This window comes from Leucobacter holotrichiae (assembly GCF_055791005.1).
Window position 1 is genome coordinate 680536 of sequence record NZ_JBVUAC010000001.1, and the last position, 57048, is coordinate 737583.

Here is a 57048-nt window from a genome sequence, read left to right on the forward strand (position 1 = left end):
CGCCCTCGCGCAGCAGCCCGACGACGGCTTCGCCCGCGACGACCTGGACGCCGAGGCGCGCCGCGTTCTCGAGGTACGCCGCGACGACCGAGTCGTGGTGGGCGAAGCCCGCCTGCTCCTGCAGCACCGCTCCGCGCACGAGATCGGGATTCGCGGCCGGCAGCACCCGCCTGGCCTCTGCCTCGTCGAGCAGTTCGGTCCGGATCCCGAGCCCCGCCTGGAAGCCGTGGTCCGCGCGGCACTGCTGCCACTGCTCCTCGGTCGACGCGACGACGGCGTAACCCGTGCGGTTGAACAGTACGTTCATGCCGAGTTCCTGGGACAGCCCCAGCCACTTCTGGCGCGACAGCTCGAACAGGTCGCACCACTCGCGCGAGGCGAAGGCCGAGCGGATCAGCTCGCCGTTGCGTCCGCTCGCGCCGCCGCCCGGCCAGGAGCGATCGATCACCAGCACGTCCGTGTGGCCGCGCTTCGCGAGTTCGTAGGCGATCGCAACGCCCTGCACCCCGGCACCGATGATGATCGTGTCGTAGCCGGCGCGCAGCGGCTCAGATGAGACACCTGGCAGCGCCATCACTCGGCCCCCTTCTGCCGGGCGCTCCCCGCTGAGCCATCCGCGTCAGCGTCATGAGCGCCGCATGCGAGCGTCCCGAGCGGCACCGGAACGACGGGGATCCTGGCGGCCGGGCGCCGCTGCTCCCCCGTTCGCTCGACACCCCGCTCGGCGAGCAGCCGCTGCACGAGCGGCGAGCAGAACTTTCCCTGGCACGCACCCATGTAGACAGCGGTGGCCCGCTTGATCGTCTCGGGGTCGGTGTGGCCGTGATCGACCGCATCCTCGATGTCCCCGACGGTGACGTCGTGACAGGGGCAGATCACCGCCCTGCGTGCCTCATTGCGTGCCATGCTTCCCACTTCGTCATCGATGCGGTCATTCGAACATCACCATAATACAAACTTATTGTCTTGTTGCAAACGGGTTCGTCGATGTCGCTCCTCGCTCCCTTCGACAGGTTCAGGGAGCGAGGAGCGGGCTTCCGAACGCAGAGCAGACTGGGGAAGCGAGGTTCGCGCTCTGGGGGCGCGCGGAGGGTGCCGCCCAGGGGTGCCGTTCCCGGGGCAGGGAGCGAAAGCCTACGGCAGCTCGATCTCCCCGGTGTAGACCAGCTCCGCGGGTCCGTTCAACGAGACGTGCTCGCCCTCCTCGGTCGGGAACATGCGCACCGCGAGTCGCCCGCCGGGCACGTCCACTCGCCAGTGGTTCGGCATCCCCTCGCCTCCCCAGTGCCGGAACGCCAGCGCTGCGGCCGCGGTGCCCGTGCCGCACGAGAGGGTCTCCCCCACACCGCGCTCGTGCACGCGCATGCGGATGCGCGCGATGCCGTCCTTGATGAGCGGATCCTCGGGAACCACGAACTCCACGTTGGCGCCCTCCGCGGGTGCCGGGTCGAGCGACGGGACACGGTGCAGGTCGAGGCCCTCGAGTTCTCCCACATGCGCAAGAGCCGTCACCACGTGCGGGTTGCCGAGGTCGATCCCGAGACCCGGGCGGGCCACATCCAGGCCGTAGGCGGAGACGAGCCGATCCTCCGCGAGGCGCCAGCGACCCAGGTCGACCGTGTAGCCCGAGACGCCGGCGAGCACGTCCTTCACACCGGCGCGCGTGCCGATCGGCAGGGTGTCGCGGCGCTCGGGGGCGACCAGCCCCTCGGTGATGAGGTAGTGGGCGTAGACCCGGATCCCGTTGCCGCACATCTCGGCGGGCGTGCCGTCGGCATTCCAGTAGTCCATGAACCACTCGGCCTCGGGTTCCTCGGCGAGCACCGCCGCCCCCTCGGGGATCGCGCGCGAACGCACCGCGCGGATCACCCCGTCGGCTCCGACACCGAAGCGGCGATCGCAGAGGAAGCGGATCTGCTCGGGGCTCAGGGGCCGCTCACCCTCGGGGTCGGTGAACAGCACGAAATCGTTGCCCGTACCATGGCCCTTGGTGAACGCGAGGGTGCTCATCACTCCAGTCTAGAGCGCTCTCCGATCAATACATGATGCTCAGGAAGGGTGCGCCGTCGATCCGCAGCGCCGCGTCGAGCGAGGCGACGGCTGCGGCGTCGCCTCGCACCCGCCCGGCCTGTGCGAGCGAGCGCGCCGACACCCCGCCCAGGTACAGGGATGAGAGCTCCCCGACGCCCAGTTCGATCTCCGCCTCAGTATCGGGCGCCGACACGGCCCGGCACGATCCGTCGCTCCCGCTCTCCAGCCGCCACGATCCGCCCGCGATCCCGAGCGGGTCCTCGACCCGCAGCACGACGTCGAGCCGCGCCGCCATGCTGCGCCCGGCGAACGCGGCCGGCACGTCGAGCACACGCAGCCAGCCGTGATCCTCGACGGTGCGGACGGCCGCCCGGGAATCCGCGACCAGCCACGGCAGCGGCTCGTCGAGCGACAGCATCTCCGCCGTGACCGTGCCGATGAGGTCGTGCTGCAGCGCGAACCGCCACAGCGCCGCGTGCGCGTCGGAGGTCTCGCCGATGAGGTGGCGGATCTCGAGACGGGAACGCGCCCAGTCGGTGTCGGACTCGACGATGCGGAAGGCCATCGCGCCGCGGAGCACGCCCTCGGGGTCGAGGTACCGCACCGCACGAACGCTCGACCCGTGGGGATCCCCCGGCACCGCCCCCGAGAGCTGCCGCCAGCGCAGCGGCCAGCCGGCGATCTCTCCGACACGGGACGCCCGGGTGCGCTCGTGCAACTCCCCGAAGGCCTCCGCGGCGTCCTCGCGGTCGAGGTACTGCAGCGAACCGCGCGGATCCGTACCGCCCCACCCTGCACGGCGGGTATCGACACGCCATCGCGTCTGCCAGGTGGCGGGGCCGAAGCCGTAGCGCCCGTAGATGGTCGCCTCGGATGCGGTGAGCCCCGCGAGAGGCACACCGGCTGCGGCCGCGGCTCGAAGCTCGCCCTCCAGCATCGCCCTCGCGATCCCGCGCCGCCTGTGCGTCGGGGCGACCGTGACCTCGCTGACGGCCCACATGGGCAGCTCGCCGCCCGGCACCGTCAGAGGCGCGATCCACGACCCCACGGTCGCGACCGGCAGCTCGCGCTGGGGACTCGTCGCATCGAACACGCCGATGAGGCGCCGGCCGAGCTGCCCGACTCGCGCTGCCTCGATCTTCTCTGCAGTGGGTTCGCTCTCGATGAAGCCGCGCGCGATCGCGCGGATGAATGCGTCGAGGGCGGGCCCGTCGGCCGCGTCCACCCTGCGGTAGTCGAGGCCGCTCACTCGGAGTCGCTCGCGGGAGTCGCTGTCCAGTTTTACGGTTCGCGCGTCAGGCAGAATCATGGTTCCAGCCTATGGGCACGGGCGTCTGCGCCGCAGTCGCTTGCGCTCAGCGCGGTTTCATGCCACTTCGATCGCCTGCGCCGCTTCCACCGTCAGTCGACGATGAGGCGTTTACCGAGGGTGCTGACCTTCGAGGGCTCGTACCCGAGTCGCTCGTAGAAGTCCAGCACCGCGGGATTATCGCTTCGCACCATGAGCTGAGCCTTGGGACATCCCAGATCCCGCAGGCCCTCTTCGGCCTCGCGGACAAGCTGCGTCGCAATCCCGCGCCCGCGATGCTCGGGGTCGGTCGCCAAGTAGTACAACCAGCCGCGGTGCCCGTCGTAGCCAGCCATGATCGAACCGACGACGCTCTCGCAGAGGACGGCGACTCTGAACAGTTCCGGCTGCACGCTCAGCTTTCGAGCGATATCGGCGCGCGGATCGTTCCATGGCCGCGTGAGGCCGCAGGCCTCCCACAGCGCCACGACCGCCTCAGTGTCGTCCTCTACGAAGCGTCTTGTGTGAACATTCATGTCAACTCGATCCTCTCGGCATCCGGGGCGTCCAGCCACTGCACGCGGGGGTAGCGTTTGAACCAGCTGACCTGGCGGCGGGCGTACCGACGCGTGAGCGCCTGCGTCTCCGCGATCGCCTCGGCCTCGCTCAGCTCGCCGCGCAGCTGCGCGAGCGCCTGGGCGTAGCCGATGGCCCGGCTCGCGGTCTTCCCCTGCTCGAGGCGGTTCGGGATCAGCGCACGCACCTCCTCGAGCAGCCCGTCGGCCCACATCTGCTCCACGCGCCGGTCGAGACGTTCGACCAGGGTCGCCCGCTCGCAGCGCGCACCGACGATGCGGGTCAGCGGCCCGGCCGCGGTGTCTGCCCTCCAGAGTCGCGGCTCCGCGGGCAGCGTCACCTGCGCGTCGCCGCCGAGCAGCGCGACTTCGAGAGCTCGGATCACGCGCCGCGGGTTGCGGGCGTCGACCGCCGCCGCGGTCTCAGGGGCGAGATCCACGAGCTTCGCGAGCAACGGCGCGACGCCGCTCTCCGCGAACTCGGTCTCGAGCCGGGAGCGCAGCGCATCATTGCGCGGAGGAAACGCGAAGTCGAAGATGACGCTCGAGACGTAGAGGCCGGATCCGCCGACCAGGATCGCGTCGGCGCCGCGGGCGTGGATCGCTTCAACGGCCTCACGGGCCGCGGGCTGATACCAGGCGACGGCGGCCTCGTCGCTCGGATCGAGCGCATCGAAGAGGTGGTGCGGGATACCCCGTCGCTCCGCGACGGGCAGCTTAGCCGTGCCGATATCCATGCCGCGGTACAGCTGCATGGCATCGGCGTTCACGATCTCGGCGGGACGGCCGGCCGATGCGAGGCGCTCGGCGAGATCGAGCGAGAGCGCGGACTTACCGGTGCCGGTCGCGCCGACGATCGCCCAGAGCTGCGGCGAGCGTGCGGCGTCAGCCACGGGTTCGGATCGTGGGCAGCCCGAGGTTCACGGCTTTCGGGGCACCGCCCGCAGCGGGGGCCGGCACCCCGCAGCTGTCCGCCTGACGGCGGTCCCACGCGTCGCCCGCTCGGGTGCGACGCACGGTGTAGACGTCGGTGAGGTCCGCGATGAGGAAGTGGGGTGCGGCCGACGTGATCTGCACGGAGACCGTGTCTCCCGGCCGGGGTTCCTTCGCTCCTTCCGGCACGGCGAAGTGCACGAGACGGTTGTCTTCGGCCCGGCCGGAGAGCCTGCGGGTCGTCGCGTCCTTCTTGCCCTCACCCGATGAGACCAGCACCTCGACGGTGCGACCGATCTGCGCCTGGTTCTCCTCGAGCGAGATGCGTTCCTGCAGCGCCATGAGCCGCTCGTAGCGCTCCTGCACGACCTCTTTCGGCAGCTGCCCGTCCATGGTCGCTGCCGGGGTGCCGGGGCGGATCGAGTACTGGAAGGTGAAAGCGCTCGAGAAGCGCGACTGCTCGACGACACGCAGCGTGTCCTCGAAATCCTCATCGGTCTCGCCGGGGAAGCCGACGATGATGTCGGTGGTGATCGCGGCGTGCGGGATGCGCTCCCGCACCGCATCGAGGATGCCGAGGAACTTCTTGGAGCGGTACGAGCGCCGCATGGCTTTGAGTACGGTGTCGGAACCCGACTGCAGCGGCATGTGCAGCGACGGCATGACATTGGGGGTCTCGGCCATGGCGGCGATCACGTCGTCGGTGAACGCGGCCGGGTGGGGACTCGTGAATCGCACGCGCTCGAGGCCATCGATGTCGCCCATCGCGCGCAGCAGCTTGCCGAAGGCCTGACGATCGCCGAACTCGACGCCGTAGGTGTTGACGTTCTGCCCCAGTAGCGTGACCTCGACCGCGCCGTCGTCGACGAGTGCCTGCACCTCGGCGAGGATGTCGCCGGGGCGGCGATCCTTCTCCTTACCGCGCAGGGAGGGCACGATGCAGAAGGTGCAGGTGTTGTTGCAGCCGACCGAGATGGACACCCAACCGCTGGAGGCCGAGTCGCGCTTGGTCGGGAGCGTGGACGGGAAGACCTCGAGGGATTCGAGGATCTCGACCTGCGCCTCGGCGTTATGGCGCGCCCGTTCGAGCAGGGCCGGCAGCGACCCCATGTTGTGGGTGCCGAAGACGACGTCGACCCAGGGCGCCTTCTCCACGATGGTGCCCTGATCCTTCTGGGCGAGGCAGCCACCCACTGCGATCTGCATGCCCTCGCGTTCGCGCTTCACGCCTGCGAGGTGCCCGAGGTTGCCGTAGAGCTTGTTGGCGGCGTTCTCGCGTACGGCGCAGGTGTTGATGACCACCACGTCGGCGTCCTCGGCGGTTTCTGCCGCGATATAACCCGCGGCCTCGAGCGACCCCGAGAGGCGCTCGGAGTCGTGCACGTTCATCTGGCAGCCGAGCGTGCGCACCGTGTAGCTGCGGGGACTGCCGTCGGGGCGGAGCGCGGCGGGCGAAGGAGCGATCTCGGTCGGGTCGGCGGTGGCGAGAGTCATGGAGACGATTCTACCTTCGGACACCGAAGGCGCTGCTGCCCACAGGACTGTTTCGAAGTCGCTGTTTCGTCGTCGCTGTTTCCTGTTCTTGTGCCTCGCGTCGCTCCTATTCGACGCATCGTCCTTGAGCACTTCGTCGCAGGTTGCTCCCGCCGGGGCTTCGACACGGGCCTCTGTGGGCGAGATCATCTTCTGCCCCTGCCCGAGTGCTGCCGAAAGAAGGATTCGCAGGTGGCACCGCGATCCCGCGTGCGGAATCCGTATCTCGACAGGGGTGCCGGCCCAGCCCCCGGACCCGCGCCCGCGCCTGGCCCCGCACCCACCGGCCTCGATCTCCCTCAAAGAGACTCCTACCGCGCTGGGCATGGGGGCGGGGCTTGCCCTGGTCGCTCTTGCGGTCGAGCTTCAGCATGGTTCGCCGCTCTCCACGTATCACAGCGGCGAGGCGACGTCCCCCTTTACGGTTTGCCGGACCAGCCACGACACGGCTGCGTTGAGCTACGCAAGGACCGCGCCCAGCAGATCAGCGGAAGCGCACTCCCGATCCTCCCCCATTGCCGTCGAGGGCCTCCTTCGCGGCGCGCATCGCCGGCTCGCCCGACCATCCCCGCCGCGCGAGGAACCCGAGCAGACGGCGCTCGGCCGTCTGACGGTCGAGGCCGCCGAGCTTGCGCGCCCGGTCCTGGGCCGCCTCTCGCAGCAGCCCGAACTCCTCGTCGGTGTCGAGCTCGCCGACGGCCTCTTCGATGATCGCGTCGGGGAGCCGTCGTTCGCGCAGCTTCATGCGGATCTGCGTGCGGCTCGCTCGCTTCGTCTCGCGGAGCTTCTCGGTAACGGCGCGCGCTAGACCGAGATCGTCGAGATAGTGGCTCTCCTCGAACTCGGCGATCACAGCGTCGATCTTGTGCGCAGGGTGCTCGAGTCGGCTCAGTTCATCGCGCAGCTCCCCGCTGGAACGAGCTCTACGCGCCAGCAGTCGCACACCGTCCTCGTAGGCGGACGCTCGATCCGGATCGTCTGCACCCCCGGTGTGCTCAGCGAAGAACTCGGGAGGGCTCGACTCAGACACCTTCGAAACCGCGGAGACCCCGAGTTCCGCAGCCCCGCTCAGCGCAGCAGTGGTCGGTTCGCCGGCGCCGGCCCAAGGGCCGACCGCTACCCCCGCTTCCGCAGCATCGCTCTCGGAGGCCGCCGAGGCCTCGCCCGCCTCTGTCGCCGGCTCCTTAGATGCAGGGTCCGGCTCCTCGGATCCGGGGTTCGATGAAGACGACCGACCCCATCCACGGTCTCCGAGCAGTGAACGCAACTCGATCACCTCGGCGAGGTCGGGTCGGCTCTCCTCCCCGCCCGCGGGGCGCTCCTCGGGCGGGGGCAGGAATCGAACAGCCACCGGCTCAGGCGCTCGCGCGCTGCTCGATCTCGGGGGCCGGCGTTACTGCAGCCTCCTCGGGCGCTGCCGCCTCCTCGCTGCGCCCGTTGACGCCGAGCTTGGTGAGGATCTTCTCTTCGATCTCGCTCGCGATGTCGGGATTGTTGATCAGGAAGCGACGGGCGTTCTCCATGCCCTGTCCGAGCTGGTCGCCATCGTAGGTGAACCAGGCGCCGCTCTTCTTGATGAATCCCTGCTCTACGCCGTAGTCAATGAGGGAGCCCTCGCGCGAGATGCCGACACCGTACAGAATGTCGAACTCGGCCTGCTTGAAGGGCGGGGCCATCTTGTTCTTCACGACCTTGACGCGCGTGCGGTTGCCCACTGCATCTGCGCCGTCCTTGAGCGTCTGGATTCGACGGATATCGAGTCGCACGGAGGCGTAGAACTTGAGCGCCTTACCGCCCGAGGTCGTCTCGGGGCTGCCGAAGAACACGCCCACCTTCTCGCGCAGCTGATTGATGAAGATCGCGGTGGTCTTGGTCGCGTTCAGGCTGCCCGTGATCTTACGCAGAGCCTGGGACATGAGACGAGCCTGAAGCCCGACGTGACTGTCGCCCATCTCACCGTCGATCTCCGCCTTCGGCACGAGCGCCGCTACGGAGTCGATGACCACCAGGTCGACCGAGCCCGAGCGGATCAGCATATCTGCGATCTCGAGCGCTTGCTCCCCGGTGTCGGGCTGAGCGACGAGCAGTGCGTCGATGTCGACGCCCAGCTTCTTCGCGTACTCGGGGTCGAGCGCGTGCTCTGCATCGATGAAGGCTGCGATGCCGCCCGCGCGCTGAGCGTTGGCGATCGCGTGCAGCGTGAGCGTGGTCTTGCCCGAGGACTCGGGCCCGTAGATCTCGATGATGCGGCCGCGGGGCAGGCCGCCGATACCGAGCGCGACGTCGAGCGCGACCGAGCCCGTGGGGATGACTTCGACGGGCGCGCGCTCGACGCTGCCCATGCGCATGATCGCGCCCTTGCCGAAGTTCTTGTCGATCTGGGCGAGCGCTGCCTCGAGCGCCTTCTCGCGATCCTTGGATGCCCCGATCGGGGACTTGGGTGCTGCCATGAGCTTGCTCCTTCAATACGGGCGGCGACGCCGCTGACCTGCTGCCTACCGACTGTCTCGACCCCGGTGACGGGGCAGACAAGGCATTGATATCCGGTTGCTTCACACCCTAGGACGGACCACTGACATTCATGGATCGAGCGGAGAATCTGAGGATAAGTCGGCGAATCGGCTACCTGTGCACGAAGTTACCACGACTCGAACACATCTTCGAACAACACACCGGAGAACACGCTCTTCGAGCGTGCCGCACGAATGACGACGGAACCCTTCCATAGGCAGAACCAGCGCGCAGGTGAGACACTTCTGAGTACCATCGCCGGAGATGATCGGGGCAGGGAGGTTTCCGACGGAAGCAGCCAGGGCATCGCGCGACAGAATCTTCGCCGCTGTGTCACTAGCAAGCCTCGTGCTCGCACCCCTCGCCACGGGTTGCAGCACCGAAGCCAAGCGAGAGGGCCCGCGCGACACCAACGCGAGAAGCGTAATCCTCGGCAAATAGACTTCCGACTCAACCCCGGGAGTGAGACTCAGTATTGAGCCGAACTTCTTCGGCATGGGCGGTAGATGCGCGTCGGCGGGGAGTTGGACCCCGAAAGAAGGGGCCTTTGCCGCGCAGGTCAAAGCGGTTCCGGAGATCGGAGGATGCCCCGAAACCATGACGCTCGACATGTACGAGATCAACGGCTTCCGCCTGACCGACAATCAGAAGCTGATCGTCACCGACAGCAAAGGCCACGAGGAATCATTCTCGAAGCAGGAATGACGCACTGCCGAGACTCACTCACGAAAATGAACCGCGACACCAGGCGATAGAGTGCAGGCGCACCGTCATTATTCCCGAGGGTCGATGAGCCCCCGCCCGTGCCGCCGCTCGACGGGTACGTCGAGATCTGCGCAGAGCGCCTGCCAGACCTCGCGCGCGGGAACCCCGCGATCGAGGGCGTCGCTCGGTGTACCACCGAGCGACGCCAGCCAGTGATCACGGATCAGCACTCCGGAGTAGTCGGCGCCGAACTCGTCGGCGCAAGCTCGCCGAAACTCACTCAGCTTCACGAAGAGTTACGACACCAACTCAGGCGCGTATCCCGACACGAGCTCGGCGGGAACCGTATCCGGCACCCGACCGGAGAGAGGCATCGAGATACCCTCGACCACGGCGAGCCGCTCGCTCACCTCACCCATGATCACGGACAGCGGCGTATCCAGCGCATCGGCGACCGCCGCGAGGATCTCGCTCGAGGCCTCTTTCTGGCCACGCTCCACCTCGCTCAGGTAGCCGAGCGCAACGCTCGCATCGCCGGCGACCTGTCGTAGCGTGCGCCCCTTCTGCAGCCGGAAGTCACGCAGCACGTCGCCGATCTCCTGACGCATCAGCACCATGTGAACCCTCCTTCACTGCATGACTCGGGGTCATGCCTCCACAATACCCGCCCATCGACATGTCGCCACAGCGGGGATGCCCTTCCATTGTGAAGGGAATCACTGGAAACAACCCCGAGACTACCGCGCCTATTCCTGAAACTTTGCTGAACTTGAGTCAATCCGACTCAAGTTCAGCTGATTGGGCCAGTTCATTGAGGATCAATTCCAGTGCGGCAGCTACGGATCCGTTGCGAATATCGCCTCGCTCCCCCGAGATCGAGTACTCGACGGAACGCGCCCGGTCCCCCAGGCACACCCCCACCCACACGGTACCGACGGCCTGCCCCGTCTGCGGATCCGGCTCCGGACCCGCGACGCCCGTGGTGGCGATCCCGATATCCGCGGGCTCCGGATCCGCTCCCTCCTCCCGGGGCGCCGCACACACGCGCCTCACCCCGCTCGCCATCTGCCGGGCGACCTCCCCGTCGACGGGCCCCTTCTCGCGCAGCAGTTCGGCATCCACACCGAGTACGGAGTGCTTCAGCGCCGTGTCATAGGCGACGACGCCGCCAGAGAAGACCCGCGACGAGCCGGGCACCGACACGAACGCGTCGGCGAGAAGACCCCCGGTCAACGACTCGGCGACCGCGATGCGCAAGCTGCGAGCCGCTGCGATCTCGATCACGGCTCGCGCGAGCTCTCCCCCGACTCCAGGCGCTCCCTGACCCACCGGCCTCATGACCGCACCCGGCGAGCGCGCACGAAAGCGACGACGTAGTCGATGCCGCTCACGATCGTGAGCACGACCGCGACGGTCATCGTGATCACATTCACCCAGTACGCGACCGGTGCGGCCGGACCCAGCACGTCGGCGAGCGGCAGCAGCGCGAGCGTGATCGCGACCGACTGCGCCACCGTTTTGAGCTTGCCCATCCATGCCGCCGCGACCACGACATCGTGCGCGATCATCAACCGGTGCACGGTGATGCCGATCTCTCGCACCAGCACGATCAGCGTCACCCACCAGGGCAGCTCGGCGAGGATCGAGAGCCCCACCAGGGCGGCCCCGGTCAGCGCCTTGTCGGCAATCGGATCCAGCAGTTTACCGAGGTCGGTGATCAGGTTGCGGGATCGTGCGAGGTAGCCGTCCCAGGCATCGGTCGCGATGGCCAGCACGAAGAATACCGCCGAGGCCCAGCGCAGCGGGCCTCCCGCTCCTCCGTCCGCGAGCAGCATCCAGAGGAAGAACGGTGTCGCGATGATGCGCGCGATCGTGATGATGTTGGGCGCGTTCCAGTTGCTCGGCTTCACCGCCGGATCCTGTGCGGTCATCTATTCCTCGCGTTCATTCCCCGTCGGACTGCTCGATCATTCCCGGCCTGTCAGCTGCCAGGCGTCTTCATCGTCGTCTCCCTCGACTTCTTCGAGGGTCGCCTGGTACTTGCCGACCGGATCATCGTAGCGATCGTCGCCGAAGCCGCTCGCCTCGGTCAGGGGATCGATGACGTCGGTCGCAGCCTCGGGCTCGGCGGCGCGAGGTTCGGCCGGAGCCGGAGGCGCCGCATCCGCCGGAGCCGGCGCGGCAGAGGGTGCCGCGGCCGCCGGAGCCGCGGGTTGCTGGAAGGGAGCGGAGCTCGACGGGGCGCCCTTGATCCGCGCGATCACTTCGGGCAGCTGCTCGGGCGACACGAGCACGTCGCGCGCCTTGGAGCCCTCGGAGGGCCCGACGATGTCGCGCGACTCCATGAGATCCATGAGGCGACCGGCTTTGGCGAACCCGACGCGCAGCTTGCGCTGCAGCATCGACGTGGAGCCGAACTGCGAGGTGACCACCAGGTCGATGGCCGCGAGCAGCACCTCGAGATCGTCGCCGATATCCTCGTCGATCTCCTTCTTCTCCGCGACCTGGGCCACGTCCGGACGGTACTCGGGCTGAGCCTGAGCCTTGACGTGCGCGACCACCTTCGCGATCTCGGATTCGCCCACCCAGGCGCCCTGCACGCGCATCGGCGTCGATTCGCCGTTGAGCAGCAGCAATCCGTCACCCTGGCCGATCAGACGCTCGGCACCGACCTCGTCGAGAATGACGCGCGAGTCGGTGCCGGAAGCCACCGCGAAGGCGTATCGGCTCGGCACGTTCGACTTGATGACGCCCGTGACCACGTTCACCGAGGGGCGCTGCGTCGCGAGCACCAGGTGGATGCCCGCGGCACGAGCCAGCTGCGTGATGCGCTGGATCGAATCCTCGACGTCGCGGGGGGCGACGAGCATGAGATCGGCGAGCTCGTCGACGACCACGAGCAGGTACGGGTACGGCTTGAGCACGCGCTGGCTACCCGCCGGCAGCACGATCGACCCCGAGCGCACCGCCTCGTTGAAGTCGTCGATGTGGCGGAACCCGAAGCTCGCCAGATCGTCGTACCGCATGTCCATCTCTTTCACGACCCACTGCAGCGCCTCGGCAGCCTTCTTCGGGTTCGTGATGATGGGAGTGATGAGGTGGGGCACTCCCTGGTACACCGTGAGCTCGACGCGCTTCGGGTCGACGAGCACCATGCGCACCTCGGCCGGCGTCGCACGCATGAGCAGGCTCGTGATCATCGAGTTGATGAAGCTCGACTTGCCGGAGCCCGTCGCACCGGCGACGAGCAGGTGGGGCATCTTCGCAAGGTTCGCGACGACGAAGCCGCCCTTCACGTCCTTGCCGACCCCGATGGTCATGGGGTGCGTGCTGCGCTGCGCGCGGCTGGAGCGCAGCACATCGCCGAGCGCCACGTTCTCGCGATCCTTGTTCGGGATCTCGATACCGATCGCGCTCTTGCCCGGGATCGGCGAGAGGATGCGCACCTCGTTCGAAGCGACGGCGTAGGAGAGGTTCTTCGACAGCGCCGTGACCTTCTCGACTTTGACGCCGGGGCCGAGCTCGACCTCGTACTGGGTGACCGTCGGGCCCCGCGAGAAGCCGCTCACCCGTGCGTCGACCTTGAACTCCTCGAACACGCGCGCGATGGCGGCCGTGATCTGGTCGTTCGCCTCGGTGTGGGTCTTCGGAGCGTCGCCCGCGGCGAGCGTGCCCTGATCGGGCAGCAGATACTCGGTGCGCTGCGACGGATCGTGCGGGGGCGCGACCGTGAACTGGGTCGTGGCTGCCTCCGACGCCTCGGGACCCGGTGCCGCGGGTTCGGGATCGCTCGCAAAGTCGTCCCAGGAGTCATCGCCGAGGCCGGATGCAGGCGTCGAGCCGGCAGCCTGAACCGCCGCCTCGGCCTGCTCGAGCTCGCTGAAGAGGCCGGGCGGGAACGGGTCGGTGGACTCGGGGGCGAGGGCGGATTCGAAGGCGCCCTCGCTCTGCGCCTCGGGCGCGCTCGGCTCGAGCGCCGCGTCGAGCGCGGGTTTGTCGTCGGCGTACTCGGGATCCTGCTCTCGTCCCGACGCATTGCGGCGCCACCACGGCAGCGATCCGTCGCCAGTCTCGGTCTCGTCCTCGAGATCGAACAGCGCCTGCTGCGACGCTTTCTCGCGCCGCCGCGGCTTGGCCGGCCGCTCCTCAGCCTCTGTTTCGGTCTCGCCCTCGGCGACGCCGAACAGGAACGCGTAGGCCTCGCGCAGTCGCCGGGCGATTCGGCCGGGCGGAGTCTTCGTGATGATCAGCACCGACATCGCCAGCAGCAGTGACAGCAGGGGGGTCGCCACCCACACGGTGAGGAACAGCAGCGGGGCTCCGATCATCCAGCCGAGCAGCCCCCCGGCCTCGGCGAGTGCCGGCATGCCGTCGCGCGGTACCGGCTGCCCGCCGTAGATGTGGGTGAGACCGGCGATGCTCGCGATGGCGATGAACAGGCCGATCGCGATACGCCGGTTGTCGTTGACGCTGGAGGGGTGGTTGAAGAGCCACAGCGCGAAGCCGGCCATGATGATCGGAAGACCGAAGGCGACCCGGCCGAGCAGACCGCCGAAGGTCCAGGCGTCCAGCTGCACGGCGATCGGCTGGCCGATGAAGAACCACTCGACCACGGCGCCGACCACGGCGAGCAGCACGAGCAGCATCGGGACGCCGTCGCGGCGGTCTTCGGGTGCGAGGGGCTCGGTGCGGAACACGCGCGCGGCGTTGCCGACGCCGTGCGAGAGACCGGTCCAGGCGCGCACGAGCACGCCGTCCTTGGCTTCCGGCTCCGCGAGCACTCGCGTCTTCGCCGTGGCGCGCGACCCGCCGGACGCGTCGGCTCGGGAAGCGGCGGCACGCGAGCCCCGTGCCGTGCCCTTGCCCGATTTTTCGCGCGACGAAGTTTTACTGGCCATATTCACAGGGTACTTTCGACCACCGACATTCGCGAGGTGACGCTCCGCGCAGGCCCGCTTTCACAGCGGGATCCCTCCAGTCGAGGTTCACCGCCGGGGTTCTCAGACGCGCGGGAGAAGGTCTCCCGCGGTACGAATCCTCTTCGGATCAGGGGTCAGCGCCGGGCTTCTCGGTGCCAAGAGTAGGATCTCGCAACTCAGGCCGCAGCTCAACGTGCGAAATCCGTATCTCGAAGAGGGGCGGGCATTCCCCTCGACAAGCTCGGGGAACCGAGGGCGCAAAGTCGGGGAACGGAGGCGCAGGCTCGAGGGCGGGGTCCCGCGATTCACACCGCCGTGTCCATCGCGGCGGTATAGCGGGTGACGAGCTCGACCACTGAGGCGGCGTGCTCCGCCGCCTCCTCGGGGCTCGCGTCGGTCAGATCGCTCAGCCGCACCCGATTGGGGATTCCGGCGACCGCCTGCTGAATCCGACGCTCTTCACGGGCGAGCAGCCGGTAATCGGAGGCGACCGTCACCAGTGTGTCCCGCAGGGCGAAGCGACCGCGCTCGTCGGCCCTGTCGAGCGCCTCGAGCGCCGCGTCGAGCCAGAGAGTCTCCTGCTGATCCGCGGCTTCGACCTCGTCGACCACGCAGTCGAACAGCAGCATCTCGGCCTCCCACAGCAGCGGCAGAACCTCCTCGTGGGGATCGAACGGCAGCTTCGCCGCGACCCGAAGGTACCCGATCGCCTTCTCCCGGTCAGACTCCCAGACCTCCATCGCTTTCTCCAGCAGACGGTTCGCGGCCTCGCTGCTCGCGTTGCTCCGCTGCTGCTTCACCCCGCTCGAAGCCCTGCGCGCGTAGTCCAATGCGCCTCCGGTCGGCAGACTGAATCGTTCGCGAATCGCCTCCAGAGCATCCTCATTCATGATCTCTCCGTCCCGGCCGATTCAACGGCCTCGGCGCCTCTGCGCCTCGCTAGCGGCGGCGCAGCGCCCGCACGACCCTCTTCGCCAGCGGCAGGCCCTCGGTCCAGATCCGGTATCCCGGGCCCGGGCGATCCCAGGTACCCGCGAGCAGGTTCTCGTGCGAGGCCCAGCCCTTCTTGAACGTCGTCACACCGTCGTTGATGAGGCCACCGAAGTCGTAGCGCTCGATCCCGAGCTTCTTCATCTCGCGGATCACGTGCCACTTGAGCGCGTAGTTGGCGCGCAGCCGCTGCCCGGTCTCATCCATCCCCCCGTAGAGCTCGAACGCCGTGCGAGACGACTTGGCCATGAAGAGGAAGGCGACGGGGCGGTCTTCGACGTACGCCGCCCACACCGGCGAATCATCGCCGAGCATCGTGAAGGCGTCGTGGTAGTACGAGTCCTCGTGCAGCCCGAAATCGGCGCGCTCACTCGTCTGCCGGTAGACCTCGAGGCACTCGTCGAGCTGCGCGAGCGTCTCGACCGGTCGGATCGACAGCGACTCCTCGCGCCCGGCCTTCCGCACGTACTGGCGGTGCTTCTTCGACATGTCGGCCATCAGCTCGTCCTCGGAGCGCCGCAGATCGAGGATCAGCGTGCGAGCGGGCAGCACCGGGGTCTTCGCCTCGCGCCAGTCGCCGCTCAACGGGAAGGCTCCCGCATCCTCGTCGGGCTCGATCGACACCGCGACCGCGCGACGGGTGCCGCGCACGTACGCGGCGATCGCGTCCGTGATCTCGGCGGAGGAGGGATCGGCTGCCGGGAGATCCGGATCGCCGGCTGCCGAAGCACCCGGGGCCCACTCGCCGCCCGCGCGCGCGACCACCGGCCCTCGCGGGGCGTACACGAAGCCGCCGAGCGGCCCGGGCAGCGCACGGGTGAGCAGCTGGCAGGCGCCGACCACAGCGGAGTCCGCATCGGATCCGGCATGCACGAGCACGCGCTCCGCGCTCCAGCGGTGCGCCGACTTGAGGTTACCCCAGCCCCACAGCTGCAGCGGATGACCGCCGAGCCGCTTCACCGTGGTGTCCCACAGCTCGCGATCGGTGCATGGGGTGACGGTGAGGGAGGTCACGAGCGGTTCCTTCCGAGTTTGCGTGAGACGAAGTCGGTGAGATCGGCGAGCTCCGGCGATCGTATGAGCTTGAGGGTGACCAGGTAGGCCATCCCTGAGAGCGCCGCGACGACGACCGCGAGCACCACCGCGGCCATCATCCCGTAGTCCGGGAAGAAGTAGACGCTGACCACCATCGCGACGAGACCCACGATGAGCGCGGGAATCGCGGCGATGATGAAGAGCAGCAGGCTGGCGAGGATCCGCGAGGCGTCGATGAAGCCGATGCGCCGGCGCAGCAGCCACACCGCCAGCAGGGCCTGCACCACCGTTGTGAAGCCGAACACCAGCGCGTATGCGGGGCCGAGCATATTCTTCGGCAGCACGAGCAGGCCGAGGGACATCACCACGAGCAGCGCGACCTGCGCCGAGGTGAAGATGAAGGGCGTGCGGGTATCCGAGAGCGCGTAGAAGGCGCGCTGCACGATGAAGAGGAAGCTGTAGGCGGCGAGCCCGAGCATGTAGCACTGCAGCACGATGGTGAAGTCGCCCACGAGATCCTGGGAGGCGCCAGGGTTCATGACCTTGCTGATGAACGGAGCGACGGCGATGATCACCACGGAGGCGAACACCATCACGAGCAGGATCTGCCTCGCGGAGGCCGAGAAATCCGCCCGGAACTCGGCCATCCGCCCGCTCTGCCCCCACTCCGAGAGCCGGGTGAAGTACGCGGTGGCCAGCGACACCGCGATCACCGAGTGCGGCATCATGAACAGCAACCAGGCGTTCTGCATCGCGAGCGCCGAGGGCCCCTGCCCCGATGCCGTGTTGATGACGTTGTTCGTGACGATACCGCCGAGGTTCATCACCAGGATCGTGGCGAGGCTCCAACTCGCGATGCGCGCGGTCTTGCCGAGCCCCATACCGCGCCACTTGAAGTCGGGGCGGTAGCGTATGCCGGCCTTGTGCCACGAGACGAAGAGGATCAGGGCCTGCACGACCACGCCGAGCGTCGCACTACCCGCGAGCACCGCGATCATGGTGGGGGTCCACTCGCCCGGGGTGCGCAGCCCGTTCGAATCGGCGCCGTACATCGCGATGAATACGAGGATGCCGGCGATCGCGATGACGTTGTTGAGCACGGGCGCCCAGGTGAAGGGGCCGAAGACGCTCTTCGCGTTGAGCACCTCGCCGAGCATCGTGTACAGGCCGTAGAAGGCGATCTGCGGCAGGCACCAGTAGGCGAAGGCGATCGCGAGCGCGCGCTGGTCCTGCGGCCACGAGACCGTGAACAACCACACGATCCAGGGGGCGGCCAGCATCGCCAGCGCCGTGAGCGCGGTGAGCGCGGTGACCACGAGCGTGAACACCTTGTTGATGTAACCGGCGCCCCCGTCGGGATCCTTCGCCGCCTTCACGATCTGCGGTACGAGCACCGCGTTGAGCATCCCGCCGAGCAGGATCATGTAGACGATGTTCGGCAGGAGGTTGCCGTTGGCGAACGCATCGCCCGACACCGACTTCACCTGGCCGATCGCGGCCACGAGCAGGATCGCCTTCACGAAGCCCAGCACGCGAGACACCATCGTGCCCGATGCCATGACCGCGCTCGCGCGCATGATTCCAGCCATCAGTAGTACGGATCCTTCTTGAGCATGAGCGAGGCGCGGCGCGCGATGCGATCGCCGAGCTTGACCCAGGCCAGGTAGGCGCGCGGCCTCAGCGGCAGATCGAAGGCGCCAGCGTAGTCGGTGATCTCGGACGAGAACGAGCGCTTGAACTGACCGACGCCGTGCAGAGGGTGGCTGTTGTCGTCGGCGCGATCCGCCGGCGGCGCACCGCAGAGATCGTGAGCGACCGCGCCGCGCTCATGAGCCCAGCGGATCACCTCCCACTGCAGCGCGTGCGAGGCGCCGTAGGCGGTCTTCGCGCGCACCGACGCGCCGTCCTTGTAGGTGGTCTTCTCACCGAGGATCATGGCGTAGGCTCCCGCGATGAGCACCGGTTCCCCATCGTCGCCCGCCCGATGGGCGAGGAACATCTGGCCCGATCCGGCCCGCTCGAACGACTGCCAGAACTCGCGGTAGTAGCGCTCGGAGCGCAGCACGAAGCGGCCCTCGGCCGTCTCCTGCAGCAGGCGGTAGAGCGCCGCGCAGTTCTCGTCGGTCGCAGGCACCCGCGTCGCCTCGATGCCGTCGCGACGGGCGCGGTTGATCGAGTTGCGAGCCTTCTTCCCGAGGCTCGCCAGCAGTTCATCGTCGGTGCGACCGGGGTCGCCGAGGTCGACGATCACCGTCGAGGGGTTCGGGATGATCCGCACGGTGTCGCGATACCCCGCGGCGTGGATCGCATCGCGGGCCGCGGGATCGAGCCGCGGCTCGATCTTCAACAGGAACGCGCCCCGGGATCGGGCGAGCACCGCGACGGCCGCAGCGGTATCGAGCACGTCTTCGGCGGTTTCGCCGGCGGGCCCGGCGGGCAGATGCCACCACTCCCCCAGCAGCGGTACGCGCTTGGCGAGCACCCCCACCGCGACCGGCGCCCGACCGGCGCGCTCCACCACCACTCGGAGGTCGCGATAGCGCCCCTCGCGGCGCTTCAGGTCGAGATAGGCATCGCCCATCCAGACCTCCCCGCCGCCGGGGTTCGCCGCGACCAGCGCGTCCCAGTCGGCGCGCTCGGCGTCACTCGCGAAACGGGCGACCGCCTCCCCGGGGGCGAGCCCCGGAGAGCCTGTCGCTCCCGAGAGGGATCCCGACACTCGCTACACCACCACCACGACGGGAACGATCATCGCCTTGCGGCGCAGCTTCGTGCCGACCCAGCGGCCGATCGTGCGGCGAGTGATCTGCTGCAGCTGCTGGTGATCATGGACGCCGTCCTTCATTGCGGCTTCGAGCGCATCGGCGATCTGCGGCTTGATCTTCTCGAAGACCCGCGCCTCCTCGGCGACGCCCTTCGCGTGGATGTCGGGACCCGACACGATGTGCGCGGTCGTCGGCTCGACGACGGTGATCACCGAGATGAAGCCCTCCTCGGCGAGCGTGCGGCGATCCCGCAGATCGTCGTCGGTGACCCGGCCGACGCTCTTGCCGTCGACGTAGATGAACTCGGTGTCGAGCTGCCCCACGGCGCGAGCCACGCCGTCCGCGAGGTCGACGACGGTGCCGTTCTCGGCGATGACGGTGCGGTTCTGCGGCACACCGGTCTCGATCGCGAGCGCGGCATTGGCCACGAGCATGCGGTACTCGCCGTGGATCGGCATGACATTCTTCGGGCGCACGATGTTGTAGCAGTACAGCAGCTCGCCCGCGGCGGCGTGACCCGATACGTGCACCTTGGCATTGCCCTTGTGCACCACGTTGGCGCCGAGTTTGATGAGGCCGTCGATGACCCGGTACACGGAGGTCTCGTTGCCGGGGATCAGGCTCGAAGCCATGATCACGGTGTCGCCCTCGCCGACCTCGACCTGGTGCTCGCGGTTGACCATGCGGCTGAGCACGGCCATCGGCTCGCCCTGCGAACCCGTCGACATGTAGACGATGCGGTGATCCGGAATATCGCCGCTCTTCTTCAGGTCGACGAGCACGCCCTCGGGCACATCGAGGTAGCCGAGATCGGCCGCGATCTTCATGTTGCGCACCATCGAGCGGCCGAGCAGCACGACACGGCGGCCGTTCGCATGGGCGGCGTCGAGCACCTGCTGCACGCGGTGCACGTGGCTCGAGAAGCTCGCCACGACCACCTTGCCCGGGGTCTTCGCGATGACCTGCTCGATGACGGGGCCGATGTTCTTCTCGAGCGGGGTGAAGCCCGGCACGTCGGCATTCGTCGAGTCCGTCATGAAGAGGTCGACGCCCTCCTCGCCCAGCTTGGCGAACGCCCGGAGATCGGTGAGGCGGCCGTCGAGCGGCAGCTGGTCCATCTTGAAGTCACCGGTGCCGATCACGAGGCCGGCTTCGGTGCGGATCGCCACGGCGAGCGCATCGGGGATCGAGTGGTTGACCGCGACGAACTCGAGATCGAAGGGGCCGTACTGCACCCGGTCTCCCTCGGCGACCACCTGGGTCTTCGGGCGGATCCGGTGCTCCTTGAGCTTCGCCTCGACGAACGCGAGGGTGAGCTTCGAGCCGACGAGCGGGATGTCCTCGCGCATCTTGAGCAGGTACGGCACGCCGCCGATGTGGTCCTCGTGGCCGTGCGTGAGCACCACAGCCACGATGTCGCCGAGGCGATCCTCGATCTTCGTGATGTCAGGCAGGATCAGGTCGACGCCCGGGTGCTGCACCTCGGGGAAGAGCACGCCGCAGTCGACGATCAGCAGCTTGCCGTTGATCTCGTAGACGGTCATGTTGCGGCCGACCTCGCCGAGGCCGCCGAGCGGCGTGATGCGGAGGGTGCCCTGTTCGAGCTTGGGCGGGGCGTATGGGGGATTCGTCATGTATTCCTTGTCTGCTCCCCGAGCCTGTCGAGGGGAATCAGCTGTTTGGTACCCCCTTCGACAGGCTCAGGGGGCCGCTTCGTTAGCGGGTGGTGCCTGCGATCTTGGGCAGAGCACCGCCGGCAGCCGCGTTGCGGTCCGGCCTGAAGTTCGAGGGATCGACGCCGGGCACGTCGGTCACGAGTGCGAGTTCGTCTTCGATGAGGGCGGCCTCCCACTCTTCCGGCCCGACGAGGGGCAGGCGCACGCGGGGGCTGTTGATCCGGCCGAGACCGTGCAGGATGTACTTGGCCGCGACCGTGCCCGGCACGTGGGTCATCACGGCGCGCACCAGGGGCTCGAGCCGCTGGTGCGCGTCTCGGGCGGTGTGCAGGTCGCCGGCGTTGACCGCGTCGATGATGGCGCGGTAGGGGGCGGCTGCGATGTTCGCGGTCACGCCGATGAGGCCGGTGGCGCCGATCGAGAGATGCGGCAGCACGTTCGCGTCATCGCCCGAGAAGTACATGAGGTCGGTCTGGTTGAGCACGCGGCTCACCTCGCTGAAATCGCCCTTGGCGTCCTTCACCGCGAGGATGTTGGGGTGCTTCGCGAGACGCAGGATCGTCTCGTACTTGATGGGCACGCCGGTGCGGCCGGGGATGTCGTAGAGGATCACCGGCAGGTCCGTCGCGTCGGCGACCATGCGGAAGTGCGTGAGCAGACCGGCCTGGGTCGGCTTGTTGTAGTAGGGGGTGACGATCATCACGCCGTCGGCGCCCGCCTGCTCGCTGGCCTTGTAGAGCTCGATCGCGTGCGCGGTCTCGTTGGACCCGCCGCCCGTGATGATCTTCGCCCGGCCGGCACTCACCGACTTGGCGACCTCGACCAGCTTGATCTTCTCGGGGTCGGTCAGCGTCGAGGTCTCGCCGGTCGTGCCGGTGACCACGATGCCGTCGGCACCGCTCTGGATGCAGTCGTCGATGTGTTTCTCGACCGCGGGCCAATCGACCTCGCCGTCAGCCTGGAACGGCGTGACGAGCGCGACGAGCACCTGACCGAAGGGATTTTCCTGGATTGCCACCTCACTAGGCTACCCGACTCCCCTGGCATTGCTCCGCGGACCCACCTCGCCGTTATCACCGGCGAGGCATTGTTCTACACTGAAGCACATGAACCGCATCGGCATCAGAGCACTCAAGCAGAACGCCTCGGCCGTGATCGCGCGCGCGTCGAAAGGCGAGGTCATCGAGGTCACGGATCACGGCAGGCCCGTGGCGCGGATCGTGCCGCTGCGCGAGAACCGGTACGACGAGATGGTCACGTCCGGGCAGATCACGCCGCCGCAGAAGGACTTCTCGGATTTCCTCGCGGAGCGCGACAGGCATCGCGCCGAACTCGAACGCCGCGGCATCTCCACCGGCAACACCAGCGGCCTGACGCTGCAGCAGATCCTCGACGAGCAGCGCGAGGAGCGCCTGCCGTGATCGCCTACGCCGACACCTCGGCGCTGGCGAAGTTCGTGCTGCGCGAGCCCGAGTCTGACGCCCTGGAGCAGTGGGCCGTCGCCTCCGAGATCCGCCTCATCACGGCCGCGCTGACGCTCACCGAGCTCCCCCGCGCGGTCGCCCGATCCAACCGCGACCTGCTCCCCGATGCCCGCGCCAAACTCGCATCCTGCGGCATCATCACCCTCGACGCCTCGGTCTACGAGGAGGCCGGCCGCCTCGTACCGCCCGAGCTGCGCTCCCTCGACGCGATCCACCTCACCGCCGCGCTCAGCCTCGGCAACCAGCTCGGCGCGTTCCTCACCTACGACGCCCGCCTCGCCGAGGCCGCCCGGGGCGTCGGGATCCGCGCCCTCAGCATCGGCGCTTAGCAGTTCCGCCCAACCGCCCGGCGACCGGCTCGGAGCATCTTCAGCGTCGCACCCACCGCTCGAAGCGGTACGCGAGACCGGTCTTCGAGACGCTCCGGGATCCGGGGTCGACGAGTTCCCATTCCGGCCCGATCTCGGGGGCGAAGGTGTCGGCGTCGGGCACGTCGAGCTCTATCTTCGTCACCACCAGTTCGTCGGCAATCGGCATCGCAGCGCGGTAGAGCCGGCCGCCGCCGATGATCCATGCGGCTCTCGCGGGCCAGGCGCCCGGATCCTGGCAGCTCGCGCCCGAGTCCTCCGCGAGCCGCTGCAGGTGCGCCTCGTATTCGCCGCGCACGACGCCGACGGTGCGCGCGACCGCCTCCTCGAGGGAGGCCACCGCGGTGGCGCCCTCAGCCGCATAGCTCGCGTCGCGCGTCACGACGATGTTCTCTCGCCCGGGCAGCGGACGGAAGCGCTCGGGCAGTGACTCCCAGGTGCGGCGCCCCATGATCACGGGAGCCCCCCAAGTGGTCGATTTGAAGTGCGCGAGATCCTCGGGCAGATGCCAGGGCATCCCGCCGTCGCGACCGATCGCTCCCATGTCCTCGGCCCCGCGCGCCTCGGCCCAGATCATGCCGATCCCAATCCCAATCCCGATTCCCTCTCCGTCACCGGTGAACTCGGGGCGAAGCTCCCCAGCGCGGGTCACGGCTCACACCGCCACGGGGGCTTTGATGCCCGGGTGGTGCTCGTAGCCGACGACCTCGAAGTCGTCGAGCGAGTAGTCGAGGATCGAGTCGGCCTTGCGGATCTCGATGCGCGGGTACGGGAACGGGTCGCGCGCGAGCTGCCGCTCGACCTGCTCCACGTGGTTGTCATAGATGTGGCAGTCCCCACCGGTCCACACGAACTCACCCGGCTCGAGCCCCGTCTGCTGTGCGACCATCAGGGTGAGCAGCGCGTACGATGCGATGTTGAACGGCACCCCGAGGAACATGTCTGCCGAGCGCTGGTAGAGCTGGCACGAGAGCTTGCCGTCGGCGACGTAGAACTGGAAGAACGCGTGGCACGGCGCGAGGGCCATCTCATCGAGGTCGGCCACGTTCCACGCCGAGACGATGAGTCGGCGCGAGTCGGGGTTGTCGCGGATCTGCTCGACGACCCGCGAGATCTGATCGATGTGCTCGCCGTTCGGGGCCGGCCAAGAGCGCCACTGCACCCCGTAGACGGGGCCGAGGTCGCCGTTCTCGTCGGCCCACTCGTCCCAGATCGTCACGCCGTGCTGCGTGAGGAAGTCGATGTTGCCCTCGCCGCGCAAGAACCAGAGCAGCTCGACGGCGACGGACTTGAAGTGCACGCGCTTCGTGGTGATCAGCGGAAACGACTCGGTCAGATCGAAGCGCATCTGCCGCCCGAAGAGGCTGCGGGTGCCGGTACCCGTGCGATCCGCCTTCGGCGTGCCGTGTTCGTAGACCTCTCGCAGCAGGTCTTCGTAGGGGGTCGGGATCGCGTTCGCACTCACACCTCGAGTCTACCGCGGTGATCCCGATCCCCCGCCGCTCGAGATGACGCGTGCGTCCCTGAATCGCGAAGAACAGGGGCCGCACGCGTCATCTCGACCGAGAGACGGAGCGCCGCTACGACCCCAGCCCGTCGTCGAAGACCTGAAGCGCGGACGTGTCGTTCGATGCGTCCGCCTTCGCGAGCACGCGGCCCCTGAAGAACTCGGGCGCCACGCGGGCCTGCACCAGCATGAGCACCACGCCGAGTCCGAGCACCACGACGCCGATGATGCCGACGAGACCGACCCCGCCGATGTTGCTGCCCGAGCCGAAGGCGGGATCCATGCTGTCGATCGTCGTCTGCACGAACACGATGAGCAGCAGGATGCCGCCGATCCCGGGCAGCACGATCTTGGAGAGCACCGCCCCCGCACCCTCCTTGGGCGCGGTCTTACGGAAGTACCACGGGCTCGCGAGCGCGGTGATGCCGTAGTAGAAGCAGACCATCATGCCGAGCGCCGTGATGGTGTCCCACAGCACGTCCTCACTGATGAAGCGCATCACGGCGTAGAACGCCGAAGCCACGATCGACGACCACAGCAGGGCCACGTAGGGCGACTTGTACTTCGGGTGGATGCGCTTGATCGACTGCGGCAGAGCGCGGTAGTGAGACATCGCGAGCAGGGTGCGCGCGGGCGAGATCGCGGTGGAGTTGATCGAGGCCATCGCGCTGACGAGGATCGCGAGGGAGAGCAGGATCGCCACCGGCCCCATGACCGGGTGCGCGAGCGCGGCGAACACGTTCTCGGCGATGTCGGGGTTGCCGAGCCCGGTGGGCCCGTCGCCGAGACCGGCGTAGGCGACGGTGGCGGCCGCGGTGCCGACGTAGAGCACGACGAGGATCAGCACGAGGATCATCGCGGCCTTGCTCTCGGTCGAGAGGCGGCCCTTCGAGGGCTTCGTCTCCTCACCCATGGTGAGCACCGTGTCCCAGCCCCAGTAGACGAAGATCGAGACCGCGATACCGGCGGCGAACGCGCTGAAGCTGTCGACCTCGAGCGGGTTGAACCAGGAGAGCTCGGGCATGCGTCCCTCGGTGTTGGCCGGATCGCCTGCGCCGATGAACATCGCGATGATGAACCACACCAGCACCACCATCTGGAAGGCGACGGTCACGTACTGGAACACCTTGGTCGAGGTCATTCCCCGGTAGGAGATGAACGTGGCGAGGGCCATGAAGCCCAGGCAGACGAGGATGTTGATGAAGCGGTTGCCCGCGATGTCGGCGATGGCGGGATCGCCGACCAGGATGCTGATCGACTGGAACAGGAACTCGACCGCAATACCGGCGAGGTTCGAGAGCACGAGCACCGTCGCGGCGATGAGGCCCCAGCCCGCCATCCAGCCGACCCACGGCCCGAAGGCACGCGCGGCCCAGGTGAACGAGGTGCCCGAATCCGGCATCGCGGAGTTGAGGGCGCGGTAGCCGAGCGCCACGAGCAGCATCGGGATGAAGCCCATGAGGAAGATCGCGGGCGTCTGGTAGCCGACCTCGCTCGCGGCCGGCCCGACCGCCGAGGTCAGCGTGTAGGCAGGCGCGCAGGTCGAGAGGCCGATGACCAGGGCGCCGAGCACCCCCACCGTTCCCGCGGGGAGCCCCTTCTTACTGATGCCCGTCACCGAGTCGAGGGTTCGTGTTGCCGGCTCAGGCGCCGTGAGGTCGTACTTGGCCATGTGTTCTCTAACCGTTGCTTTCCCACGCACCGCAGCGTGTTCGCGCATTCGGCAGCAGGATGATCGCGGGGTCATCCGGGCCCCGTCCTGCTGTCGCCCGCCGACGATTGTAGGCCGGAACTTCGATTTTCCCTAACTCTTGGCCGATTCCCCACGAATTTCGTCGCGTTCGCACGCGATTGCCTGTCGAATCGCTGCTCTTGCGCGGCGACGATCGCCGCAGGCGTCGTAGACGATGCCGAGGCGCATCCACGACTGCCACGCCTCGGGGTGAGCTTCGGCCTCGTCGCGGTAGCGGGGGAACGCCGCGTCGGCGTCCTCCCTCACGGGGCGCCCCGAGGGGTGGGTGGCGACGGGTTCCTCGGGCATGCGTCCCTCGGCCTCGAGACGATCGGCGAGCCTCGTGGCCCGACGCCCGAACTGCAGTTCGCGCACCAGCGCCCACACGCCGAGGAGGGGCAGGATCAGCATCGCGGCCCCCATGATCACCGGGATCGGCTCCCGCGAGGCGAGCAGCGCGACGGCGCGAATGCCGGCGAACACGAAGTAGAGCACGAGCAGGACGCTCATGGTCGCGACGCCGAGAATGGACCTCGTGCGCGCGTTCACGCGCGTTCCTCGGCGGATGGTGCTGCGGGCGCTGCACCGGAAGCTCCGGAGCCGCCCGGTGAGGTCGCGCCGATCCCGAGCACCGCGTCGAGCCCCACGGTGAGACCGCGCGCCGCCTCCGCGGCCTCGAGCGCAGCGCGGATGCCGGCGCGATACGCCTCGTTCGAGTGGGTGTCGTGGGTCACGGTCAGCACTTCCCCCGGCCCGCCGAAGCGCACCTCCTGCTTCGCGACCACGCCGGCGAGCCGCAGACTGTGCACCGGGATCCCCGCGACGAGCTGCCCGCGAGCCGGCTGCTCCGCGAACGGCGCCTCGACTGCGCGTCCCTCGCGGGCCTCCCCCATCAGTTCAGCAGTGCGCACCGCCGTGCCGCTCGGCGAGTCGACCTTCGCGGGGTGATGCGCCTCGACCACCTCGATCGCGTCGAAGTACGGGGCTGCGACGCGGGCGAGCACGGTACCGAGCACCGAGCCGAGCGAGAAGTTCGGCACCACGATCGCGCCCGTCTCGGGCAGGCCCGCGAGGCGCTGCTCCAGCGACGCCAGGCGATCCGCCGACCACCCGCTCGTCCCCACGATCACCCGCTGGCCGCGGTCGAGCGCGCGCGCCACGATGCCGGGCGAGGCCTCGGGGTGGCTGACGTCGACGAGGATCCGCGCCTCCGCTCCTTCATCGGGCTTCGATGCGCTCGTCAGACGGGCGACCAGTTCGAAGTCGGGGTGCTCCTCGACCACCTGGCAGACGAGGGAACCCAGTCGACCGGTGGCCCCCGCCACCGCAACGCTCACAGACATGCTCCTAGGCTACTCGCTCGCCGCGAGGGTCGATCGGCTCGTGTCGCCCACCGCGACGATCGTCAGCGGGCGCGCCGCGAGCTCAGCGGCGATGCCGCGGATGTCGTCGGCGGTCACCGCGGCGAAGCGCTCCAGCGAGGCGTCGAGGTCGTAGAGCTCGCCGCTGCCGAGCTCGGCGCGGGCGAGGCGGCCCATGCGGGTGTCGCTGTCCTCGAGCGCGAGCGCCGAGGATCCCGCGATCTGCCCGAGCGCCCGCTCGCGCTCCTCCTCGGTGATGCCCTGCTCGGCGACCCGCTGCAGCTCCAGCCGGCTGAGCTCGACTACCTCGGCGGCCTTCTCGGGGGCGCACCCCGCGTACATGCCGAACAAGCCGGCGTCGCTGTAGCTCGCGCCGAATGAGTAGGCGGTGTAGGCGAGGCCCCGCTTCTCGCGGATCTCCTGGAAGAGGCGGCTCGACATGCCGCCGCCCAGCACCGAGTTCATGACGCCGAAGGCGAAGCGCCGCGAGTCGTTCGAGCGCAAGCCCTCGGTGCCGACCAGCAGGTTCACCTGCTCGCTCGGGCGGGCGGTGATGTGCACGCTCGGTTCATCGTTCCCGGTGCCCGCAGGCGAGGCAGAGAGGCCGAGTCCCGAGCCCGTCGAAGGGGTCTGATCCACGCTCTCGCCGACGTCGGTGGAGTCGACCGCGATCCGTCCCTCCCCCTGCACGCGTCGCACGGGAGTCCCGTCGCGATCCGTGTGCCAGCGTTCCTGCGGCGACAGGTTCAGCGCCTCGACCACCCGCTCGACCAGGCGATCATGATCGACCGCACCGGCGGCCGTGATGACCAGAGTCGTGGGATCGTAGCGGTCGCGGTAGTGCAGGTCGACATCATCGCGCCGCGCGGCGCGGATCGTCTCGGGATGGCCGCCGATCGGCCGGCCGAGCGGATGATCCCCCATCACCGCCTCGAAGAATCGCTCGTTCGCGACATCGGCGAGGTCGTCCGCCGCCATCGCGAGCTCCTCGAGGATCACGCCCCGCTCCATCTCGAACTCATCGCCGTCGAGCACCGAGTTGGTCACCATATCGGCGAGCACCGTCACCGCGCCGTCGAGATCCGCGTCGCGCACCTTCGCGTAGTAGCAGGTGTACTCCTTGGCGGTGAGCGCGTTGTGCTCGGCGCCGATGCGGTCGAAGCTCGTCGCGATCGAGTAGGCATCGCGCGTCGGAGTGCCCTTGAACAGCAGGTGCTCGAGGAAGTGCGTGGATCCGAGACTGCCCGGCGCATCGTCGTGCTCCGCCTGCTCGTCGCGCGACCCCACACCCACCCAGAAACCGATCGACGCGCTGCGCGCGCTCGGCATCCGCTCGGTGAGCACGCGCAAGCCGCTCGGGTGCACGGTGCGCCGCACCACGCCCCCCGCGAGATCGGTTTCGAGCTCGGGCTGGTCGAGTGGCAGGAAGATCGGTTCACGCATCCCACCAGCTTAGTGATCGCGCCGGCGCTCCGCGCTGCACGCCCTTACGTCTTCATCACGCACGCCCCGCGCACGCGAAGGCGCCCGCCGAGCCTGAGCTCGACGGGCGCCTTCGCAATGCGGTCAGCAGGGATTACTCCGCAGCCGCCTCCGCGGGAGCCTCGGCCTCGGCCTGCTCCTCGATCACGGGCTCGAGCGACAGCTTGCCGCGATCGTCGACCTTGGTGATCTTCACGAGAATCTTCTGACCGACCGAGAGCACATCGTCCACGCTCTCGACGCGCTTGCCGCCGGCGAGCTTGCGCACCTCGCTGATGTGCAGCAGGCCATCCTTGCCGGGCAGCAGCGAGACGAACGCGCCGAACGCGGCGTTCTTGACGACCGTGCCCAGGTACTGCTCGCCCACCTCGGGGTTCTGCGGGTTGGCGATCGCGTTGACCTGCGCGCGGGCGGCCTCGGCCGCGGCGCCGTCGGTCGCGCCGATCAGCACGGTGCCGTCGTCCTCGATCGAGATATCGGCGCCGGTCTCGTCCTGGATGCCGTTGATCGTCTTGCCCTTGGGGCCGATCAGCTCGCCGATCTTGTCGACCGGGATCTGCACGCTGATGATGCGCGGCGCGGTGGGCGCCATCTCATCGGGGGCGTCGATCGCCTGCGACAGCACGTCGAGGATCGTGGTGCGCGCCTCCTTCGCCTGCGACAGCGCGCCGGTGAGCACGTCCGAGGGGATCCCGTCGAGCTTGGTGTCGAGCTGCAGCGCGGTCACGAACTCCGAGGTGCCCGCGACCTTGAAGTCCATGTCGCCCAGCGCGTCCTCGGCACCGAGGATGTCGGTGAGGGTCGCGTAGCGGGTCTCACCGTCGACCTCGTCGGAGACGAGGCCCATCGCGATGCCCGCGACCGGGGCGCGCAGCGGGACACCGGCGTTGAGCAGCGACAGCGTCGAGGCGCAGACGGAGCCCATCGAGGTGGAGCCGTTCGAACCGAGCGCCTCGCTGACCTGGCGGATCGCGTAGGGGAACTCCTCGCGGCTGGGCAGCACGGGCACGAGCGCGCGCTCGGCCAGGAAGCCGTGGCCGATCTCGCGGCGCTTCGGGCTGCCCACGCGACCGGTCTCGCCGGTCGAGTAGGGCGGGAAGTTGTAGTGGTGCATGTAGCGCTTGCTGGTGGTGGGCGACAGCGAGTCGATCTGCTGCTCCATCTTCAGCATGTTCAGCGTGGAGACACCCAGGATCTGGGTCTCACCGCGCTGGAAGATCGCCGAGCCGTGCACGCGCGGGATCACCTGGACCTCGGCGTCGAGCGCGCGGATGTCGCGCAGACCGCGGCCGTCGATGCGGGCGCCCTCGGAGAGGATGCGGCCGCGCACGATCTTCTTGGTGACCGACTTGTAGGCGCCCGAGACCTGGCCCTCGGCCTCGGCGGGGAGCTCTCCGGCCTCGACCTTGGCCGCGACGGCCTCCTTGACGCGCGCCTTCAGCGCGTCGTCGGCGTCCTGACGCTCCTGCTTGTCGGCGATCTGGTAGATGCCGGTCAGCTCGGCCTCCGCGAGCTCGGCGACAGCGGCGTAGACCTCATCGGTGTAGGGCAGGAACACGGGGTACTCCTGCACCTCCTTGGCCGACTGGGCCGCGAGCTGCTCCTGCGCCTTCACCAGCTGGGTGAGGAAGGGCTTGGCGGCCTCGAGGCCCTGGGCCACGACGGCCTCGTCGGGCTTCGTGGCGCCGGCCTGGATCAGGTTCCAGGATCCCTCGGTCGCCTCGGCCTCGACCATCATGATCGCGACATCTTCGCTGCCGTCGGCCTTGGTGATGACGCGGCCCGCGACCATCAGGTCGAAGACGGCTTCCTTCAGCTGCTCCTCGTTGGGGAACGCCACCCACTGGTCGCCGATCAGCGCGAGGCGCACACCGGCGATGGGGCCCGAGAACGGCAGACCCGAGATCTGCGTCGAAGCCGAGGCGGCATTGATCGCGAGCGCGTCGTAGAACTCGCCGGGCGCGATCGACAGCACGGTGACGACGATCTGCACCTCGTTGCGCAGGCCGTCGACGAACGACGGGCGCAGCGGGCGATCGATGAGGCGGCAGACGAGGATCGCCTCGGTCGAGGGGCGGCCCTCGCGACGGAAGAACGAGCCGGGGATCTTGCCGGCGGCGTACGAGCGCTCTTCGACGTCGACCGTCAGCGGGAAGAAGTCGAAGTGATCCTTCGGCTGCTTCGACGCGCTGGTCGCCGAGAGGAGCATGGTCTCCTCGTCGAGGTACGCGGCGACCGCGCCCTGCGCCTGCTGCGCGAGACGACCTGCCTCGAAGCGGATGGTGCGCTTGCCGAACCTGCCGTTGTCGAGCACGGCCTCGGCGAACTTGATTTCAGGACCCTCCACGGGTTCTCCTTTACTACAGGCGAGCGCGCGGACGACCCACGGAAGTCGAGGGTGCTGATCAACAGTGGAAGAACACTCTGCTCGAAGGAGAGGGATCCACCACCGAAGACCAGCGACCTTGCGCTCGATTCATCGATGATTCAGACATGTGTCTGCGCTACCAGGCTATCACCCGGCAGTGCGAGCGCGCCGGGCGTCACCGATAGAAGCCCTCGCGCAGATTGATCCCGTATTCGAGCCACGCCTTCATCGCGGCGAGCATGCCGGTCCATCCCATGCAGTTGCCGAATGCCGCACGCGCCCCGCTCGGGGTCGCCCACCAGGCGCGCTCGGCGATCCGCACCTCCGTGCGCGATCCACCGTCAACCGCGCGGAACTCGAACTCCACCTCCGTGCCGCGCGGGTCCTGCGTCGCGCCCTCGTCTCCGCCCCAGCGGAGCACGATGCGCGTCGGCTCCGTCGCCTCGATCACCTCGACCGGGAAGGCCCCGGGAAAGTCGGCGAAGTCCCACTGCACGGTCGCGCCGGTCTCGAGGCGGCCGACCGCTCCCCCGGTGGTGAAATATCGGCTGAGGATCGCGGGATCGGCCACGGCCTCGTACACCTCGGAGGGCGGCTTCGCGATGAATCCGGAAACCGTGAACTCGAGCTCCGAGAGCCCCTCGTCTGCGCTCGTACCTGTACTCATACTCCGACTCTACGCCGATCCCGAGCCGCCGTAACCCGCTTGCGCCCGATCCCGAGCCACCGTAACCCGCTTGCGCCCGATCCCGCCCGATGCCCGTCGAGATACGGGTTTCGCATCCTGGATCGCGATCTGGCGTGCGAAACCCGTATCTCGGCGGCAATAAGCGACGGTCCTACTGCGCGTCCAGGCTGATCGTGCTGAGGGTCTCCGCGCCGATCGCGCCGCGCAGGGCGCCGATGAGCGATTCCTCGACCGGCGCGTCGACCGAGAGCACCGACAGCGCGGTGCCGTTCTTCTCGTCGCGCGCGATCTGCAGGCCCGCGATATTGACCCCGGCCTCGCCGAGGATGCCGCCGTAGGTCGCCACGATGCCCGGGCGATCGACGTAGCTGAACACGATGAGGTGGTCGGAGAGCGGCAGTTCGAGGTCGTACCCGTTGATGCCGACGATCTTCTCGATCTGCTTGGGCCCCGTGAGCGTGCCCGAGACCGACATCTGCGTACCGTCGGTGAGCGAACCGCGGATCGTGATGACGTTGCGGTAGCTCTCGGAGTCGGCGTCGACCGTGAAGCGCACCTCGACGTCGCGCTGCTCGGCGAGCAGGGGCGCGTTGACGTACGACACGGGCTCGCTGACGATCTTCGAGAAGACGCCCTTGAGCGCCGCGAGACGCAGCGCGTCGACGTTGTGCTCGGAGAGCTCGCCGTGCACCTCGATGTCGAGCGCGGAGATCGCTCCGCCGGCGAGGCTCGCGAAGACCTGCCCGAGCTTCTCGGTGAGCGGCAGGCCGGGGCGTACGTACTCGTCGATGCCGCCGCCCGCGACGTTGACCGCATCCGGCACCAGGTCGCCCGCGAGCGCGAGGCGCACGGACTTCGCGACGGAGACGCCGGCCTTCTCCTGCGCCTCCTCGGTCGAGGCGCCGAGATGCGGTGTGACGTTCACATTCGGCAGACCGGTGAGCGAGGTGTCGGCCGGGGGCTCCTGCATGAACACGTCGAGCGCCGCCCCGGCGATCTCGTCCGCGGCGAGCGCTTCCGCGAGCGCCGCTTCGTCGATGAGCCCGCCGCGCGCGACGTTCACCACATAGGCGGTCTTCTTCATCGCGCGAAGCTGCTCGGCGCCGATCATGCCGAGCGTCTCGGGGGTGCGCGGCATATGGATCGTCAGGAAGTCGACGCGCTCGACCAGTTCCTCGAGCGTGACGAGCTGCACGCCGAGCTGCTGGGCACGGGCGGCCGTGACGTAGGGGTCGTAGGCGATGAGCTCGACGCCGAAGCCGCGCAGACGCTCGGCGACGAGGGCGCCGATGCGGCCGAGACCGACGATGCCGATGGTCTTCTCGTAGAGCTCGGTGCCCGTGAAGGAGGAGCGCTTCCACTCGCCGGCCGAGAGCGAGCCGTGCGCGCGGGGCAGGTGACGCGCGAGGCCGAGGATGTGGGCGACCGTCAGCTCGGCCGCGCTGATGATGTTGGAGGTGGGCGCGTTGACGACCATCACGCCGGCCTGGGTGGCCGCCTTGATGTCGACGTTGTCGAGGCCCACTCCGGCGCGGGCGATGACCTTGAGTCGCGGCGCCCAGCTGAGGGCTTCGGCGTCGATCTGTGTGGCCGATCGCACGAGGACGGCGTCGGCGGTGGCGAGAGCGGCGCGGAGCGCCTCGCGGTCGGTGCCGTCTACGTTCACCACCTCGAAGTCGGGGCCGAGCGCGGCGATAGTGGCGGGAGAGAGTTGTTCGGCGATCAGCACGACCGGCGCAGACATCAAGCGAATCCTTCGGGTCAGCGGCAGGAGAAACCCGGCTCGACACGGAACCGGGGCTCCAGTCTAACCTGCCGAGCCCACGTCTCCCGTCTGCCCAGTGCTATCCGAAGAAGCTCGACTGCGGCACGAGGTGCAGCACCTCGAGCTGCACCGCCGCGACCAGGCAGAGTCCCGCCGCGATCACGAGCAGGCGCGCCGCTGCCGAGCGGCCCCGGCCGATCAGCAGTGCGAGCACGTAGACCGCGACGGGCAGGAGCACGCCGAAGACAAGCCAGAACCAGCCCGTCCCCGTGATCCCGAGCCCCATCGAGGAGGCCATCCGCGGCAGGAGGACGATGTTGCCCACCGCCGCGATGACCGTGTAGACGTACAGCGCGGTGAGCAGGGCCCCGAGGGTCCAGGCGACGATCCGGCGCCCCATCATGCACCCCCTCCGCTGAACACCGGCAGCGGCAGCAGCACGACCGCCCCGATCAGAATCCAGAGGGTCAGACGTCGCATACCCGCCCCTCGGCACAGCACGAGCACGCTGAAGAACCACAGGATCGGTGCGAGCGGGGCTGCCCAGAAGACGAGCTGCTGCAGCACGGCGCCGAGCGATCCGCTCGACTCAGCCACCGAGGCGTTCTGGACGGCGTAGAACTGCGCCCAGCTGAGCCAGATCCACGCGTAGAGCAGGTAGAGCCCGCCGAAGACGCCGAGCAGTACGAGGGCGGCGTTCGAGAGCTGCTGCGCGGGTTCGGCCGCATCGGGCTCCTCCGGGACGGAATCCGCCGCATCGGGACCGACCTGCAGTGCGGCCGGCTCCTCGGCGGGTTCGGAATCAGTCGCCCTCACCGGGTCGGCATGCACCGTCCACCCGCTCGCGATGGAGCTCTCGCGCTCCTCGCCGCCCTCTGCTTTCGCCATGGGTTCAACCCTAGCGATCGGAGTCTCGGAGCACGCCGAAAGCGCGAGCGGGCGGATCGGCCTTCAGAGCCGAAAGCCCGCGTCGGCCCGCCCTCAGCGGCGCGGGAACCGCCAGGCGATCGCGATCGCGCCCACCACGACGATACCGGCGCACCACAGGAGCGCGACCCACGGCTGCGATCCGGGATCCCCGCTGAGCAGCAGCGCCCGGATCGAGTCGGTGAGCGGCGTCACGGGCTGGCCGGCGGCGAACGGCCGGATCCAGTCGGGCAGCGTGTCGAGCGGCACGAACGCGCTCGACAGATAGGGCAGGAAGAGGACCCCGAAGCCATAGGCGTTCGCGGACTCGGGACTCGAAGCGAGCAGCCCGATCGCGGCGAAGATCACGGTGACGGCGAGGATCCAGGCGAGCACGAGGCCGACCGCCGCGATCCACTCGAGAGGTCCGGCCACGGGCCTGAAGCCGAGCAGCAGTCCCACCCCCAGCACGATGGCGGTGGCGAGCAGGTTGCGCAGCATGCTCGCGACGACATGCCCCACCAGGCAGCAGGCGGCTGGGATCGGCAGGCTGCGGAAGCGCTGCATGGTGCCGCCGGTCACGTCGCGGTTGACCGAGACCGCCACCGACGACGCGCCGAAGCCGGAGCAGAGCACGATGATGCCCGGGATCACGAAGTCGACGTAACCCCCGCCCGCGTCGATCGCTCCTCCGAAGACGACGGTGAAGAGCAGCATGAGCATGACGGGCAGCACGACCGCGAGCAGCATGCCCTCTCCGTCGCGCAGGCTGTGCAGCATGCTGCGGCCGACGAAGACTCGGCTCGCGGTCAGCGGGCCGACGCCGCGGTGGAGTGCGGTGCGCGTGGGTGCCGGAGCGGGAGCCGGTACGGGGGCGATGGTGGTCATGCGAGTGCCTCCTGCTGCTGGGCGGCGGTGCCGCGGGATTCGGGATCGGATTCGGGATCGGATTCGGGATCGCCGTAGCCCCGGGCGGTCAGCGCGAGGAAGGCGTCGTCGAGGGTGGGCCTGCGCAGTTCGAGCCGCAGTTCGAGCTCGGCGTCGTCGAGCGCGGCGAGTGCGCGCTCGAGCCCGCCGGCGGTGGAGTCGACCTCGAGCGTGCGGTGCACGCGTCCCTCGCGATCCACCAGCACCGCCTGCTCCTCGCCCACGAGCGCCGTCAGGGAGTCGACCGTGCCGTCGGCGACGATGCCGCCGCCCTGCAGGATCGCCACGCGATCCGCGAGCACCTCGGCCTCGTCGAGCGTCTGCGTGGTGAGGAACACGCTGCTGCCCTCGGCGGCGAGCGCGGCGATGTCGTCCCAGAGCCGCCCGCGGCTCACGGGATCGAGGCCGGTCGTGGGCTCGTCCAGGAACAGAACGGCCGGCGTGGACACGAGCGAGGCGGCGAGATCGACGCGCCGCCGCATGCCGCCTGAGAAACCCGAGACGGCGCGATCCGCGGCACTCTCGAGGTCGAAGCGGCCGAGCAGTTCGTCGGCCCGGCTGCGTGCCCGTCGGATTCCGAGGCCCAGCAGGCGACCGATCATGACGAGGTTCTCCCGGGCGGTGAGCGCCTCGTCGATCGAGGCGTACTGGCCGGTCGCGCCGATCAGGCGCCGCACCGCGGCCGGATCCCGCACCGCGTCGTGGCCGAGGATCCGCACCTCTCCCGCGTCGGGGCGCAGCAGAGTGGTGAGGATCGAGACGAGCGTGGTCTTGCCTGCTCCGTTCGGCCCGAGCAGAGCGAAGATGCCCTCGCCGATGTCGAGCGAGAGGCGGTCGAGCACCGCGCGTCCGCCGAAGCGCTTGTCGAGATCCCGGATCTCGATGGTGGAAGTCATGGCTCCTCCTGTGTGGGTGATGCCGGTCGCAATATCGCGTTGGTCATAAACAGTATGCATCATAAACAGTAGATGCGCCACACAGTAAGATAGAGTTGCTGCGGGAGGTACGCATGACCGAGTCCGGAGTATCACGCACGCTCGCCCTCGCCTGGGGGCTCGCCGCGGCGCCCCAGAGGGGCCCCAAGCGGGAGCTGACACTCGAACGGATCGTCGACGCCGCCATCGAGATCGCCGACGCCGAGGGCCTCCCGGCCGTCACCATGCAGCGCGTAGCGAAGACGTTCGAATTCAGCACCATGGCGCTCTATCGCTACGTGGCGACGAAGGACGAGCTGTACCAGCTCATGCTCGACGCCGCGATGGAGGCCAGCGCAGTCGCGACGAACTTCGACGACTGGCGAGAGGGGCTCTCGGCCTTCCTCCGGAGCCTGCTGGACGGCTACCGAGCACACCCCTGGGCCCTCGACATCCCCCTCAGCCCCGACATCCACCTCATGCCTGGACAGCTGCGAGCCGCCGACCTCGGCCTGCGCGCGATGCGCAGGCTCCCAGCCGCCGCCGAGACGAAGCTCGCGGTGCTCATCGTGCTCTCCGCCTACGCACGCGGGCACGCGTCCGTCGAGCGCGAGGTGCTCGCCGGCGGAGAAGCGGGAACCGAGACGCGCACGCTCCTCGAGGAGGCCGTCACCCCTGAACGCTTTCCGGACGTCGCCCCGCTCGTGCGGGAGGGCGCCTACTTCGGCGATACCCCGGCCGAAGCCGGGTTCACGGCGACACGCCCGTCGCCGGAGGACGACGTCGAGTCGATCCTCGACTTCGCCACTGAGGTGCTGCTCGCCGGGTTCGACACGGTGTTTGCGGAGACGGCGGATCGGGATCCGGATCCGGCCGCTGCCGTTCGGGCCGCCGAGCCCGTCTCACCGCAGCGAGCCTACGAGATCGCCGAGGCGAGGCTGCGCGAGCACGTCGAGCTGCGAAAGCTCACCCAGCAGCGGGTGCGGGAACTCGAGCGGGAGGAGTCGGCGCTGCGGAAGGCGCGCGACCGGGCGAAGGAGCTCGCCAAGACCCACGCGAAGCTGGCGCCAGGGGTTGCAGCGGACTGACGCTTCTCGAGCCCTCCCCGGCGCTGCACGGATCGACCCCGGTCCGATGCGGCGCGTTCATCAGGATCGCGCGGGCTCGTCACCCTCCACGAGTTGAATCGCCAGCTCGGAGACCTCGGCGTCGGCGAGCTCGACCCCGGCGCGCTCGAGCCGCGATCGGATCATCTGCTCGACCTCGCCGCGCGAGGCGCCGGCACCTGCCGTATCCCGGACCTCGACCATGATGGTCGCCAGTGTCTCGACGGTCTCCGGCTTCCGGTTCTCGATGTCGCTCACTCCGTCGCTGTGCTCGATGCTCATCGCTGCTCTCCTCCGCGGGTCGATCCTCATCTCGGCACGTGATCCGTGCGTGCGGCCGACGCTATCACCGCAGCGCCGGATCCCGGGTACCCCTTGACAGACGGACCGGTGCCTGCAGCGCCGCCGTCCGCTCGGCTCGCGCAGCCTCGCCTCGCCTCGGCCATCTTGAAACGCGGAGTCCCACCTTGCTGGATTCAGCCTGCCCGCAGCAGCAGATCGAGACTCCGTGTTGCAGCTCCGGGAAAGAGACTCGCCCTACGCTGGGAGACATGCACCTCTTCGACCTCGACCGCATCGGGGCCGGGCTGCCCGTCGCGGCGGCGCGCACCGAGATCGAACAGGCCGTCGGTCACGGCGCCTGCGTCATCACGGCGCCTCCGGGCACGGGCAAGACGACCTTCGTGCCGCCGCTCGTCGCGAACCTGATCGCGCAGCGCGCCGGCCGACGAGATGGAGGCCGGGTACTGCTCACGCAACCCCGGCGGGTCGCAGTGCGTGCGGCGGCGCGGCGCATCGCGGAACTCGACGGCGGGGACGGAGCGGCCGGAGGCGGCAGCGGTCGAGACCGCGGTGCCGACGATGGCGGGATCGGCGGCGCGGTCGGCTTCACCGTGCGCGGCGAGCGCCGCGTCGGCCCGGGCACCCGCCTCGAGGTGCTGACCCCGGGCGTGCTGCTGCGCCGCCTCATCGCGGACCCGGCGCTGGACGGCGTCGACGCCGTGATCCTCGACGAGGTGCACGAGCGGTCGGTCGACGGCGATCTCCTGCTCGCGCTACTCGACGAGGTACGCACGCTGCGCGAAGATCTCGCGCTCGTCGCGATGTCGGCCACCCTCGACTCCGAGCGGTTCGCGGCACTGCTCGGCGAAGGGCCGGGCTCCCCCGTTCCGGTCGTCGACATCCCCTCGCCCCTTCACCCGCTTCGCATCGATTACGCCCCCTCCGACGGCCCCAGACTCGATGAGCGCGGAGCGACGCGCCAGTACCTCGCGCACCTCGCCGCGCTCACCGCCCGCACCCGGACCGAGGAGGGGTGCGACGCACTCGTCTTCGTGCCGGGAGCCAGAGAGGTCGACGAGGTCGTGCGCCTGCTTCGAGGCGGGCACGCGGCTCACGAGCGCGTCGAGGTGCTTCCCCTGCACGGGCGGGTTCCGGCCCGCGAGCAGGATCGCGCCGTGCACGGGCGAGGGAGTGGCGATCCCGCGCGCATCGTCGTGAGCACCTCGCTCGCCGAGAGCTCGCTCACCGTCCCCGGAGTCCGCCTGGTGATCGACTCGGGGCTCTCGCGCGAGGTCCGGCGGGATCGCGCAAGAGACATGACCGGGCTCGTCACCGTCAGCGCCTCGCGCGCGAGCGCCGAGCAGCGGGCTGGCCGCGCAGCGCGCCAGGGCCCGGGCCGCGCCGTACGGGCGTATTCGGAGACCGACTTCGCGCGGATGCCGACGGCCGCTCCCCCCGAGATCGCGTCGGCCGACCTCACCGACGCCGCGCTGTTACTCGCCGCATGGGGCACCCCGGGCGGCGCGGGTCTGGCGTTGCCCACTCCTCCTCCCCCGGCGGCGATAGCCTCGGCCGTCAAGGTGCTGCACACCCTCGGGCTCGTCGACGACGACGGCCGCATCACCGCACTCGGTGAGCGGGTCGTCAGGCTGCCGGTCGGCGCACGCGAGGCACGCGCGCTCCTCGCGGGTGCGCACGACCTCGGCGATCCCGAACTCGTCGGCGAGATCGTGGCGGCCGTTGCCGACGACCACCGCGAGCCGGGAGCCGATCTCTCCCGGCTGCTGCGCGAACTGCGAACCGGGCGCAGTGCGGGATCGCAGCGCTGGCGTCGAGAGGCTCGGAGGCTCTCGGGCATCGCCCGCTCCGACTCGCCTGATGCCCCGGCCCCGACTGCGGCGACCTCGGGAACGGGCTCGGCAGACGCGCCCGGCCCCGTCGTCGCTCTCGCCCGCCCGGAGTGGATCGCACGCCGCACCGAGGCACACTCCCGCAGCTACCTGTTCGCGAGCGGCACGAGAGCTGCACTCCCCGAGGGCAGCGGCCTCATCGGCAGCGAGTGGATCGCCGTACGCGAGGTGCAGCGGGCTTCGGGGCGCGCGGCCGACGGCACCGGAGCCGTGATCCGTCTCGCCGCCCACCTCACCAGCGCAGACGCCCTGCGCATCGGCGGCCCGCTCCTCACGAGCACCCGAGCTGCTCGCGTCGAGGAGGGGCGCGTGCGTGTGCGCGAGGAGCGCAGACTCGGCGCGATCCTGCTCTCCTCCGCACCCGTGCCGCCCACCGAGGACGACACCGTCCCAGCGCTCGCCGACTATCTGCGCGAGCAGGGCCTCTCGGCCCTCGAGTGGTCGGACGCGGCGGTCTCGCTCCGAGCTCGCCTGGCACTGCTGCATCGGCTGATCGGGGAACCCTGGCCGGCGATGGACGACGCCGCACTGACGGAAGACATCGAGCACTGGCTGGGGCCGGACCTCGCGCGCCTGCGGCCCGGCGCGTCCCTGCGCGGGATCGACGTCACCGCCGCCCTGCGCCGGCTGCTGCCGTGGCCCGAGGCTGTCCGTCTCGACGAGTTGGCGCCGGAGCGTCTCACAGTGCCCTCGGGGTCCGCGGTCCGCATCGAGTATCCGGACGCGGGGTCGGATGACGCGACGTCCGACGAGGCCGCGCGTCCCGTCGTCGTCGTGAAGCTGCAGGAGGTGTTCGGCCTCGCGCAGACCCCTCGCATCGTCGACGGACGGGTGCCGATCCTCTTCCATCTGCTCTCCCCCGCCCGGCGCCCCCTCGCCGTCACCGACGATCTCTCATCGTTCTGGAACGGGCCCTACCAGCAGGTCCGACGCGAGATGCGAGGGCGATACCCCAAGCACCCCTGGCCCGAGGATCCGTGGGAGGCTGAGGCGACGGCCCGCACGAAGCGGCGCTGAGCCTCACCGGTCATCCCGGCCTCACCCGCTCCCGCTCCACTCCTCGAGATACGGGTTTCGCACGCTGGATCGCGGCCAGAGCCGCGAAATCCGTATCTCGGCATAGAAAACCGCGCCCGGGCCCGCCTCCGTCCGCCCCAGTCTGTCGACGGGGGAAAAAGCTGATCCTCCGTTCCCTTCGACAAGCTCAGGGAACGGAGGATCAGCAGGGAGCGCCTTCGACAGGCTCAGGCACTTCGACTCAGCGCGCGGCCGTGCCGTCGATCGGCGATGATCGCTCGCGCTCATCGGCAGCAAGCGCAGCCGTTCCGGCTACGCCGACGGTCACCGCGCAGCAGTGCCGTCGGTGTAGTCGTCGTCGCTCGACTGCCATGCGAACAGCTTGCGCAGCTCGACGCCGGTCTTCTCGATGGGGTGCGACTCGGCCTTGGCGCGCAGCTCCTGGAACTCCTTCGCGCCGTTGTCCTGATCCTCGATGAAGCGCTTCGCGAACGCACCCGACTGGATGTCGGCGAGCACGGCCTTCATGTTCTCCTTGACGGAGGGGTCGATGACGCGGGGGCCCGACACGTAGTCGCCGTACTCGGCGGTGTCGCTGACCGACCAGCGCTGCTTGGCGATGCCGCCCTCCCACATGAGGTCGACGATGAGCTTCAGCTCGTGCAGCACCTCGAAGTAGGCGATCTCAGGCTGGTAGCCGGCTTCGGTGAGCACCTCGAAGCCGTACTGCACGAGCTGCGAGGTGCCGCCGCAGAGCACCGCCTGCTCACCGAAGAGGTCGGACTCGGTCTCCTCGGTGAAGGTGGTCTTGATGACACCGGCACGGGTGCCGCCGATGGCCTTGGCGTAGGACTTCGCAGTCTCCCAGGCGGTGCCCGAGGCGTCGACCTCGACCGCGATGATGTCGGGGATGCCGCGACCGGCCTCGAACTCACGGCGCACGGTGTGGCCGGGAGCCTTCGGAGCGACGAGGATCACGTCGACGCCCTCGGGGGCCTCGATGTAGCCGAAGCGGATGTTGAAGCCGTGGGCGAAGGCGAGCGTCTTGCCCTCGGTCAGCTTGTCCTTGATCTGCTCGTTGTAGATGGCACGCTGGTGCTGGTCCGGGGCGAGGATCATGATGAGGTCGGCCCACTCCGCGGCGTCGGCAACGGTCTTGACCTCGAAACCGGCCTCTTCGGCCTTCTGGATCGACTTCGAGCCCTCCTTGAGGGCGATGACGACCTCGACGCCCGAGTCGCGCAGGTTCATCGCGTGGGCGTGGCCCTGCGAGCCGTAACCGACGACGGCTACCTTCTTGCCCTGGATGATCGACAGGTCGGCGTCGGCGTCGTAGTACATCTCTGCCACTGGGTTCTCCTTATGTTGTGTGGTTCTGGGAAACGATGTCAGTTCTTGAAGACGCGCTCCGTGATGGACTTCGATCCGCGCCCCATCGCGATGAGGCCGGACTGCGCGATCTCCTTGATTCCGTAGGGCTCGAGCACCTTCAGGAACGCTTCGATCTTGCCGCTGTCGCCCGTGACCTCGATGGTGAGCGCGTCGGGCACGACATCGACGACACGAGCGCGGAACAGGTTCACTGCCTCGAGCACGTGAGATCGGCTCTGGTTGTCGGCGCGCACCTTGATGAGCACGTGCTCGCGCTGCACCGAGGTGGACTCGTCGAGCTCGACGATCTTGATCACGTTGACGAGCTTGTTGAGCTGCTTCGTGACCTGCTCGAGCAGCGTCTCATCCTCGTCGACCACGACGGTGATGCGCGAGAGACCGCACATCTCGGTCGGTCCGACGGCGAGAGACTCGATGTTGAAACCGCGGCGGGCGAAGAGCCCGGCGACGCGGGTCAGCAGACCCGGTTTGTCCTCGACGAGGAGGCTGAGTACGTGGCGGCTCATGATTACTCCTCCTCCCACTCGGGGCTGTGTTCGAGGGCGTACTGGATATCGCTGTTGGAGGTGCCCTGGCGCACCATGGGCCACACCATCGCGTCGGCGCTCACCACGAAGTCGATCACCACGGGGCGGTCGTTGGTCTCGAGCGCGAGCTTGATGGCGTCGTCGATCTGGTCCTCGCGCTCGACTCGGATGGCGAGGCAGCCGTAGGCCTCCCCCAGCTTCACGAAGTCGGGAACGCGCTGCGATCCGTGACCCGTGTTGAGCTCGGTGTTGGAGTAGCGTCCCTCGTAGATGAGGGTCTGCCACTGCCGCACCATGCCCAGCGACGAGTTGTTGATGACGGCGACCTTGATGGGGATGTCGTTCACCACGCAGGTGGCGAGCTCCTGGTTCGTCATCTGGAAGCAGCCGTCGCCGTCGATCGCCCAGACCACACGATCGGGTTCGGCGACCTTGGCTCCCATTGCCGCGGGCACGGAGTAGCCCATCGTGCCGGCGCCGCCCGAGTTGAGCCATGCGCCCGGCCGCTCGTACTTGATGAACTGCGCGGCCCACATCTGGTGCTGTCCGACGCCCGCAGCGTAGATGCCCTCGGGCCCGGTGAGCTCGCCGATGCGCTGGATCACGTGCTGCGGCGAGAGCAGGCCGTCGCTCGTCTCCGCGTATCCGAGCGGGAAGCGCTCCTGCAGCAGGCGCAGCCGGTCCCACCAGGCGGTGAGCTCGGTGAACTCCCGGCTGAGCTTCGCGGTCGAGACCGCCGCGATGAGATCGGAGATCACCTCGGCTGCGTCACCCACGATCGGCACGTCGGCGGCGCGGATCTTGCCGATCTCCGCGGGGTCGATGTCTGCGTGGATCACCTTCGCGTCGGGGGCGAAGAGCGCGGCCTTGCCCGTCACGCGGTCGTCGAAGCGGGCTCCGAGCGTGATGAGCAGGTCGGACTCCTGCAGCGCGAGCACTGCCGGAACGGTGCCGTGCATGCCGGGCATGCCGAGGTGCTGAGGGTGCGAATCGGGGAAGACTCCGCGAGCCATCAGCGTGGTCACCACGGGAGCGCCCACCAGCTCGGCGAGCTGCAGCAGCTCCTCGGAGGCTCCGGCGCGGCCGACTCCGCCGCCCACGTAGAAGACGGGGCGCTCGGCCGTCGCGATGAGGTCGGCGGCGGCCTGGATCTGCTTGCTGTTGGCCTTCGTGATCGGCCGGTAGCCGGCCAGCTCGACTCGGGGATCCCACACGAAGTCGAGCTCGCCCTCCTGTGCATCCTTGGTGATGTCGACGAGCACGGGGCCGGGGCGCCCGGTCGAGGCGAGATGGTAGGCCGCCGCGATCGCACCCGGGATCTCCTCAGGCCGCTTCACGAGGAAGGAGTGCTTGGTGATGGGCATGGTGACGCCCACGATGTCGGCCTCCTGGAACGCGTCCGAGCCCATGAGGTGCGAGAACACCTGCCCGGTGATCGCGAGCATCGGCACGGAGTCCATGTAGGCGTCGGCGATCGCGGTGACGAGGTTCGTCGCGCCCGGGCCGGAGGTCGCGATGCACACGCCGACCTTGCCCGTCGCCGCCGCGAATCCCTCGGCGGCGTGGCCGCCGCCCTGCTCGTGACGAACGAGCACGTGGTGCAGGCGATCGGCGTCCATGAGCGCGTCGTAGAGCGGCAGCACTGCGCCGCCCGGCAGGCCGAAGACGTCCGTGACGCCCAGGGCCTCGAGGCTGCGGACGACGGCCGTTGCGCCGTTCATCCTCTCGCCGCGCGTCGCCGCGGGTTTCGAAGGGGGGATTGCACTCGATTCCGAGGTCATCTCTTGCTTTCCTGATCTGAGGTGTGGGTGCGACTGACGCGGTGACGGCGCGGGGCTCGCGGTCCATGCCTGCCGACGGACTCGGACCCGCCCGCAGTGCGAGCGACCGGGTTCGAGCCCGTCGAGGGCATGCACGACCTCACCGGGTCAACCGGTGACGGCGCCTTCGGAAGCCGAACGGACGAGCTTGGCGTACTTTGCCAGAACACCGCGCGTGTATCGCGGGGGAAGCGGGGCCCAGGTTGCTCGGCGGGCCTCAAGCTCGGCGGGATCTACCAGCAGGTCGAGCGTCTGTGCGGCGATATCGACCCGAATCAGGTCACCGTCGCGGACCAGGGCGACCGGACCGCCGTCCGTCGCCTCAGGTGCGATATGGCCGATGCACAGGCCGGTTGTGCCGCCTGAGAATCGCCCGTCAGTCAATAGTAGTACATCTTTGCCGAGCCCCGCGCCCTTGATGGCAGCGGTGATGGCGAGCATCTCGCGCATACCGGGGCCACCCTTCGGACCCTCGTAGCGGATCACGACCACGTCGCCCTTGCCGATCCGCCCCTCGGTGAGCGCATCCATCGCGGCTCGTTCGCGATCGAAGACGCGCGCCGGCCCCTCGAAGATCTCGGCGTCGAAGCCGGCGGTCTTCACGACGGCACCCTCGGGCGCGAGGCTGCCGGTGAGGATGGTGAGGCCGCCGTTCGCATGCAGCGGGTTGTCGAGGGTGCGGATCACCTTGCCGTCGAGCGACGTATCGACATCGGCGAGGTTCTCGGCGACCGTCTTGCCCGTCACGGTGAGGGCATCGCCATAAAGCAGACCGGCGTCGAGCAGCGCCTTCATGATCACGGGCATGCCGCCCACACGATCGAAATCTTCGGCTACGTACTGGCCGAAGGGCTTCATGTCGGCGAGATGAGGGGTCTTCGCCCCGATGCGGGTGAAATCCTCGAGCGTCAGCTCGACCTCCGCCTCCTTCGCGATCGCGAGCAGGTGCAGCACGGCGTTCGTCGAACCGCCGAGCACCATCGCGACGGTGATGGCATTCTCGAAGGCCTTCTTGGTGAGGATGTCGCGAGCGGTGATGCCCTGACGCAGCATGTTGACCACGGCTTCGCCCGAACGGTGGGCGAAGTAGTCGCGGCGGCGATCGGCGCTGGGCGGAGCGGCTGACCCCGGCAGACTCATACCGAGCGCTTCCGCCACGCAGGCCATCGTGTTGGCCGTGTACATGCCGCCGCAGGCACCCTCGCCGGGCGCGATGGCGCACTCGACGCGCTTGAGATCCTCTTCGCTCATCGTGCCCGCCTTGCAGGCGCCCACCGCCTCGAAGGCGTCGATGATGGTGACCTGCTTCTCGGTGCCGTCGGAGAGCTTGACCCAGCCGGGCGCGATCGACCCCGCGTACAGGAAGACCGAGGCGAGATCGAGGCGCGCCGCCGCCATGAGCATGCCCGGCAACGACTTGTCGCAGCCGGCCAGGAGGACCGATCCATCCATGCGCTCGGCCATGATTACGGTCTCTACCGAGTCCGTGATGACCTCGCGCGAGACGAGGGAGAAGTGCATGCCCTCGTGCCCCATCGAGATGCCGTCGGACACGGAGATGGTGCCGAACTGCAGCGGGTAGCCACCGCCGGCGTGCACACCCTCCTTCGCCCCCTGCGCAAGGCGATCGAGGCTCAGGTTGCAGGGGGTGACGTCGTTCCACGAACTCGCAATCGCGATCTGAGGCTTGTCCCAGTCCTCGTCGCCCATGCCGACAGCGCGGAGCATACCCCTCGCAGCAGCCTTCTCGATCCCGTCGGTGACGTCGCGGCTTCGCGGCTTCATGTCAATCTCTGCCATAGGCACAGTCTAGCCGCCGCCGGGGACACTGCGATCGCATACGCGAAAGCGCCGAAGGATCTTCCGATCCCCCGGCGCCTCGATGCACTCGCGCGAAGCCGCTACTTGCCGATGGCGGGCAGCACGGTGAAGGGCAGCATGAAGCCGACGATCGTCGCCGCCAGGCCGCCGAAGAAGATCCACTGCTCGACGACCGACGCGAGCTCGATGTTGAAGCCGTAGCTCATCAGCACCATTCCGCCGACCACCAGCACGATCGAGAGGATGAAGCCGATCGCGGTCACCGCACTCACAGCGCCCTGCGAGCTCTCCTCGAACAGCGTCTCATGCTTCGCCATACCGACCTTCTCCTTCACTATCGCTTCGGCGCGACCGTCGAGGCCGCATGTCTCGCATCCGCACCCGCGGACTCCTGCCTGCAAGATTAGCGCACCCGCGCGCTCGCCTCCCATTTACCAGAAGACGATGCGCCCGGGAAGGCAGAATGGAGCGATTCGGGTTCGGGGTAGGCTGACGGGATCGGGATCCCGGATCCCGTCAACCGCAACCGAGGGAGGAACCGTGTCGATCGGCAAGTACGTCACCAATCCCGGCGTGATCGGAGCGGCCGCCGGTGCGCTCAGCACCGCCCGTCGCACGCAGTCCATGCGCAAGGACTGGCGCCGCCTGCTCGTGTGGGGGGTCTGGCTGGCCGGCTTCGCACTCGCCATCGCCACTGTCTCCATGCAGGAGCAGGACGAGGAGCACGAGCTCGAGCAAGAGGCCGAGAAGCGCGCCGAGAAGCGCCGCAAGAAGCAGCGCTAGTGCAGCGGGTTCTCTGCGCCACCGCCCTGCGGCGCATCGGAACCCCGCGGACACATCTCAAGAGTTCCTCGAAAGGCGCTGCATGAGCGAGTCGCTCCATTCCTCCGATGCCCCGAGCCAGCAGAGACGGCCTCGCCGCCTGCTCCGCCTCGTCAACCAGCGCGAGGCGGCTCGCGTCAGCAGGCTGCTGCGAGCCGAGGTGGTCGGGGGCGTCATCGTCATGGTCGCCGCCCTGATCGGCTTCATCGCGGCGAACAGCCCGCTCGCCGACTGGTACTTCGCGCTGCGGGAGACGCGGATCGGCCCCGAGTCGCTGCACCTCGACCTCTCCGTGGGGCAGTGGGCCTCGGACGGCCTGCTCGTGATCTTCTTCTTCATGGTCGGACTCGAACTCAAGCGCGAGTTCGTCGAGGGCGAGCTCAGCCGGTTCTCGACGGCGATCGTGCCGGTGGCCGCAGCGTTCGGCGGCGTCGCGGTTCCGGCCCTCATCTACGTGGCGTTCACGTCTGGCACACCCTCGGCGCACGGCTGGGCGATCCCCACCGCGACCGACATCGCGTTCGCCGTCGCGGTGCTCGGGCTCATCGCCCCGCGCATCCCTCCGGCGCTGCGCATGTTCCTCCTCACACTCGCCGTCGTCGACGATCTCATCGCGATCAGCATCATCGCGATCTTCTATACCGACGGCGTGCATCTGCTCCCGCTGCTCTGCAGCCTGCTGCCGATCCTGCTCTACGCCTTCCTCGTGCGGCGCTTCCCGCAGTGGTTCGCGAGCTCCGGTTGGGGGCCGTGGCTGATCCTGCTCCCCGTCGGCATCGTCGCGTGGGCGCTGTTCCATGCCTCGGGGATCCACGCGACGATCGTGGGCGTGCTGCTCGCCTTCCTCGTGCCGGTCTCGGGCACCGGCGGCACACAGCTCGCGGAGGTGTTCGAGCACCGATTCCGTCCGCTCTCCACCGGGATCGCCGTGCCGATCTTCGCGTTCTTCGCCGCGGGTGTAGCGATCGGCGGCGAGTCGCGCTTCCCCTTCGATCCGATCGCGCTCGGCATCATGGTGGGTCTGGTGCTCGGCAAGCCGATCGGCATCACCCTCTCCACCTGGCTGCTCACCCGCTTCACCCGCGCCGAGCTCGACGAGTCCGTGCGGTGGCGCGAGCTCATCGGGGTCGGCGCGCTCGCCGGTGTCGGGTTCACCGTGGCGCTGCTCGTCGCGGACCTGAGCTTCTCGGGGGCGGCCGATGCCGATACGGCTCGCCTTGCGGTGATGTCCGGATCCGTGATCGCCGTGGCCGTGTCGGCCATGCTTCTCGTGCGGCGACCGCGGTCCCGCAGGCGACCGCTCGACGGCTGAGACCGCACGACACGCCCGCGATCCTTCTCAGTCAGCACCGATTTGAGCGGGTGGAAAATCCCGTGTTAGTATTTTCCTCGTTGCTCAGCGAGCAGCAGGCGCCTTTAGCTCAGTTGGTAGAGCAGCTGACTCTTAATCAGCGGGTCCACGGTTCGAGCCCGTGAGGGCGCACGCAATCGAGAAAAGCTCCACCGCCAGGTGGAGCTTTTCTCGTATCTGCTGCCGGTTCACTGGCTGTTCACGGAAGGTGCTCGATGTCCGATTCCATTCCCGCCCCCTCGACCGACCTCGCGTTCGCGCTCGAGCTCGCGGATCTCGCCGATACGGTCTCGCTCCCCCGCTTCCAGTCGGCCGACCTGACCATCGAGACGAAGCCCGACCGCACCTACGTGACCGATGCCGACAAGGCGGTCGAGCGAGCGCTGCGCGAGCGCATCGAGGCCGCGCTGCCGGCCGACAGCTTCTTCGGCGAAGAGTCGGGGCGCTCGGAGAAGGGCTCCCGGCGCTGGATCATCGACCCCATCGACGGCACCGCGAACTTCCTGCGGGGAGTGCCGAACTGGGCCACACTCATCGCCCTCGAGATCGACGGAGCACCCACCGTCGGCGTCGTCTCGGCTCCGGCGTTCGGGGCGCGCTGGTGGGCGGAGACCGGGGGCGGCGCCTGGGGCCGCGAGACGGGGAAGGAGCCCCGTCGACTGCGGGTCTCGGGCATCGCCGAACTCGAGCACGCCTCCCTGAGCTTCCAGAGCATCGAGCAGTGGGACGTTGCGGGTTACCTGCGCCCCCTCATCGAGCTCAGCCGCGCCGTGTGGCGGGATCGCGCCTACGGCGACATGTGGTCGTACATGCTGCTCGCGGAGGGCCTCCTCGACGTGGTCGCCGAGTTCGACGTGAAGCCCTACGATCTCGCGGCGCTGGTGCCGATCGTGCGTGAGGCCGGCGGCCGATTCACCGACATCGAGGGCTCGGAGAGCGCGTGGAACGGCAGCTCGCTCGCCACGAACGGCGCACTGCACGACGCGGTCATCGCGACGATCGAGGGCGCGCTCGGAGACTCTCGAGAACCGGAGGGATCGAAGACCTCGGCCGGAGTCGCACGATGACGGCCTCCCCCGAGCAGACCCCGGAGACCTTCTCCCCCGTGCGTCCGGCGCTCGCGGCGCTCGCATTCGCCGTCGATGCCGTGCTCGTGCTGCTCTTCGCGGGGCTCGGGCGCAGCAATCACGCTCACGAGGCGACGCTGCTGGGCCTCTTCGAGACCGCATGGCCCTTCCTCGTCGGTCTGCTGCTGGTCTGGGGATGGGGACTCGTGTGGAAGCACCCGGTCAAGCTCCTGCGCTCCGGAGTCCCCGTGTGGCTGGGCACCGTGATGCTCGGCATGGGGCTGCGGCTGCTGTCGGATCAGGGCACGGCCCCGGCCTTCATCCTCGTGGCGACCATCACGCTGGGCGTCTTCCTGCTCGGGTGGCGTGGCATCGCTCTGCTCGTGCTGCGCATGCGCCGCCGCTGACCGCCGAAGGGGAAAAGACGGATCCTCCCGCCCCTCGACTGGCCCGGGGACGGGAGGATCTCCTCAGCGACGAAGACTCAGCTCGCGAGCTTCTCCAGCATCTCGGCGGCGCGGTTCGAGAAGCCCCACTCGTTGTCGTACCAGCTGGTGACCTTGATGTGCTTGCCCTGCACCTCGGTGAGCTCGGAGTCGAAGATCGAGGAGTGGGGGTTGCCGACGATATCCGACGACACGAGCGGCTCGTCCGAGAACTCGAAGACGTGCTCCAGGGGGCCCTCAGCGGCTGCGGCACGGTAGGCCTCGAGAACCTCTTCACGCGTCACCTCGCGCGAAACGGCCGCGTTCAGCTCGACGATCGAGCCCACGGGTACCGGCACGCGCATCGAGGTGCCCGACAGTTTGCCATCGAGCTGCGGCAGCACGAGCCCGATGGCCTTCGCCGCACCCGTCGACGTGGGAACGATGTTGAGGGCCGCGGCGCGGGCGCGGCGGCGATCCTTATGCGGTCCATCGATGAGGTTCTGGTCCTGCGTATACGCGTGCACCGTGGTCATGAACCCCTGCGTGATGCCCGCGAGGTCGTCGAGCACCTTCGCGAGCGGTGCGAAGGCGTTCGTGGTGCAGGAGGCGTTCGAGATGATGACGTGCTTCTCGGGATCGTAGAGGTGGTCGTTCACGCCGACCACGACCGTGAGGTCCGCGTTCGTCGCGGGAGCGCTCACGAGCACGCGCTTGGCGCCGGCCTCGACGTGCTTGCGGGCGTCCTCGGCCTTCGTGAACCGTCCGGTCGATTCGAGCACCACGTCGACGCCCAGGTCGCCCCAGGGGAGCTTCGCCGGATCAGCCTCGGCGAACACCTTGATGCGGCGATCATCGACGACCAGCTCGCCGTCCTCGAACGAGATCTCCCTCTTCAACCGACCGTAGACGCTGTCCCACTCGAGCAGGTGCGCCAGCATCTCCCCGTTGGTGAGGTCGTTGACAGCGACGACCTCGACGTCGCTGTCCTTCTTCAGCAGTGCGCGCAGCACGCCGCGCCCGATACGTCCGAAGCCGTTGATAGCCACACGAGCAGTCATGATCCCACTTTCTTCTTCAGTGTCCGTTGCACTCGGAATACCTCCAGATTGGCCCGATTCGGGTCACGAGTCCAGTGGCCTGAATGCCAGCCTCCGAACGGATCCTGCCAAGTTGCAGGCACTCTGCTTCGCCCCACTGCTCGTCACGTCGGCCAACGGGTTCTCGGTCGGCGCGACACTCTCAGCGCGAACGCGAGAACGTTCGGCGATAGTCGCTCGGCGTGGTGCCGAGAACACTCCTGAAGTGGCGGCGGAGGTTCGTCCCAGTACCCAGCCCGACCGCGGCGGAGATCTCCTCGATCCCGAGGTCGGTTTCCTCGAGCAGCTCGCGCGCGCGATCGATCCTCGCCCGCATGATCCATTGCATCGGCGTGTAGCCGGTCTCGTCCCTGAAGCGCCGCGAGAGCGTGCGCTCCGACACCCGCGCGTGAGCCGCGAGACGCGCGATGTCGAGCGTCTCATCGAGCCGGCGCAGCGCCCATTCGCGCGTGAGTGTGAAGCGCTCGCCGTGCGTCTCGGGAACGCTCTGCGGCACGTACTGCGCCTGGCCGCCGCTGCGATAGGGAGCCGCCACGAGGCGGCGGGCCGCGTGATTCGCCACCGACATCCCGGCCTCCTTGCGCAGGATGTGCAGGCAGAGATCGATGCCCGATGCCGCCCCCGCCGAGGTGAGCACCGACCCCTCGTCGACGAAGAGCACCCGCTCGTCGACCCGCACCTCGGGGAAGCGCTCGGCGAGGATCCTCGAATAATGCCAGTGGGTCGTCGCGCGCTTGCCGTCGAGCAGACCCGTCGCGGCGAGCGCGAAGGCCCCGGTCGAGATCGCAGCGAGCCTCGCCCCGCGTCCATGGGCGCGGCGGAGCGCCTCGATGAGCGCGGCGGGCGGGGGCTCGCGGTCGGGGTGCCGGTAGCCGGGTACGAAGATGAGATCTGCGCTGTCGAGTGCGTCGATGCCGTGCTCGACGTGATACGAGAGGCCGTCGCCGCCCGTGATGAGGCCGGGCTCCACCCCGCACACGTCGACCGAGTACGGCATGCTGCTGCGAGAGGTGAAGACCTGCGCGGGAATGCCGACGTCGAGGGGCTTCGCTCCCTCGAGCACCACGACCGCGACCCGCCTCATGACCCCTCAGCCTACCGCCGCTGTGCTCCGTCGATGTCGGTGCTGTGGCTCGCTGTTCGAGACGCCGATCGCGGCGCCCGTACGGCTTCGGCACTGTGAACAGTCCGCCGAATCGCCTCACAAAAGTAACGGTTCAATAACAGCAGTTTCCACCGATCAGAGCGGAACTCCTGCGCCCTTCGGAGAGGAACTGCACCGTTCCACCGCTCGCTCCGCTCTCCGCTTCACTAACGTGGAAAGAGTTTTGTCCACTCCTCAAGAGCGGCTACCTGGCGCTCGGACAGGGAATGCCACATGCAGCATGAGCACACCTCCGACACCCCGAACACTCCGCCGACCGCTGGCGCAGCGCAGTCGGCGAACCCTCCCGAGGGGCGCCTGAAACGTGCGATCAAGCGCGCCGCCGAAGCCCCCGTCACGCCGCACCCCGGGCTCATCCCCGGCATCGGCGTCGAGCAGACGGGCGTCACCTTCCCCACGAACAAGGCGGTGCTCGCCGGAGCCGTCGCTGTCACAGTCGGCGTCATCGCCTGGGCGTTCATCTCACCCGAGTCACTCTCGACCGCGGGGTCGGTGTCTCTCGGGTGGGTGACGATGAACTTCGGCTGGCTGTTCGGGGCGCTCGCGATCGGGATCGCGATCTTCATGCTGGCCGTCGGCTACGGCCGCACGGGCGGGATCCGCCTCGGCGCAGACGACGAGGAGCCCGAGTTCTCCACCGGCTCCTGGATCTCGATGCTCTTCGCCGCAGGCCTGGGCATCGGCCTGCTGTTCTACGGCCCGCTCGAGCCGCTCACCTATTTCAACGCTCCCGCGCCGAGTCAGGAGGTGGCAGCCGGCACTACGGACGCCGTGCTGCCGGCGATGGCGCAGACGATCCTGCATTGGGGACCGATTGCCTGGGCGTTCTACGCCCTCGTCGGCGGCGCCATCGCTTACAGCGCCTACCGGCGCGGACGGGCGCCGCTCATCTCGGCGCTCTTCGAACCGGTCTTCCCCGGCTCCTCCCACCGTGTACTGGGACGGATCATCGATTTCTTCGCCATCATCGTGACGCTCTTCGGCACCGCGGTTTCGCTCGGCATCGGCGCGCTGCAGATCCAGAGCGGTTTTGTGCTTGTGACGGGGATCGGACCGCTCGGCAACCTCTTCCTGGTCGGCTCGATCGCGGTGCTCACGGCGCTCTTCATCGCCTCGGCCGTGTCGGGCGTGAAGCGCGGCATCCGGTTGCTCTCGAACACGAATATGATCCTCACTGGTCTCCTCGGCCTGTTCGTGCTCGTCGTCGGCCCGACGGTGTTCATACTGAACTATCTGCCGACGTCGTTGGTCGAGTTCGTGCAGCAGCTCGGCCGGATGTTGACGCTGAACGCCAACGACGGCGACGAGGCGGTCGCATTCCTCGGCACCTGGACCACCTACTACTGGGCGTGGTGGGTATCGTGGACACCCTTCGTCGGCATGTTTATCGCGAAGATCTCCCGCGGCCGCACCCTGCGTGAATTCGTCACCACCGTGGTGCTCGTGCCGACTGCGATCGTCGTCGCCTGGTTCGTGGTCTACGGGGGCACCGCGATCTGGATGACGCTGCGCGGCGAGGATCTGCAGAGCGGGGGCACCAGCGAGGAGGTGCTCTTCCAGATGCTGCAGCGCCTCCCCCTCGGCCTCGTCACCTCGGTCATCGCCATGGTCGCCGTCGTGATCTTCTTCGTCACCGCGGCCGACTCGGCATCGATCGTCATGGCTTCCATGTCGCAGGGAGGACGCCCTGAGCCCTCCAGATGGGTGACGATCATGTGGGGCCTGCTGCTCGGCCTCATCGCGATCGCACTCCTGCTCGCGGGCGGTCAATCCGCGCTCTCGGGCCTGCAATCACTGATGGTGGTGTCGGCACTGCCGTTCGCGTTCGTGGTGATCGGGATCATGTTCTCATGGGCGAGGGATCTTCGCACGGACCCGTACATCATCCGACGCAAATACGCGCAGGCCGCGATCGCGCAGGGGGTGCGGCGCGGGATCGACGAGTTCGGCGACGACTTCGTCTTCGGCGCGAGCGAGGTGCCCGCCGACGAGGGCGCTGGCGCCGACTTCGACAGCACAGACCCGGCCCTCACCGACTGGTACGTCGAGGCGACGACGGGCCCGATCCAGACCGTCACCTCCGAAGACGTACGGCGCACGCTCGAACCGGGCCGGATCCAGCCGCGCGGCGAGCACACCCCCGAACGCGCGGCTTCGGGCGAGGCCTCGCAGACCGTCGGCGAGAACCGCCGCAAGCGTCGGTCCAGCGGCGACCCAGAGAGTTCCGAACCGCCCGGGAGCTGAGTTCGGCGGTCGGGCCGGTAGCGGGGCCGAAAGGCGACGCCACCTGGTGTTCTTGACCTAGCTGACCGCGACCCCGAAGATCAGGCCGATCACGTAGGTCGCGACCATCGTCGCCGACCCCATCACGACGTTGCGCAGGATCGCGCGTCCTCTGGGGGCGCCGCCGAGGGCGGCGCTGATCCAGCCCGTCAGGAACAGGCCGATCACCACGGCCGCCGCGGCGATCCATACGCGGTGCTCGCCGAAGGGCAGCAGGATCATGACGAGCGGGATCAGCGCGCCGACGGTGAAGGAGACGAACGACGAGACGGCGGCCGCCCACGGACTCGTGTACTCGTTCGGATCGATGCCGAGCTCGACCTCCGCATGTGCCGCGAGCGCATCCTTCGCGGTCAGCTCCTCCGCCACCTGCTTGGCGAGATCCTCCGACAGCCCCCGCTCGCGGTAGAAGCCGGCGAGTTCCTCGAGCTCCTCCTCCGGCATCTCCGCGAGCTCGCGCTCCTCCTTCGCGATCATCGCCCGCTCGGTGTCGCGCTGAGTGCTCACCGAGACGTACTCGCCGCCCGCCATCGAGAACGCACCGGCGACCAGCGCGGCGATCCCCGCCGTCGCGATGGCCACGAGATTGTTCGGGGTCGCTCCGGCGACGCCGATGACGACACCCGCGGTCGAAACGATCCCGTCATTCGCCCCGAGCACGCCCGCGCGCAACCAGTTGAGCCGTTGGCCGATTCCCTGGCCGTGGGGCTCGCCCTCGTGCGTCGGCGTCGGTGGGGTGCTCGGCAGGATCTCGCGCATGATCTCATCATGACCCTCGCAGCGAGCGCCCGCAATGTAGGCGAGCATAACCTCGGCCCTATCGGCGGCCGCTGCTGCGGCGTGGGCCGACGAGTGGCGTCAGGGCCACGGCTGGGCGTCCTCGTGTCGCTATCCGATGACGATGCGCTCTTCCGGGAGCGTGAAGGCCTCCTGACGCTGGCGGATCGCGAGCGCCGAGGCGAGCGCGATCGGTCCGACCCGCCCCATGAGCATCAGGGCGGACAGCACGTACTTGCCGAAGGAGCCGACCTCGGAGGAGATGCCGACGGAGAGCCCGCAGGTCGCGAACGCCGAGATCACCTCGAACAGGATGCGATCGAGCTTCGCATCGCTGACGACCGTGAGCAGCCCTGCCGCTGCCAGCACGAGGGTCGCGCCGAGGAACACCACGCTGATGGAGAGCCGAAGGATGCTGTTCGGGAGACGACGCCCCAGGGCGTTGGTGTTCCGGGTGCCTCGCGCCTCCGCGAGGATCGCGATGAACAGTACCGCCAGGGTCGTCACCTTGATGCCGCCGGCCGTCGAGCCTGATCCGCCGCCGACGAACATCATCGCGTCGCTGAGCAGCATCGTCGTCGAGGTCGAGGCCTGGGTGTCGACGATCGAGAACCCGCCCGAGCGCATCATGATCGAGGCGAAGAACGCGCCGCCGATCCGCTCCCTCCACGACCGGTCGCCCACGGTGTCGGGGTTGTTCCACTCGAACGAGCCCCAGGCGACGGCCCCGGCGAGCATCAGGATCGTCGTGGTGTACAGCGTGAGCTTCGTGTGCAGCGACCACTTGCGGCGCGTCCACTTCGCACGGATCAGATTGAGGAACACCGGGAACCCGAAGCTGCCCACGAACACGCCGATCGCGATCGGCACGAGCACGAAGCCGTTGTCCGCGAACGCCATGAGCCCACCCACGTGAGGGGAGAAGCCGGCATTCCCGAACGCCGAGACCGCGTAGAAGACGCCGTACCAGACGCCGTCGAGCGCCGAGCGCTCTGCGACGGCGAACGCCGGGATGAGGAGAGCGGCGAGCGCCCCCTCGATCACGAACGTCGTCAGGACGACCACACGCAGGAGCCGTCCGACATCACCCAGCCCTGCGGTGCCGATGCTCTCCTTCGCGAACACTCTCCCGGAGACTCCGAGTCTGCGGGTCACCATCCGTGCCAGCAGCAGCGCGATGGTCACCACCCCGAGGCCTCCGGTCTGAATGGCCACGAGGATCACAACCTGCCCGAACATCGACCAGTACTCACCGGTCTCGACCGTCGTCAGACCGGTCACCGTCACCGCCGAGACCGCGGTGAACAGGGCGTCCGACAGCGGCGTGGCGATGCCGGAACGGGCTGCCACGGGGAGCATCAGCAGCGCAGTGAACAGGAGCGTCGCGGCGGCGAAGATGAGGATCGCGATGCGCGCGGGCGAATGACCTGCCAGATACCGGGTCCTCGCCCGCATCCGCACGCCGATGTCGTGGATGCGCTGCACGGCGACGCTTCCTGTGGGCGTGATCATCAAGGCATCCTTCAGCTCGTTGACGCCGACCAGCTGATCCTGCCGCGACGTGCCGACCAGACTTCCCGGCGCACCGCACCCGATGCTACTCCTGTCCGGGTTCGCGCGTGAAGGCTCGATCGGATTACGGCGTGCCCGTCGCATCAGCCGCCGGCAGTGCGTAACATGGTCACCCTGTCGTGTCTCCGTGGAGCAGGGCGGATGGTGT

53 protein-coding genes and 1 tRNA gene (1 of these 54 only partly in view) are annotated in these 57048 nt (G+C 68.5%); 11 read left to right on the forward strand and 43 right to left on the reverse strand.

What is annotated here, in order from left to right:
* The 9 genes from AC0KXF_RS03185 to recA all read right to left on the reverse strand — a co-directional run.
* Positions 1-574, reverse strand: the 5' end (the start) of a protein-coding gene (locus AC0KXF_RS03185; protein ID WP_473107813.1) for an NAD(P)/FAD-dependent oxidoreductase. It extends 626 nt beyond the left edge of the window; only the first 574 of its 1200 coding nucleotides appear in the window; the start codon lies at positions 572-574; its stop codon lies off the left edge, out of view.
* Positions 574-906, reverse strand: a complete 333-nt coding sequence (locus AC0KXF_RS03190) for a (2Fe-2S)-binding protein (protein ID WP_473107814.1) — start codon at positions 904-906, stop codon at positions 574-576. Before AC0KXF_RS03190 ends, AC0KXF_RS03185 begins: the two co-directional genes overlap by 1 nt.
* 228 nt (positions 907-1134) lie before the next feature.
* Entirely contained in the window at positions 1135-2010 is an 876-nt protein-coding gene (gene dapF / locus AC0KXF_RS03195) for a diaminopimelate epimerase (protein WP_473107815.1), read from the reverse strand.
* 25 nt (positions 2011-2035) lie between these two features.
* Positions 2036-3340, reverse strand: coding sequence for a GNAT family N-acetyltransferase (locus AC0KXF_RS03200; RefSeq protein ID WP_473107816.1), 1305 nt, complete (start codon positions 3338-3340; stop codon positions 2036-2038).
* A 92-nt stretch (positions 3341-3432) separates the two neighbouring features.
* Entirely contained in the window at positions 3433-3855 is a 423-nt protein-coding gene (locus AC0KXF_RS03205) for a GNAT family acetyltransferase (RefSeq protein WP_473107817.1), read from the reverse strand.
* Positions 3852-4787 carry a tRNA (adenosine(37)-N6)-dimethylallyltransferase MiaA gene (miaA, locus tag AC0KXF_RS03210; RefSeq protein ID WP_473107818.1) on the reverse strand — a complete coding sequence of 312 codons (936 nt, stop codon included), beginning with the start codon at positions 4785-4787 and terminating at the stop codon, positions 3852-3854. The genes AC0KXF_RS03205 and miaA overlap by 4 nt, the downstream gene beginning before the upstream one ends.
* Positions 4780-6321, reverse strand: coding sequence for a tRNA (N6-isopentenyl adenosine(37)-C2)-methylthiotransferase MiaB (gene miaB / locus AC0KXF_RS03215; protein WP_473107819.1), 1542 nt, complete (start codon positions 6319-6321; stop codon positions 4780-4782). The genes miaA and miaB overlap by 8 nt, the downstream gene beginning before the upstream one ends.
* A gap of 523 nt (positions 6322-6844) precedes the next feature.
* Positions 6845-7711 (reverse strand): regulatory protein RecX, encoded by an 867-nt coding sequence (locus AC0KXF_RS03220; protein WP_473107820.1) that lies wholly within the window; start codon positions 7709-7711, stop codon positions 6845-6847.
* A gap of 4 nt (positions 7712-7715) precedes the next feature.
* Positions 7716-8810 carry a recombinase RecA gene (recA, locus tag AC0KXF_RS03225; RefSeq protein WP_473107821.1) on the reverse strand — a complete coding sequence of 365 codons (1095 nt, stop codon included), beginning with the start codon at positions 8808-8810 and terminating at the stop codon, positions 7716-7718.
* 523 nt (positions 8811-9333) lie between these two features.
* Here recA and AC0KXF_RS03230 point away from each other — a divergent pair.
* Complete coding sequence (locus AC0KXF_RS03230) at positions 9334-9576, forward strand: hypothetical protein (protein ID WP_473107822.1); 243 nt, start codon at positions 9334-9336, stop codon at positions 9574-9576.
* Positions 9577-9644: 68 nt separating this feature from the next.
* On the opposite strand, the gene AC0KXF_RS03235 is transcribed toward AC0KXF_RS03230, so the two are convergent.
* From AC0KXF_RS03235 to dapA, 11 genes are all read right to left on the reverse strand, one after another.
* A complete protein-coding gene (locus AC0KXF_RS03235; protein ID WP_223044413.1) occupies positions 9645-9866 on the reverse strand; it encodes a DUF3046 domain-containing protein in 222 nt (73 codons plus the stop codon).
* A 6-nt stretch (positions 9867-9872) separates the two neighbouring features.
* Positions 9873-10193, reverse strand: a complete 321-nt coding sequence (locus AC0KXF_RS03240) for a helix-turn-helix domain-containing protein (RefSeq protein ID WP_223044414.1) — start codon at positions 10191-10193, stop codon at positions 9873-9875.
* Between the two features lie 157 nt (positions 10194-10350).
* On the reverse strand, positions 10351-10914 hold the full coding sequence (locus tag AC0KXF_RS03245; RefSeq protein WP_473107823.1) for a CinA family protein: 564 nt from the start codon (positions 10912-10914) through the stop codon (positions 10351-10353).
* Positions 10911-11507, reverse strand: coding sequence for a CDP-diacylglycerol--glycerol-3-phosphate 3-phosphatidyltransferase (pgsA, locus tag AC0KXF_RS03250; RefSeq protein WP_473107824.1), 597 nt, complete (start codon positions 11505-11507; stop codon positions 10911-10913). Before pgsA ends, AC0KXF_RS03245 begins: the two co-directional genes overlap by 4 nt.
* A 36-nt stretch (positions 11508-11543) precedes the next feature.
* A complete protein-coding gene (locus AC0KXF_RS03255; RefSeq protein ID WP_473107825.1) occupies positions 11544-14474 on the reverse strand; it encodes a DNA translocase FtsK in 2931 nt (976 codons plus the stop codon).
* 326 nt (positions 14475-14800) lie between these two features.
* Positions 14801-15385, reverse strand: a complete 585-nt coding sequence (locus AC0KXF_RS03260) for a hypothetical protein (protein ID WP_473107826.1) — start codon at positions 15383-15385, stop codon at positions 14801-14803.
* A 49-nt stretch (positions 15386-15434) separates the two neighbouring features.
* On the reverse strand, positions 15435-16499 hold the full coding sequence (locus AC0KXF_RS03265) for a lipid II:glycine glycyltransferase FemX (protein WP_473107827.1): 1065 nt from the start codon (positions 16497-16499) through the stop codon (positions 15435-15437).
* Positions 16496-18109, reverse strand: a complete 1614-nt coding sequence (gene murJ / locus AC0KXF_RS03270; RefSeq protein WP_473107828.1) for a murein biosynthesis integral membrane protein MurJ — start codon at positions 18107-18109, stop codon at positions 16496-16498. The genes AC0KXF_RS03265 and murJ overlap by 4 nt, the downstream gene beginning before the upstream one ends.
* Positions 18109-19239, reverse strand: a complete 1131-nt coding sequence (locus AC0KXF_RS03275) for a lipid II:glycine glycyltransferase FemX (RefSeq protein ID WP_473107829.1) — start codon at positions 19237-19239, stop codon at positions 18109-18111. Before AC0KXF_RS03275 ends, murJ begins: the two co-directional genes overlap by 1 nt.
* 3 nt (positions 19240-19242) lie before the next feature.
* Positions 19243-20919: a ribonuclease J gene (locus tag AC0KXF_RS03280; protein ID WP_473107830.1), complete on the reverse strand. Its 1677-nt coding sequence runs from the start codon at positions 20917-20919 to the stop codon at positions 19243-19245.
* A gap of 82 nt (positions 20920-21001) precedes the next feature.
* On the reverse strand, positions 21002-21979 hold the full coding sequence (dapA, locus tag AC0KXF_RS03285) for a 4-hydroxy-tetrahydrodipicolinate synthase (RefSeq protein WP_473107831.1): 978 nt from the start codon (positions 21977-21979) through the stop codon (positions 21002-21004).
* 88 nt (positions 21980-22067) lie between these two features.
* Here dapA and AC0KXF_RS03290 point away from each other — a divergent pair, with 88 nt between their 5' ends.
* Entirely contained in the window at positions 22068-22382 is a 315-nt protein-coding gene (locus AC0KXF_RS03290) for a type II toxin-antitoxin system Phd/YefM family antitoxin (RefSeq protein ID WP_473107832.1), read from the forward strand.
* Positions 22379-22774, forward strand: a complete 396-nt coding sequence (locus tag AC0KXF_RS03295) for a type II toxin-antitoxin system VapC family toxin (RefSeq protein ID WP_473107833.1) — start codon at positions 22379-22381, stop codon at positions 22772-22774. Before AC0KXF_RS03290 ends, AC0KXF_RS03295 begins: the two co-directional genes overlap by 4 nt.
* A 40-nt stretch (positions 22775-22814) precedes the next feature.
* On the opposite strand, the gene AC0KXF_RS03300 is transcribed toward AC0KXF_RS03295, so the two are convergent.
* From AC0KXF_RS03300 to AC0KXF_RS03360, 13 genes are all read right to left on the reverse strand, one after another.
* Positions 22815-23390, reverse strand: a complete 576-nt coding sequence (locus tag AC0KXF_RS03300; RefSeq protein WP_473107896.1) for a dihydrofolate reductase — start codon at positions 23388-23390, stop codon at positions 22815-22817.
* A gap of 78 nt (positions 23391-23468) precedes the next feature.
* On the reverse strand, positions 23469-24278 hold the full coding sequence (locus AC0KXF_RS03305; RefSeq protein WP_473107834.1) for a thymidylate synthase: 810 nt from the start codon (positions 24276-24278) through the stop codon (positions 23469-23471).
* Between the two features lie 115 nt (positions 24279-24393).
* Positions 24394-25992: an APC family permease gene (locus AC0KXF_RS03310; protein WP_223044424.1), complete on the reverse strand. Its 1599-nt coding sequence runs from the start codon at positions 25990-25992 to the stop codon at positions 24394-24396.
* A gap of 132 nt (positions 25993-26124) precedes the next feature.
* Positions 26125-26601, reverse strand: coding sequence for a hypothetical protein (locus AC0KXF_RS03315; RefSeq protein WP_473107835.1), 477 nt, complete (start codon positions 26599-26601; stop codon positions 26125-26127).
* Complete coding sequence (gene dapB, locus AC0KXF_RS03320; protein WP_473107836.1) at positions 26598-27395, reverse strand: 4-hydroxy-tetrahydrodipicolinate reductase; 798 nt, start codon at positions 27393-27395, stop codon at positions 26598-26600. Before dapB ends, AC0KXF_RS03315 begins: the two co-directional genes overlap by 4 nt.
* A gap of 9 nt (positions 27396-27404) precedes the next feature.
* Positions 27405-28856, reverse strand: a complete 1452-nt coding sequence (locus tag AC0KXF_RS03325; RefSeq protein WP_473107837.1) for a M16 family metallopeptidase — start codon at positions 28854-28856, stop codon at positions 27405-27407.
* 133 nt (positions 28857-28989) lie between these two features.
* Complete coding sequence (locus tag AC0KXF_RS03330; protein WP_473107838.1) at positions 28990-31242, reverse strand: polyribonucleotide nucleotidyltransferase; 2253 nt, start codon at positions 31240-31242, stop codon at positions 28990-28992.
* Positions 31243-31438: 196 nt separating this feature from the next.
* Complete coding sequence (locus AC0KXF_RS03335; RefSeq protein WP_473107839.1) at positions 31439-31930, reverse strand: SRPBCC domain-containing protein; 492 nt, start codon at positions 31928-31930, stop codon at positions 31439-31441.
* Between the two features lie 172 nt (positions 31931-32102).
* Positions 32103-33695, reverse strand: coding sequence for a phosphoglycerate dehydrogenase (serA, locus tag AC0KXF_RS03340; protein ID WP_473107840.1), 1593 nt, complete (start codon positions 33693-33695; stop codon positions 32103-32105).
* A 100-nt stretch (positions 33696-33795) separates the two neighbouring features.
* Positions 33796-34119: a hypothetical protein gene (locus AC0KXF_RS03345; RefSeq protein WP_473107841.1), complete on the reverse strand. Its 324-nt coding sequence runs from the start codon at positions 34117-34119 to the stop codon at positions 33796-33798.
* Positions 34116-34604, reverse strand: coding sequence for a hypothetical protein (locus AC0KXF_RS03350; RefSeq protein WP_473107842.1), 489 nt, complete (start codon positions 34602-34604; stop codon positions 34116-34118). The genes AC0KXF_RS03345 and AC0KXF_RS03350 overlap by 4 nt, the downstream gene beginning before the upstream one ends.
* 93 nt (positions 34605-34697) lie before the next feature.
* The gene (locus AC0KXF_RS03355) at positions 34698-35510 is read right to left on the reverse strand and encodes an ABC transporter permease (protein ID WP_473107843.1); all 813 of its coding nucleotides are present in this window, start codon (positions 35508-35510) and stop codon (positions 34698-34700) included.
* Positions 35507-36445: an ABC transporter ATP-binding protein gene (locus tag AC0KXF_RS03360; protein ID WP_473107844.1), complete on the reverse strand. Its 939-nt coding sequence runs from the start codon at positions 36443-36445 to the stop codon at positions 35507-35509. The genes AC0KXF_RS03355 and AC0KXF_RS03360 overlap by 4 nt, the downstream gene beginning before the upstream one ends.
* A 113-nt stretch (positions 36446-36558) precedes the next feature.
* Here AC0KXF_RS03360 and AC0KXF_RS03365 point away from each other — a divergent pair, with 113 nt between their 5' ends.
* Positions 36559-37551: a TetR/AcrR family transcriptional regulator gene (locus AC0KXF_RS03365; RefSeq protein ID WP_473107845.1), complete on the forward strand. Its 993-nt coding sequence runs from the start codon at positions 36559-36561 to the stop codon at positions 37549-37551.
* A gap of 60 nt (positions 37552-37611) precedes the next feature.
* Here the strand turns inward: AC0KXF_RS03365 and AC0KXF_RS03370 are convergent, their stop codons facing one another.
* Positions 37612-37851, reverse strand: a complete 240-nt coding sequence (locus AC0KXF_RS03370; RefSeq protein WP_473107846.1) for a hypothetical protein — start codon at positions 37849-37851, stop codon at positions 37612-37614.
* Positions 37852-38120: 269 nt separating this feature from the next.
* Here AC0KXF_RS03370 and hrpB point away from each other — a divergent pair, with 269 nt between their 5' ends.
* Entirely contained in the window at positions 38121-40778 is a 2658-nt protein-coding gene (gene hrpB, locus AC0KXF_RS03375) for an ATP-dependent helicase HrpB (RefSeq protein WP_473107847.1), read from the forward strand.
* A gap of 324 nt (positions 40779-41102) precedes the next feature.
* On the opposite strand, the gene ilvC is transcribed toward hrpB, so the two are convergent.
* From ilvC to AC0KXF_RS03400, 5 genes are all read right to left on the reverse strand, one after another.
* The gene (ilvC, locus tag AC0KXF_RS03380; protein ID WP_394358280.1) at positions 41103-42119 is read right to left on the reverse strand and encodes a ketol-acid reductoisomerase; all 1017 of its coding nucleotides are present in this window, start codon (positions 42117-42119) and stop codon (positions 41103-41105) included.
* Between the two features lie 47 nt (positions 42120-42166).
* Positions 42167-42676: an acetolactate synthase small subunit gene (gene ilvN, locus AC0KXF_RS03385; protein ID WP_223044436.1), complete on the reverse strand. Its 510-nt coding sequence runs from the start codon at positions 42674-42676 to the stop codon at positions 42167-42169.
* 2 nt (positions 42677-42678) lie between these two features.
* Positions 42679-44478, reverse strand: a complete 1800-nt coding sequence (locus AC0KXF_RS03390; protein WP_473107848.1) for an acetolactate synthase large subunit — start codon at positions 44476-44478, stop codon at positions 42679-42681.
* Between the two features lie 147 nt (positions 44479-44625).
* On the reverse strand, positions 44626-46317 hold the full coding sequence (gene ilvD, locus AC0KXF_RS03395; protein ID WP_473107849.1) for a dihydroxy-acid dehydratase: 1692 nt from the start codon (positions 46315-46317) through the stop codon (positions 44626-44628).
* Positions 46318-46418: 101 nt separating this feature from the next.
* Positions 46419-46655 (reverse strand): hypothetical protein, encoded by a 237-nt coding sequence (locus tag AC0KXF_RS03400; protein ID WP_473107850.1) that lies wholly within the window; start codon positions 46653-46655, stop codon positions 46419-46421.
* Positions 46656-46878: 223 nt separating this feature from the next.
* Here AC0KXF_RS03400 and AC0KXF_RS03405 point away from each other — a divergent pair, with 223 nt between their 5' ends.
* The 5 genes from AC0KXF_RS03405 to AC0KXF_RS03425 all read left to right on the forward strand — a co-directional run bounded on the left by AC0KXF_RS03405 (position 46879) and on the right by AC0KXF_RS03425 (position 49985).
* A complete protein-coding gene (locus AC0KXF_RS03405; protein ID WP_473107851.1) occupies positions 46879-47121 on the forward strand; it encodes a hypothetical protein in 243 nt (80 codons plus the stop codon).
* 82 nt (positions 47122-47203) lie between these two features.
* Positions 47204-48472 carry a Na+/H+ antiporter NhaA gene (gene nhaA, locus AC0KXF_RS03410; protein WP_473107852.1) on the forward strand — a complete coding sequence of 423 codons (1269 nt, stop codon included), beginning with the start codon at positions 47204-47206 and terminating at the stop codon, positions 48470-48472.
* Between the two features lie 98 nt (positions 48473-48570).
* A tRNA-Lys gene (locus tag AC0KXF_RS03415) sits at positions 48571-48643 on the forward strand.
* A gap of 83 nt (positions 48644-48726) precedes the next feature.
* On the forward strand, positions 48727-49578 hold the full coding sequence (locus AC0KXF_RS03420; RefSeq protein ID WP_473107853.1) for an inositol monophosphatase family protein: 852 nt from the start codon (positions 48727-48729) through the stop codon (positions 49576-49578).
* Complete coding sequence (locus AC0KXF_RS03425) at positions 49575-49985, forward strand: DUF3054 domain-containing protein (protein WP_473107854.1); 411 nt, start codon at positions 49575-49577, stop codon at positions 49983-49985. The genes AC0KXF_RS03420 and AC0KXF_RS03425 overlap by 4 nt, the downstream gene beginning before the upstream one ends.
* 77 nt (positions 49986-50062) lie before the next feature.
* Here the strand turns inward: AC0KXF_RS03425 and gap are convergent, their stop codons facing one another.
* Positions 50063-51064, reverse strand: coding sequence for a type I glyceraldehyde-3-phosphate dehydrogenase (gene gap, locus AC0KXF_RS03430; protein ID WP_473107855.1), 1002 nt, complete (start codon positions 51062-51064; stop codon positions 50063-50065).
* 181 nt (positions 51065-51245) lie between these two features.
* Positions 51246-52187 carry a GlxA family transcriptional regulator gene (locus tag AC0KXF_RS03435; protein ID WP_473107856.1) on the reverse strand — a complete coding sequence of 314 codons (942 nt, stop codon included), beginning with the start codon at positions 52185-52187 and terminating at the stop codon, positions 51246-51248.
* 294 nt (positions 52188-52481) lie between these two features.
* Between AC0KXF_RS03435 and AC0KXF_RS03440 the strand changes: the two genes are divergently transcribed.
* The gene (locus AC0KXF_RS03440) at positions 52482-54512 is read left to right on the forward strand and encodes a BCCT family transporter (RefSeq protein ID WP_473107857.1); all 2031 of its coding nucleotides are present in this window, start codon (positions 52482-52484) and stop codon (positions 54510-54512) included.
* Positions 54513-54569: 57 nt separating this feature from the next.
* Here AC0KXF_RS03440 and AC0KXF_RS03445 read toward each other — a convergent pair whose 3' ends face one another.
* Positions 54570-55310 (reverse strand): VIT1/CCC1 transporter family protein, encoded by a 741-nt coding sequence (locus tag AC0KXF_RS03445; RefSeq protein WP_473107858.1) that lies wholly within the window; start codon positions 55308-55310, stop codon positions 54570-54572.
* 129 nt (positions 55311-55439) lie between these two features.
* Entirely contained in the window at positions 55440-56840 is a 1401-nt protein-coding gene (locus AC0KXF_RS03450) for a TrkH family potassium uptake protein (protein ID WP_473107859.1), read from the reverse strand.
* Between the last annotated feature and the right edge of the window lie 208 nt (positions 56841-57048).

Coding starts and splice junctions, on each gene's coding strand:
- AC0KXF_RS03190 (WP_473107814.1), bottom strand. CDS start 906: ATGGCACGCAATGAGGCACGCAGGGCGGTGATCTGCCCCTGTCACGAC.
- dapF (WP_473107815.1), bottom strand. CDS start 2,010: ATGAGCACCCTCGCGTTCACCAAGGGCCATGGTACGGGCAACGATTTC.
- AC0KXF_RS03200 (WP_473107816.1), bottom strand. CDS start 3,340: ATGATTCTGCCTGACGCGCGAACCGTAAAACTGGACAGCGACTCCCGC.
- AC0KXF_RS03205 (WP_473107817.1), bottom strand. CDS start 3,855: ATGAATGTTCACACAAGACGCTTCGTAGAGGACGACACTGAGGCGGTC.
- miaB (WP_473107819.1), bottom strand. CDS start 6,321: ATGACTCTCGCCACCGCCGACCCGACCGAGATCGCTCCTTCGCCCGCC.
- recA (WP_473107821.1), bottom strand. CDS start 8,810: ATGGCAGCACCCAAGTCCCCGATCGGGGCATCCAAGGATCGCGAGAAG.
- AC0KXF_RS03240 (WP_223044414.1), bottom strand. CDS start 10,193: ATGGTGCTGATGCGTCAGGAGATCGGCGACGTGCTGCGTGACTTCCGG.
- AC0KXF_RS03245 (WP_473107823.1), bottom strand. CDS start 10,914: ATGAGGCCGGTGGGTCAGGGAGCGCCTGGAGTCGGGGGAGAGCTCGCG.
- pgsA (WP_473107824.1), bottom strand. CDS start 11,507: ATGACCGCACAGGATCCGGCGGTGAAGCCGAGCAACTGGAACGCGCCC.
- AC0KXF_RS03255 (WP_473107825.1), bottom strand. CDS start 14,474: ATGGCCAGTAAAACTTCGTCGCGCGAAAAATCGGGCAAGGGCACGGCA.
- AC0KXF_RS03260 (WP_473107826.1), bottom strand. CDS start 15,385: ATGAATGAGGATGCTCTGGAGGCGATTCGCGAACGATTCAGTCTGCCG.
- murJ (WP_473107828.1), bottom strand. CDS start 18,109: ATGGCTGGAATCATGCGCGCGAGCGCGGTCATGGCATCGGGCACGATG.
- AC0KXF_RS03280 (WP_473107830.1), bottom strand. CDS start 20,919: ATGACGAATCCCCCATACGCCCCGCCCAAGCTCGAACAGGGCACCCTC.
- AC0KXF_RS03290 (WP_473107832.1), top strand. CDS start 22,068: ATGAACCGCATCGGCATCAGAGCACTCAAGCAGAACGCCTCGGCCGTG.
- AC0KXF_RS03300 (WP_473107896.1), bottom strand. CDS start 23,390: ATGATCTGGGCCGAGGCGCGCGGGGCCGAGGACATGGGAGCGATCGGT.
- AC0KXF_RS03310 (WP_223044424.1), bottom strand. CDS start 25,992: ATGGCCAAGTACGACCTCACGGCGCCTGAGCCGGCAACACGAACCCTC.
- dapB (WP_473107836.1), bottom strand. CDS start 27,395: ATGTCTGTGAGCGTTGCGGTGGCGGGGGCCACCGGTCGACTGGGTTCC.
- AC0KXF_RS03325 (WP_473107837.1), bottom strand. CDS start 28,856: ATGCGTGAACCGATCTTCCTGCCACTCGACCAGCCCGAGCTCGAAACC.
- AC0KXF_RS03335 (WP_473107839.1), bottom strand. CDS start 31,930: ATGAGTACAGGTACGAGCGCAGACGAGGGGCTCTCGGAGCTCGAGTTC.
- serA (WP_473107840.1), bottom strand. CDS start 33,695: ATGTCTGCGCCGGTCGTGCTGATCGCCGAACAACTCTCTCCCGCCACT.
- AC0KXF_RS03345 (WP_473107841.1), bottom strand. CDS start 34,119: ATGATGGGGCGCCGGATCGTCGCCTGGACCCTCGGGGCCCTGCTCACC.
- AC0KXF_RS03350 (WP_473107842.1), bottom strand. CDS start 34,604: ATGGCGAAAGCAGAGGGCGGCGAGGAGCGCGAGAGCTCCATCGCGAGC.
- AC0KXF_RS03355 (WP_473107843.1), bottom strand. CDS start 35,510: ATGACCACCATCGCCCCCGTACCGGCTCCCGCTCCGGCACCCACGCGC.
- AC0KXF_RS03360 (WP_473107844.1), bottom strand. CDS start 36,445: ATGACTTCCACCATCGAGATCCGGGATCTCGACAAGCGCTTCGGCGGA.
- AC0KXF_RS03365 (WP_473107845.1), top strand. CDS start 36,559: ATGACCGAGTCCGGAGTATCACGCACGCTCGCCCTCGCCTGGGGGCTC.
- AC0KXF_RS03370 (WP_473107846.1), bottom strand. CDS start 37,851: ATGAGCATCGAGCACAGCGACGGAGTGAGCGACATCGAGAACCGGAAG.
- hrpB (WP_473107847.1), top strand. CDS start 38,121: ATGCACCTCTTCGACCTCGACCGCATCGGGGCCGGGCTGCCCGTCGCG.
- ilvC (WP_394358280.1), bottom strand. CDS start 42,119: ATGTACTACGACGCCGACGCCGACCTGTCGATCATCCAGGGCAAGAAG.
- ilvN (WP_223044436.1), bottom strand. CDS start 42,676: ATGAGCCGCCACGTACTCAGCCTCCTCGTCGAGGACAAACCGGGTCTG.
- AC0KXF_RS03390 (WP_473107848.1), bottom strand. CDS start 44,478: ATGACCTCGGAATCGAGTGCAATCCCCCCTTCGAAACCCGCGGCGACG.
- ilvD (WP_473107849.1), bottom strand. CDS start 46,317: ATGGCAGAGATTGACATGAAGCCGCGAAGCCGCGACGTCACCGACGGG.
- AC0KXF_RS03400 (WP_473107850.1), bottom strand. CDS start 46,655: ATGGCGAAGCATGAGACGCTGTTCGAGGAGAGCTCGCAGGGCGCTGTG.
- nhaA (WP_473107852.1), top strand. CDS start 47,204: ATGAGCGAGTCGCTCCATTCCTCCGATGCCCCGAGCCAGCAGAGACGG.
- AC0KXF_RS03420 (WP_473107853.1), top strand. CDS start 48,727: ATGTCCGATTCCATTCCCGCCCCCTCGACCGACCTCGCGTTCGCGCTC.
- AC0KXF_RS03425 (WP_473107854.1), top strand. CDS start 49,575: ATGACGGCCTCCCCCGAGCAGACCCCGGAGACCTTCTCCCCCGTGCGT.
- gap (WP_473107855.1), bottom strand. CDS start 51,064: ATGACTGCTCGTGTGGCTATCAACGGCTTCGGACGTATCGGGCGCGGC.
- AC0KXF_RS03435 (WP_473107856.1), bottom strand. CDS start 52,187: ATGAGGCGGGTCGCGGTCGTGGTGCTCGAGGGAGCGAAGCCCCTCGAC.
- AC0KXF_RS03440 (WP_473107857.1), top strand. CDS start 52,482: ATGCAGCATGAGCACACCTCCGACACCCCGAACACTCCGCCGACCGCT.
- AC0KXF_RS03445 (WP_473107858.1), bottom strand. CDS start 55,310: ATGCGCGAGATCCTGCCGAGCACCCCACCGACGCCGACGCACGAGGGC.
- AC0KXF_RS03450 (WP_473107859.1), bottom strand. CDS start 56,840: ATGATCACGCCCACAGGAAGCGTCGCCGTGCAGCGCATCCACGACATC.